This window comes from Mesorhizobium tianshanense (genome assembly GCF_007830515.1).
GTDB lineage: Bacteria > Pseudomonadota > Alphaproteobacteria > Rhizobiales > Rhizobiaceae > Mesorhizobium > Mesorhizobium tianshanense.
In genome coordinates, this window is sequence record NZ_VLKT01000002.1 from 117,155 (window position 1) to 173,042 (window position 55,888).

Annotated in this window: 58 protein-coding genes (1 of these 58 only partly in view); 33 read left to right on the forward strand and 25 right to left on the reverse strand. The window is 62.3% G+C overall.

The features are described 5' to 3' along the window. Nucleotides 1-2,541, reverse strand: a 2,541-nt coding sequence (locus IQ26_RS01990) for a coiled-coil domain-containing protein (protein ID WP_476738617.1), incomplete at its 3' end; no start/stop codon positions are given. Between the two features lie 273 nt (nucleotides 2,542-2,814). Here IQ26_RS01990 and IQ26_RS01995 point away from each other — a divergent pair. From IQ26_RS01995 to IQ26_RS02005, 3 genes are all read left to right on the forward strand, one after another. Next, on the forward strand, nucleotides 2,815-3,183 hold the full coding sequence (locus tag IQ26_RS01995; RefSeq protein WP_145712442.1) for an Hpt domain-containing protein: 369 nt from the start codon (nucleotides 2,815-2,817) through the stop codon (nucleotides 3,181-3,183). Between the two features lie 99 nt (nucleotides 3,184-3,282). Next, nucleotides 3,283-3,603, forward strand: coding sequence for a 2Fe-2S iron-sulfur cluster-binding protein (locus tag IQ26_RS02000; RefSeq protein ID WP_006334837.1), 321 nt, complete (start codon nucleotides 3,283-3,285; stop codon nucleotides 3,601-3,603). A gap of 204 nt (nucleotides 3,604-3,807) precedes the next feature. After that, nucleotides 3,808-4,836, forward strand: a complete 1,029-nt coding sequence (locus IQ26_RS02005; protein WP_145712449.1) for an NAD(P)/FAD-dependent oxidoreductase — start codon at nucleotides 3,808-3,810, stop codon at nucleotides 4,834-4,836. A 29-nt stretch (nucleotides 4,837-4,865) separates the two neighbouring features. Here IQ26_RS02005 and IQ26_RS02010 read toward each other — a convergent pair whose 3' ends face one another. Then, nucleotides 4,866-6,350 (reverse strand): MDR family MFS transporter, encoded by a 1,485-nt coding sequence (locus tag IQ26_RS02010; protein WP_145712455.1) that lies wholly within the window; start codon nucleotides 6,348-6,350, stop codon nucleotides 4,866-4,868. A gap of 276 nt (nucleotides 6,351-6,626) precedes the next feature. Further along, complete coding sequence (locus IQ26_RS02015) at nucleotides 6,627-7,244, reverse strand: DUF922 domain-containing Zn-dependent protease (protein WP_162457843.1); 618 nt, start codon at nucleotides 7,242-7,244, stop codon at nucleotides 6,627-6,629. Between the two features lie 84 nt (nucleotides 7,245-7,328). On the opposite strand from IQ26_RS02015, the gene folP reads away from it, so the two are divergent. The 3 genes from folP (at nucleotide 7,329) to folK (ending at nucleotide 9,175) form a co-directional block, all read left to right on the forward strand. Further along, nucleotides 7,329-8,171, forward strand: coding sequence for a dihydropteroate synthase (folP, locus tag IQ26_RS02020; RefSeq protein ID WP_145712461.1), 843 nt, complete (start codon nucleotides 7,329-7,331; stop codon nucleotides 8,169-8,171). 148 nt (nucleotides 8,172-8,319) lie between these two features. Next, nucleotides 8,320-8,679, forward strand: a complete 360-nt coding sequence (gene folB / locus IQ26_RS02025) for a dihydroneopterin aldolase (protein ID WP_126041829.1) — start codon at nucleotides 8,320-8,322, stop codon at nucleotides 8,677-8,679. Then, nucleotides 8,663-9,175 (forward strand): 2-amino-4-hydroxy-6-hydroxymethyldihydropteridine diphosphokinase, encoded by a 513-nt coding sequence (gene folK, locus IQ26_RS02030; RefSeq protein ID WP_145712464.1) that lies wholly within the window; start codon nucleotides 8,663-8,665, stop codon nucleotides 9,173-9,175. Before folB ends, folK begins: the two co-directional genes overlap by 17 nt. 48 nt (nucleotides 9,176-9,223) lie before the next feature. Here the strand turns inward: folK and IQ26_RS02035 are convergent, their stop codons facing one another. The 6 genes from IQ26_RS02035 to IQ26_RS02060 all read right to left on the reverse strand — a co-directional run bounded on the left by IQ26_RS02035 (nucleotide 9,224) and on the right by IQ26_RS02060 (nucleotide 15,838). Beyond that, entirely contained in the window at nucleotides 9,224-9,769 is a 546-nt protein-coding gene (locus IQ26_RS02035) for a DUF924 family protein (protein WP_145712467.1), read from the reverse strand. Between the two features lie 14 nt (nucleotides 9,770-9,783). Beyond that, nucleotides 9,784-11,619, reverse strand: a complete 1,836-nt coding sequence (locus IQ26_RS02040; protein ID WP_145712470.1) for a monovalent cation:proton antiporter-2 (CPA2) family protein — start codon at nucleotides 11,617-11,619, stop codon at nucleotides 9,784-9,786. Between the two features lie 257 nt (nucleotides 11,620-11,876). Next, nucleotides 11,877-12,431: a hypothetical protein gene (locus IQ26_RS02045; protein WP_145712473.1), complete on the reverse strand. Its 555-nt coding sequence runs from the start codon at nucleotides 12,429-12,431 to the stop codon at nucleotides 11,877-11,879. Between the two features lie 178 nt (nucleotides 12,432-12,609). Continuing rightward, entirely contained in the window at nucleotides 12,610-13,698 is a 1,089-nt protein-coding gene (locus IQ26_RS02050; RefSeq protein ID WP_145712476.1) for a YcjF family protein, read from the reverse strand. Then, complete coding sequence (locus tag IQ26_RS02055) at nucleotides 13,695-15,173, reverse strand: YcjX family GTP-binding protein (protein ID WP_145712480.1); 1,479 nt, start codon at nucleotides 15,171-15,173, stop codon at nucleotides 13,695-13,697. Before IQ26_RS02055 ends, IQ26_RS02050 begins: the two co-directional genes overlap by 4 nt. A 161-nt stretch (nucleotides 15,174-15,334) precedes the next feature. Then, entirely contained in the window at nucleotides 15,335-15,838 is a 504-nt protein-coding gene (locus tag IQ26_RS02060; RefSeq protein WP_145712483.1) for a SixA phosphatase family protein, read from the reverse strand. Between the two features lie 264 nt (nucleotides 15,839-16,102). Here IQ26_RS02060 and dksA point away from each other — a divergent pair, with 264 nt between their 5' ends. Continuing rightward, nucleotides 16,103-16,519, forward strand: coding sequence for an RNA polymerase-binding protein DksA (gene dksA, locus IQ26_RS02065; protein WP_023717816.1), 417 nt, complete (start codon nucleotides 16,103-16,105; stop codon nucleotides 16,517-16,519). 95 nt (nucleotides 16,520-16,614) lie between these two features. On the opposite strand, the gene IQ26_RS02070 is transcribed toward dksA, so the two are convergent. Then, complete coding sequence (locus IQ26_RS02070) at nucleotides 16,615-17,361, reverse strand: flagellar biosynthetic protein FliO (protein WP_162457851.1); 747 nt, start codon at nucleotides 17,359-17,361, stop codon at nucleotides 16,615-16,617. Between the two features lie 373 nt (nucleotides 17,362-17,734). Between IQ26_RS02070 and cckA the strand changes: the two genes are divergently transcribed. Both cckA and IQ26_RS02080 read left to right on the forward strand, forming a co-directional pair. Beyond that, the gene (gene cckA, locus IQ26_RS02075; protein WP_145712486.1) at nucleotides 17,735-20,305 is read left to right on the forward strand and encodes a cell cycle histidine kinase CckA; all 2,571 of its coding nucleotides are present in this window, start codon (nucleotides 17,735-17,737) and stop codon (nucleotides 20,303-20,305) included. A gap of 85 nt (nucleotides 20,306-20,390) precedes the next feature. Next, complete coding sequence (locus tag IQ26_RS02080) at nucleotides 20,391-21,101, forward strand: purine-nucleoside phosphorylase (RefSeq protein WP_145712489.1); 711 nt, start codon at nucleotides 20,391-20,393, stop codon at nucleotides 21,099-21,101. On the opposite strand, the gene IQ26_RS02085 is transcribed toward IQ26_RS02080, so the two are convergent. Beyond that, nucleotides 21,098-21,403: a ribbon-helix-helix domain-containing protein gene (locus tag IQ26_RS02085; protein WP_145712491.1), complete on the reverse strand. Its 306-nt coding sequence runs from the start codon at nucleotides 21,401-21,403 to the stop codon at nucleotides 21,098-21,100. The two genes, IQ26_RS02080 and IQ26_RS02085, sit on opposite strands and share 4 nt — an antisense overlap. Before the next feature lie 281 nt (nucleotides 21,404-21,684). Between IQ26_RS02085 and IQ26_RS02090 the strand changes: the two genes are divergently transcribed. The 3 genes from IQ26_RS02090 (at nucleotide 21,685) to IQ26_RS02100 (ending at nucleotide 24,323) form a co-directional block, all read left to right on the forward strand. After that, nucleotides 21,685-22,080: a VOC family protein gene (locus tag IQ26_RS02090; RefSeq protein WP_145712495.1), complete on the forward strand. Its 396-nt coding sequence runs from the start codon at nucleotides 21,685-21,687 to the stop codon at nucleotides 22,078-22,080. Nucleotides 22,081-22,159: 79 nt separating this feature from the next. Further along, entirely contained in the window at nucleotides 22,160-22,705 is a 546-nt protein-coding gene (locus tag IQ26_RS02095) for a gluconate 2-dehydrogenase subunit 3 family protein (RefSeq protein WP_145712498.1), read from the forward strand. 46 nt (nucleotides 22,706-22,751) lie between these two features. Then, nucleotides 22,752-24,323, forward strand: coding sequence for a GMC family oxidoreductase (locus tag IQ26_RS02100; protein WP_145712501.1), 1,572 nt, complete (start codon nucleotides 22,752-22,754; stop codon nucleotides 24,321-24,323). Nucleotides 24,324-24,390: 67 nt separating this feature from the next. Here the strand turns inward: IQ26_RS02100 and IQ26_RS02105 are convergent, their stop codons facing one another. After that, nucleotides 24,391-24,786, reverse strand: a complete 396-nt coding sequence (locus IQ26_RS02105) for a hypothetical protein (protein ID WP_145713000.1) — start codon at nucleotides 24,784-24,786, stop codon at nucleotides 24,391-24,393. Nucleotides 24,787-25,093: 307 nt separating this feature from the next. Between IQ26_RS02105 and urtA the strand changes: the two genes are divergently transcribed. From urtA to IQ26_RS39630, 6 genes are all read left to right on the forward strand, one after another. Further along, on the forward strand, nucleotides 25,094-26,404 hold the full coding sequence (gene urtA, locus IQ26_RS02110) for an urea ABC transporter substrate-binding protein (protein WP_145712504.1): 1,311 nt from the start codon (nucleotides 25,094-25,096) through the stop codon (nucleotides 26,402-26,404). A gap of 126 nt (nucleotides 26,405-26,530) precedes the next feature. Continuing rightward, a complete protein-coding gene (gene urtB / locus IQ26_RS02115; RefSeq protein WP_145712507.1) occupies nucleotides 26,531-28,147 on the forward strand; it encodes an urea ABC transporter permease subunit UrtB in 1,617 nt (538 codons plus the stop codon). Beyond that, on the forward strand, nucleotides 28,144-29,373 hold the full coding sequence (urtC, locus tag IQ26_RS02120) for an urea ABC transporter permease subunit UrtC (RefSeq protein WP_145712510.1): 1,230 nt from the start codon (nucleotides 28,144-28,146) through the stop codon (nucleotides 29,371-29,373). The genes urtB and urtC overlap by 4 nt, the downstream gene beginning before the upstream one ends. Before the next feature lie 3 nt (nucleotides 29,374-29,376). Further along, the gene (gene urtD, locus IQ26_RS02125; RefSeq protein WP_145712513.1) at nucleotides 29,377-30,123 is read left to right on the forward strand and encodes an urea ABC transporter ATP-binding protein UrtD; all 747 of its coding nucleotides are present in this window, start codon (nucleotides 29,377-29,379) and stop codon (nucleotides 30,121-30,123) included. A 70-nt stretch (nucleotides 30,124-30,193) separates the two neighbouring features. Continuing rightward, nucleotides 30,194-30,889: an urea ABC transporter ATP-binding subunit UrtE gene (gene urtE / locus IQ26_RS02130; RefSeq protein ID WP_145712517.1), complete on the forward strand. Its 696-nt coding sequence runs from the start codon at nucleotides 30,194-30,196 to the stop codon at nucleotides 30,887-30,889. Nucleotides 30,890-31,342: 453 nt separating this feature from the next. Further along, complete coding sequence (locus IQ26_RS39630; RefSeq protein WP_145712520.1) at nucleotides 31,343-31,519, forward strand: hypothetical protein; 177 nt, start codon at nucleotides 31,343-31,345, stop codon at nucleotides 31,517-31,519. A gap of 40 nt (nucleotides 31,520-31,559) precedes the next feature. Here IQ26_RS39630 and IQ26_RS02140 read toward each other — a convergent pair whose 3' ends face one another. The 8 genes from IQ26_RS02140 to IQ26_RS02175 form a co-directional block, all read right to left on the reverse strand. Continuing rightward, on the reverse strand, nucleotides 31,560-32,711 hold the full coding sequence (locus IQ26_RS02140) for a GGDEF domain-containing protein (protein WP_145712524.1): 1,152 nt from the start codon (nucleotides 32,709-32,711) through the stop codon (nucleotides 31,560-31,562). A 111-nt stretch (nucleotides 32,712-32,822) separates the two neighbouring features. Continuing rightward, on the reverse strand, nucleotides 32,823-33,629 hold the full coding sequence (locus IQ26_RS02145) for a DUF72 domain-containing protein (RefSeq protein WP_145712527.1): 807 nt from the start codon (nucleotides 33,627-33,629) through the stop codon (nucleotides 32,823-32,825). 28 nt (nucleotides 33,630-33,657) lie between these two features. Then, nucleotides 33,658-34,128, reverse strand: coding sequence for a GNAT family N-acetyltransferase (locus IQ26_RS02150; protein WP_145712530.1), 471 nt, complete (start codon nucleotides 34,126-34,128; stop codon nucleotides 33,658-33,660). A 35-nt stretch (nucleotides 34,129-34,163) separates the two neighbouring features. Further along, nucleotides 34,164-37,085, reverse strand: a complete 2,922-nt coding sequence (gene uvrA, locus IQ26_RS02155; protein WP_145712534.1) for an excinuclease ABC subunit UvrA — start codon at nucleotides 37,083-37,085, stop codon at nucleotides 34,164-34,166. A gap of 722 nt (nucleotides 37,086-37,807) precedes the next feature. Further along, nucleotides 37,808-38,035 (reverse strand): hypothetical protein, encoded by a 228-nt coding sequence (locus IQ26_RS02160; protein WP_407660281.1) that lies wholly within the window; start codon nucleotides 38,033-38,035, stop codon nucleotides 37,808-37,810. A gap of 158 nt (nucleotides 38,036-38,193) precedes the next feature. Then, nucleotides 38,194-38,799 carry an ATP-dependent Clp protease proteolytic subunit gene (locus IQ26_RS02165; protein ID WP_145712537.1) on the reverse strand — a complete coding sequence of 202 codons (606 nt, stop codon included), beginning with the start codon at nucleotides 38,797-38,799 and terminating at the stop codon, nucleotides 38,194-38,196. A 21-nt stretch (nucleotides 38,800-38,820) separates the two neighbouring features. Beyond that, a complete protein-coding gene (locus IQ26_RS02170; protein ID WP_145712540.1) occupies nucleotides 38,821-39,303 on the reverse strand; it encodes an SRPBCC family protein in 483 nt (160 codons plus the stop codon). Then, nucleotides 39,300-39,614: an ArsR/SmtB family transcription factor gene (locus IQ26_RS02175; protein ID WP_145712543.1), complete on the reverse strand. Its 315-nt coding sequence runs from the start codon at nucleotides 39,612-39,614 to the stop codon at nucleotides 39,300-39,302. The genes IQ26_RS02170 and IQ26_RS02175 overlap by 4 nt, the downstream gene beginning before the upstream one ends. Nucleotides 39,615-39,852: 238 nt before the next feature. Between IQ26_RS02175 and ssb the strand changes: the two genes are divergently transcribed. Next, nucleotides 39,853-40,368: a single-stranded DNA-binding protein gene (gene ssb / locus IQ26_RS02180; RefSeq protein ID WP_145712547.1), complete on the forward strand. Its 516-nt coding sequence runs from the start codon at nucleotides 39,853-39,855 to the stop codon at nucleotides 40,366-40,368. A gap of 129 nt (nucleotides 40,369-40,497) precedes the next feature. Next, the gene (locus IQ26_RS02185) at nucleotides 40,498-40,923 is read left to right on the forward strand and encodes an OsmC family protein (RefSeq protein ID WP_145712550.1); all 426 of its coding nucleotides are present in this window, start codon (nucleotides 40,498-40,500) and stop codon (nucleotides 40,921-40,923) included. A 9-nt stretch (nucleotides 40,924-40,932) separates the two neighbouring features. On the opposite strand, the gene IQ26_RS02190 is transcribed toward IQ26_RS02185, so the two are convergent. The 3 genes from IQ26_RS02190 to IQ26_RS02200 form a co-directional block, all read right to left on the reverse strand. Further along, nucleotides 40,933-41,562, reverse strand: coding sequence for a MarC family protein (locus tag IQ26_RS02190; RefSeq protein WP_145712553.1), 630 nt, complete (start codon nucleotides 41,560-41,562; stop codon nucleotides 40,933-40,935). A gap of 131 nt (nucleotides 41,563-41,693) precedes the next feature. After that, on the reverse strand, nucleotides 41,694-42,071 hold the full coding sequence (locus IQ26_RS02195; RefSeq protein ID WP_145712556.1) for a VOC family protein: 378 nt from the start codon (nucleotides 42,069-42,071) through the stop codon (nucleotides 41,694-41,696). 32 nt (nucleotides 42,072-42,103) lie between these two features. Next, nucleotides 42,104-42,640: a hypothetical protein gene (locus tag IQ26_RS02200; RefSeq protein ID WP_145712559.1), complete on the reverse strand. Its 537-nt coding sequence runs from the start codon at nucleotides 42,638-42,640 to the stop codon at nucleotides 42,104-42,106. Nucleotides 42,641-42,725: 85 nt separating this feature from the next. Between IQ26_RS02200 and IQ26_RS02205 the strand changes: the two genes are divergently transcribed. Together IQ26_RS02205 and gyrA are read left to right on the forward strand one after the other, a co-directional pair. Continuing rightward, nucleotides 42,726-43,550 (forward strand): helix-turn-helix transcriptional regulator, encoded by an 825-nt coding sequence (locus tag IQ26_RS02205; RefSeq protein ID WP_145712562.1) that lies wholly within the window; start codon nucleotides 42,726-42,728, stop codon nucleotides 43,548-43,550. 227 nt (nucleotides 43,551-43,777) lie between these two features. After that, nucleotides 43,778-46,585, forward strand: coding sequence for a DNA gyrase subunit A (gene gyrA / locus IQ26_RS02210; protein WP_145712565.1), 2,808 nt, complete (start codon nucleotides 43,778-43,780; stop codon nucleotides 46,583-46,585). A gap of 46 nt (nucleotides 46,586-46,631) precedes the next feature. Here the strand turns inward: gyrA and IQ26_RS39635 are convergent, their stop codons facing one another. After that, entirely contained in the window at nucleotides 46,632-46,784 is a 153-nt protein-coding gene (locus tag IQ26_RS39635) for a hypothetical protein (protein WP_145712569.1), read from the reverse strand. A 194-nt stretch (nucleotides 46,785-46,978) separates the two neighbouring features. Here IQ26_RS39635 and coaD point away from each other — a divergent pair, with 194 nt between their 5' ends. The 7 genes from coaD (at nucleotide 46,979) to tgt (ending at nucleotide 51,562) form a co-directional block, all read left to right on the forward strand. Then, a complete protein-coding gene (gene coaD / locus IQ26_RS02220) occupies nucleotides 46,979-47,479 on the forward strand; it encodes a pantetheine-phosphate adenylyltransferase (protein ID WP_145712572.1) in 501 nt (166 codons plus the stop codon). Nucleotides 47,480-47,554: 75 nt separating this feature from the next. Beyond that, entirely contained in the window at nucleotides 47,555-48,145 is a 591-nt protein-coding gene (locus IQ26_RS02225) for a peptidylprolyl isomerase (RefSeq protein ID WP_145712575.1), read from the forward strand. A gap of 30 nt (nucleotides 48,146-48,175) precedes the next feature. Beyond that, nucleotides 48,176-48,688: a peptidylprolyl isomerase gene (locus IQ26_RS02230; protein ID WP_145712578.1), complete on the forward strand. Its 513-nt coding sequence runs from the start codon at nucleotides 48,176-48,178 to the stop codon at nucleotides 48,686-48,688. A gap of 244 nt (nucleotides 48,689-48,932) precedes the next feature. After that, complete coding sequence (locus IQ26_RS39065) at nucleotides 48,933-49,082, forward strand: hypothetical protein (protein WP_156090918.1); 150 nt, start codon at nucleotides 48,933-48,935, stop codon at nucleotides 49,080-49,082. Nucleotides 49,083-49,094: 12 nt separating this feature from the next. Next, complete coding sequence (gene queA, locus IQ26_RS02235; protein WP_145712581.1) at nucleotides 49,095-50,180, forward strand: tRNA preQ1(34) S-adenosylmethionine ribosyltransferase-isomerase QueA; 1,086 nt, start codon at nucleotides 49,095-49,097, stop codon at nucleotides 50,178-50,180. Beyond that, nucleotides 50,170-50,439: a hypothetical protein gene (locus IQ26_RS02240; protein WP_145712584.1), complete on the forward strand. Its 270-nt coding sequence runs from the start codon at nucleotides 50,170-50,172 to the stop codon at nucleotides 50,437-50,439. The genes queA and IQ26_RS02240 overlap by 11 nt, the downstream gene beginning before the upstream one ends. Next, nucleotides 50,432-51,562 carry a tRNA guanosine(34) transglycosylase Tgt gene (gene tgt / locus IQ26_RS02245; protein ID WP_145712587.1) on the forward strand — a complete coding sequence of 377 codons (1,131 nt, stop codon included), beginning with the start codon at nucleotides 50,432-50,434 and terminating at the stop codon, nucleotides 51,560-51,562. Before IQ26_RS02240 ends, tgt begins: the two co-directional genes overlap by 8 nt. A gap of 8 nt (nucleotides 51,563-51,570) precedes the next feature. Here the strand turns inward: tgt and IQ26_RS02250 are convergent, their stop codons facing one another. After that, a complete protein-coding gene (locus IQ26_RS02250) occupies nucleotides 51,571-51,987 on the reverse strand; it encodes a DUF4864 domain-containing protein (protein ID WP_145712590.1) in 417 nt (138 codons plus the stop codon). A gap of 330 nt (nucleotides 51,988-52,317) precedes the next feature. Between IQ26_RS02250 and IQ26_RS02255 the strand changes: the two genes are divergently transcribed. The 4 genes from IQ26_RS02255 to IQ26_RS02270 form a co-directional block, all read left to right on the forward strand. After that, complete coding sequence (locus IQ26_RS02255; protein WP_023674883.1) at nucleotides 52,318-52,554, forward strand: Lrp/AsnC ligand binding domain-containing protein; 237 nt, start codon at nucleotides 52,318-52,320, stop codon at nucleotides 52,552-52,554. A 294-nt stretch (nucleotides 52,555-52,848) separates the two neighbouring features. Then, nucleotides 52,849-54,261: a circularly permuted type 2 ATP-grasp protein gene (locus IQ26_RS02260; protein ID WP_162457844.1), complete on the forward strand. Its 1,413-nt coding sequence runs from the start codon at nucleotides 52,849-52,851 to the stop codon at nucleotides 54,259-54,261. Nucleotides 54,262-54,282: 21 nt separating this feature from the next. Continuing rightward, nucleotides 54,283-55,224 carry an alpha-E domain-containing protein gene (locus tag IQ26_RS02265; RefSeq protein WP_145712596.1) on the forward strand — a complete coding sequence of 314 codons (942 nt, stop codon included), beginning with the start codon at nucleotides 54,283-54,285 and terminating at the stop codon, nucleotides 55,222-55,224. Nucleotides 55,225-55,285: 61 nt separating this feature from the next. Further along, nucleotides 55,286-55,888, forward strand: the 5' portion of a protein-coding gene (locus IQ26_RS02270; RefSeq protein WP_145712599.1) for a transglutaminase family protein. Its footprint extends 192 nt past the window's final position; only the first 603 of its 795 coding nucleotides appear in the window; it begins with the start codon at nucleotides 55,286-55,288; its stop codon lies off the right edge, out of view.

Sequence of the window (55,888 nt, forward strand, 5' to 3'; positions counted from 1 at the left end):
ACGGTCTTCCGCCAGCTTTTCGGACTGGCCTGATATGACGTCCTTGATCGTGTTGAGATCGGATTCCAGCGCGCGCTTGAGAATGTCGCGGCCTTCGGCCAGCTTCTCGACCTGGCCGGCGACCAGCCCGTCGATGCTCGACCGGCTTTCGGCCAGTTTGGCGAGGTCGTCCTCGAGCGTCTGCGAAAGCAGGCTGCGATCGCTGGCGAGCCTGTCTGAATGGTCCTCGACCAGGCCTCTGATGCCGGACAGGTCTCCTTCGAGCGAACGCGACAGCTCGGCGCGGTCTTCCGCCAGCTTGGCGGAATGGTTCTCGATGAGACCCCTGATGCCGACAATGTCGGTTTCCAGCGCCTTGGCGAGTATGGCGCGACCTTCGGCGATCTTCTCGACCTGACCGGCGACCAGGCCGTCGATGCTGGCGCGGCTGTCGGCCAGCTTGCCGAGATCGGCCTCGAGGGCACGCGAAAGAATGCTGCGGCCTTCGGCCAGCTTGCCAACATGACCGGCAACCATTTCGTCAATGATCGTACGGGCTTGTACAAGTTTTCCGGAGTCTTCGTTCAAGGCCTGTGAAAGCCTGTTGCGGCCCTCTTCGAGCCTTTCGAGATGGCTGCCCAGCGAAGCATCGATGGCGGCGCGCGACTCGTTGACCTTGCGCAGATCCTCTTCGAGAGCGCGCGCGATCAGGCTGCGGCCTTCGGCAAGCTTCTGCACCTGGTCGGTGACAGCTGCGTCGATACCTTCACGGTTTTCGGCGAATTTCTCAAGATCGGCCTGCATTGCGGCCGCCATGCGATCGCGGCTTTCGGAGAGCTTGCGGCTGTGGTTCTCGACGGCTTCCTCGATGCCGACGCGGGCATCGGCAAGCCGCTGGATATCGGCGTCGAAGGAGCGCGACACCACGTGACGGGCCGCTTCCATGCGCCCGGCGAAATCGCCGGCGCGCGCCTCAAGCATGGACGAGGTCGACGAAACGATGTCGGCCATGTCGGCGCCGATCTGGGTCTTGCCCTGATCGATCATCGCCGACAGCGTCTCCTTGCTTTCCTGGAAGGTATGGGCGATTTCGCGCGCGCGCTCGACCAGGGTCTCGTTGATCTGGCGCGCGCGGGCTTCGAGCGCGGCGTTGAGCTTCTGCGTGCCGGTGTCCAGCGCTTCGGCGCGAGTCTGGAATTCACCAATCAACGCCTGGCCGCGTTCGGCCAGCGTCCGCTCGATGCCGTCGAGGCTGGCTTCAAATTCGGAGTTGAGCGTGCGCGCGGCGCCGCCGAGCAGCGACACCATGCCGGAGGTCCGATCGTCGAGCAGATCGGTCAATGACCGGGTGAGGCCGTCGGTCGTGTCCGTCAGCTTGGCGATGCGCGTGTCGAGAAGGCTGGCGAAGGCTTCGCCGGAGGTCGACAGGCGGTCCGTGATCGTATCGAGTCGGCCTTCCACCGAATCGAAGATCGACATCGAGCTTTCGTTGATCCTGTCGATCAGCGTGTCGCCGGAATTGTTGATGGTCATCGACAGGTTGGTCGACGCGTTGAGGATGCTGTCGCGAATGATGTCGCTGGCAGCCCCGATTTCGTCCTTCAGCGTCGCATGCGCGCTGGTGATAGAGGCGCGCACGCGCTCGGCGTGGGTGACAACCGCTTCGCGCTCGCTGCCCAGCCCGTCGACCAGCGATCGGATACGGGATTCATTCTCCGAATAGGAGCGTTCGATCTGGTTCACCTCGCTATGGACCAGGGTTTCGAGCTCGACTGCACGCGCAAGCGTGCGCTCGATGCCTTCACCCATGGCCGCCACCTCGCGGCGAACCGCTTGCCCGATCATCATGACGCGATCCTGGGCGATGTTTTCCGGCTCGGTCAGGCGGAAAGCCACTTCCGTCATCGACTGAGCGGCGATGCGCATTTCCTGCGCGCGGCGAATCATGGCTGCAAACGCCCAGAAAAGGAGGACGGGCAGGAGCGTAGCGACCGCCAGGCCGATCAGTTCGGGACGGGCGAAAAACTGGTCGGGCGTGCGGATTTGCCAGATGCCTGGTCCAAACAGCAGATTGGCCAATGCACCGGCGCCCGCGATCCAGACCAGCGAAACGAGCGCCACGACCCAGTAGATCGTATTCGAGGCACGCCGATTGAGAGTGTGCAGCAGCGTCTTGTAATCTTTTGGACGAGGATCATTGGCTGGTGTGAAACCGGCCGGTTGCGAGCCGTTGCGCGTTTCCACAGGGCGCAGTTCAGCCGGCTTGGCCTTTGCCGCGGGCTTTGCTTTCTGGTCCTGGTTGGCGACAGGCTCGGCCGTCTGGCCCAGGTTGGCGACAGGCTCCGCCTTCTGGCTTTGGTCGGCGACGGGCTCGGCATTCTGGTTGCGGCCTTCGCGTGCCAATTCGTCGGCAGCCTGCGATATCTGCGCTTCCAGATCTTCCATCGACGCGGCGATATCAAGGTCGCCGGCATCGCCGCTCAGATCGATATCAAGTGCCTTTTCGAGTTCCTTGGCTACGTCGCTGTCAAGCGTTCTTGAAGTCGTTGTTTTCTTCGCCATGCCTTCGCTACCCTGTACAAGCTGCCGCGGGACTTATGGATTCTGCTTTTCGTGTCCCACGCAGGAGGCTGAAAATGGACCTGTCGTATCGTAATGACACACCGGGGTAAAGAAAACATGCATTCGGCGCGATACGTAAAACTTTAAATATAAGGTTAACGAAACTGTGATTCCGGCGCCGTTATCGCAACATTTTTCCGGGCCAATCATTAACCCGTTGTCCACAGGATGCGCCTATTTTTTTCGGCGGTCGAAGAACGGAGTTGCAGATTCATGCGTGGCGAAAACGGCATTGCCTTCTCGATGCCTGGCGGCGACGTGTCGGGAACCGCCGGGTCGCGGCCGGTGGATCTGGCGCATCTCGCGCGCCAGACGATGGGCGACCGCAGCCTCGAGCAGGAGGTGCTGGCGCTGTTCGTGCAGCAGGCGCTGTCCGTTCGCGACAGGATCGTCGACGCTGATGTGAAGCAACGACTGCTCCTGGCGCACGGGCTGAAAGGCTCGGCGCGCGGCGTCGGCGCCTTCGCCATTGCCGATTGCGCCAGCGCGATCGAACGTCAGCCTGAAGACACCAATACCCTCAAGCGGCTTGGCTCCCTGATCGAGGAAGTCCGCGATTTCGTCGCCGCCATCAGCCGTTAAACCCATTTCCGAAAAAACGGCATAGAGCGCCGCTTTCGCGCCGCAGTTGACTTGTCTGCCGGAGTGATTATCTCGGCTGGGACTCCCTTCAGGTGACAAATGACCAAGCTGACATTCATCGCCCATGACGGCACACATTTTGACGTGGATGCCGAAAACGGCTCGACCGTCATGGAGAACGCGATCCGCAACGCCGTGCCGGGGATCGAGGCCGAGTGCGGTGGCGCCTGTGCCTGCGCGACCTGCCACGTCTATGTCGACGAGGCATGGACGGCGGAGGTCGGCGAGCCGGAGGCAATGGAAGAGGACATGCTGGACTTCGCCTACGACGTCCAGCCGAACTCGCGGCTCTCCTGTCAGATCAAGGTGCGTGACGCTCTCGACGGCCTGGTTGTACGCGTGCCAGCCCGCCAAGGCTGAAGCGTGAAGGCTGAAGCCCGGGTTTATAGCCGATTTTTGCGGCCCCGGCTTGGCAGCGGGCCAATGGTCATGCAGTGTCGCGCCGTTACAGCGCCGCGCGTCCTCTTGGGGGCGCAAGGGACGCTGTAGCACTGTGATCTGGCGCTTGGTCCCCGGCGAAAATCGATTCCGATCTTCGCGGTCATGCGCATCGAAGGCGCATTCATGACCGATATCACCAGGACGGATGTACTCATTGTCGGGGCGGGGCCCGTCGGGCTGTTCGCCGTATTCGAGCTCGGCCTCTTCGACATGAAGTGCCATTTGATCGACATACTCGACCGGCCGGGCGGGCAATGCGCCGAACTCTATCCGGAAAAGCCGATCTACGACATTCCGGGCTGGCCATCGATCTCGGCGCAGGGCCTGGTCGACAAGCTGCTCGAGCAGATTGCGCCGTTCAAGCCCGACTTCACCTTCAACCGCATGGTCTCAAGCCTCGAAAAGCTCGAGGACGGCAGCTTTCGCGTCATCACCGACGAGAACGAGGTGTTCGAAGCCAAGGTTGTGGTGATCGCCGCCGGCGGCGGCTCGTTCCAGCCGAAGCGGCCACCGATCCCGGGCATCGAGCTCTACGAAGGCAAGAGCGTCTTCTACTCGGTTCGCCGCATGGAGGAATTCCGCGGCCACGACCTCATCATCGTCGGCGGCGGCGATTCGGCGCTCGACTGGACGCTGAACCTGCAGCCGGTGGCCAAAAGCGTGACGCTGGTCCACCGGCGTCCGGAATTCCGCGCGGCGCCCGACAGCGTCAACAAGATGTACGCCATGCAGGAGATGAAGGAACTGGAATTCAAGGTCGGCCAGGTGGCGGGACTGACCGGCGTCGACGGTCAGCTGTCCTCGGCGACCATCAAGGGCACCAGCGGCGATATCGAGGTGCCGTGCACGCGCATGCTGCCGTTCTTCGGGCTGACCATGAAGCTCGGACCGATCGCCGAATGGGGGCTCAATCTTCACGAGAACATGATCTCCGTCGACACCGAGAAATTCCAGACGTCGGTGCCGGGCATCTTCGCCGTCGGCGACATCAACTGGTACCCCGGCAAGCTGAAGCTGATCCTGTCGGGCTTCCATGAGGTCGCGCTGATGGCGCAGGCGGCCAAGCGCATCATCAGCCCCGGCGAACGCATCGTATTCCAGTACACGACCTCATCGACCAGCTTGCAGAAGAAGCTCGGCGTCGCCGGCTGACGTTTTCCCTCATTCTAGGAGAGTCGGCTTCACTCCACGAGGATCGGCGCCTCGGTCTCGGCATGGCCGCGCAGCGGCTTCTCCGGCATCAGCCCGAGCGTGACAAGCGATACGAGCAGCGTCGCCGCGGCGGCAAGAAAGATCATCACGAACGGTGTGGCCGACGCGACAGGGCCGGCCGCCTGCGCGCCTTCGCTGGCCAAGGGAAGGCCGTAGCCGAGGGCGACCGCGCCGAGCATGGCGACACCAAGCGCGCTGCCCAGCGAGCGAAGGAAAGCCAGCACGCCGGTCGCGACACCAAGATGCGGGCGGTCGACGGCGTTCTGGACCGCGATGGTGACGACCGGGAACGTCGTCCCGGCACCCAGCCCTACGCAGGTCGTCAGAACCTCGACAACCACCAGCGAGGTGTGTCCGGCGACAAGGCCGAGCAGGCCGAGGCAGGCTATGGCGAAGATCGTTCCTACCAGCGCGATCCGCTTGTAATGAACGAAGCGCGGTATCATGCGGCCGCTGAATGTCGCGCCGGCGACGGTGCCGAGCAACAGCCCGAGCATCGCGATGCCCGAATTGCTGGCCGAGAGACCAAGGATCGACTGCAGGTAGACGGGCAGATAGACCGCCAGGCCGACATTGGCGGCCTGCAGCAGGAACATCGACAGTGTGCCGGCAAGCACGATCGGATTGCCGAGCACTTCGAGCGAGATCAGCGGTTCGGCCGCGCGCATGAGCCGCAGCGCAAAGACGCCGCTAAAGACAGCCGAGCAGGCGAGCAGTCCGAGGATTTCGCGCGACGTCCATGGATAGGCGCTGCCGCCCCAATTCAGTGCAAGAAGCAATAGCGCGGTGGCCACGACAAGAAGCAGCGCGCCGAGGCCGTCGACACTGTGATGCTTTGCGGCAACCGGCAGCTTCTTGAGCGGCTTGTTGATGATCGCCATCGCCAGAAGGCCGAGCGGGATGTTGATCCAGAAGATCAGCGACCAGTGCAGATGTTCGGCGAAAGAGCCGCCGAGCAGCGGCCCGGCGATGCTGGCAACCGCCCAAGTGCCCGCGATCCAGGCGGCGTAACGTGCCCGTTCGCGCGGTGGAACGAGGTCGCCGATCACGGTTTGCGTCAGGGCGAACAAGCCGCCACCGCCGGCCCCCTGGATAGCCCGTCCAACGACCAGGACGAGCATGTTGGGAGCCATGGCGCTGACAAGCGATCCGGCGAGAAAGATGAGGATTGCCGCATAGACGGTCGACCGGCGGCCGTAGACGTCGGAGATCTTGCCGTAGAGCGGCGCCGTGGCGGTCGCGGTCAGAAGATAGCCGGTCACGATCCACGGCAGATATTCGGCATGCCCGAGTAAACGCGCGATGGTCGGCATTGCCGGCGCGACAATGGTCTGGTCGAGCGCCGCCAGCAGCATCGACAACAGCACGCCGCCGATGATGGCGTTCTTTTCGCGTTCCGTCAGCGGCGACGCCTCTACCGGCGCCGTGGCCGCTTCGCTGACAGCTTCGTCCATCGATCCACTCCGTCCGCCGCTGGCGACACTGCTTCCAGAGGGAGAGCCGAGGCCGTCCGTCTAAGCGCCGGTGACGGGGACAGCCGGAAATCGGACCCTCTGAATTGGGCTGTGGACCTCGTTGGGGCAACGGGGCTTCGAATCCCGCCAGGCGGGATCGCCGGACTACCGACCGGCATGCGTTTCGTATAACAGCGGCGTGGCAATAGCAGGCGATTCCGGACGTGTCGAGGCGAAGGCTCTGCCAGTGTCTAAATCGTTACCGTCCGGCTCAAGCTAACCCGGCAGCCGACCGTTCTCGATGCGCTCCATGCGATAGCGCAGCAGCCGCTGCATGCGGCTTTCGAAATTGATGGTTTCGATGCGATCGAATTGCACCTGGGCCCGGTCGTGCTTGGCAAGAATAGCGGCGGTGATCTTCGCGGCCTTGGCCTTGGCCACTTCGCAGGTCTTCTGCGGGTAAGTCGCCTTCAGCGCATCCTCGAGTTCGCGGGCATGGTTCTTGGCGATCTCGACATGGCGGTCCTCATGTCGCTTGATGTCGGCGGACAATGTGTTCCAAAACAGCCTTACGCCCGCATCGGCTTTGCGCGGGCGGCGCCACTCGGGAAGGATCACCTTGACCTTGACGGTTACGTTGGCGTCGGCAATCCGACAGGAATTCGATTTTTCCGCATAGCTGACGCGGGTGGTGAACGCCATCTGGGTGGCGCCTGGGTGCCGCATCCCGGTGCTTTTCACCTGGGGTCCGCGTTTCGTAAGCTGGGTTCCGATATCATCGAGCGTCCTGCCGCCGATGCTGAAGTAGCTGTAGGTCTTAACCAGGTTAGCCGCACTCGCCGGCAGGACGGCAAATGCGAGCATCAGAGCGTAGAGCAAGGGTCGTTTCGTCATGTTGCCTCTTCGCCCACCTTGCTTTACGGCCGTTGCCGACGCAACGGAATTGATCTCTGGCGGATCATACATGGTTGATCGACAATGACGACAGGGCAATGGCAGTTGGCGCATGGGCGTCATCTCGACCTTGGCTGCAAGGCCGTGATCGTGGGTATCCTCAATGTCACGCCGGACAGTTTCTCCGACGGCGGGCAGTTTGCAGCGCCCGAACAGGCAGTGGCCCAGGCGCGCCGGATGGTGGAAGAGGGGGCCTCCGTCATCGATGTCGGCGGAGAATCGACACGCCCGGGTGCGTCTGGGGTAACCATCGAGGAAGAGCAGGCCCGCGTGTTGCCCGTCATCGAGGCGCTCGCCAGGCTTGGCGAGACGCTGATTTCGGTCGACACCTATCATGAGGATACCGCCCGGCTTGCCGTCGCCGCCGGCGCCCATATCGTCAACGATGTCTGGGGCCTGCAGCGCGAACCAGGAATTGCTCGCGTCGCGGCCGAAACCGGTGCCGGGCTTGTCATCATGCACACGGGGCGTGATCGGCAAAAACTGCCCGACGTGATCGAGGATCAGTTTTTCTTCTTGAGGAAGTCGCTGGAAATCGCCCGCCGGAGCGGCGTTGCCGATGACCAGATCGTGCTCGATCCGGGCTTTGGCTTCGCCAAGGAGACAGCCGAGGAGAACCTCGACCTGATGGCACGGTTTTCCGAACTCGGCGCCTTGGGCTTTCCGCTGATGGCGGGCACATCGCGAAAGCGCTTCATCGGCGCCGTCACCGGCCGCGACGCCTCGACCAGGAGTGCTGGAACGGCGGCGACGAGCGTCATCCTGAGGCTCAAGGGCGCGCAGCTTTTTCGCGTCCATGATGTCGCAATCAATGCGGATGCGCTGGCACTTGCGGATGCTATGCTGGCGCGTGAAACCGCCGCATAGGCTCGAAGTCGGAATCGATTTTTTGCTGCGCCGACCTTCGGTTCGGAATGCGCGATGCGTAGGTTTGATGCGTGGATTTAAAGCGTTAGAGCGTACTTGTGCGTCCGGGTGGACGCACCTCGCTCTAATCGAGCAGGGACGCTGAGCGATGTATGTCATCCGCATGAAGAACTGCGCCTTCTTCGCCCGGCACGGCGTTCTGGATGAGGAGGAGACGCTCGGCCAGCGCTTCTATGTCGACGCTACGCTCACCGTCGAACCCGGCCGCGCGCTGGTCGATGATTCCATCGAGGATACCGTCCACTATGGCGTCGCCTTCGGGGTGATCGAAAAGATCATAACCGGGGAGAGGCGGTTTCTGATAGAAGCGCTGGCGCTGGAAGTGGCCCGGGCGTTGACGGCCCGGTTTCCCCAGATCAAAAGAGCCGAGATCACTGTGCGCAAGCCGAACGCGCCGGTGCCCGGCGTGCTCGATCATGTCGAGGTGACCGTTGTCTGGCCCGAATAACATTGTCTACCTCAGCCTTGGCGGCAATCTCGGCGACCCGGCAAAGTCGATGGGCGCGGCGCTGCGCATGCTGGACGCCGACGAGAACGCGCGCGTCGTCGTCGTCTCTTCGCTTTACCGCACGCCACCCTGGGGCAAGCTAGACCAGCCGAATTTTCTCAATGCGGCTGCCGAAATTTCGACTTCGCTCGCACCACATGCATTGCTCGATCTTTGTCTCGACGTCGAATGCAGACTGAAGCGGGTGCGCGAGGAACGCTGGGGCCCACGCCTGATCGACATCGACATTTTGGTGTTCGGCGATCGGATCATCCACGAAACCGGGCTGGAAGTGCCGCATCCGCGCATGCTGGAGCGCGCCTTTGTTCTGGCGCCGCTGGCCGAGATCGCGCCCGGCCTCACCGTAGGCGGCAGAAGCGTGCCGGAGCGGCTTGCCGCTCTCGACAGCGCCGGCATCGAGCAATTGTCGTCCGGCCGGGATTGGTGGCTGACCTAAAGCATTAGGCCCAAAGCCTGCAATCACTTTTGGGCCGATGCACTGAGCTCAGCCGGAAAATCCGCCACCCTCGAGGAAGACCTGTTCTTCCGGCGTCGTCTCGCGGCCAAGCATCCTGTTTCGATGCGGAAAGCGGCCGAAGCGCTGGATGATCTCCAGGTGCTCGACCGCATATTTCAGATAGGATTGGGCCTTGTTGGTCGTGAGGTCCACCGATTTGAGCTGATCGGCGAGGTCCTCCGAATGCTCATACGGCAAATAGAGGAAGACGCGCAGGTCTTCGTCGAGCGCCAGATCCTGGCCGGCGGCGATCGCCTTTTCGGCAAAATGCCGTGCCAACGGGTCGGTGGCGTACATATGGCCGGTGCCGCGAAAGCAGTTTCGCGGGAACTGGTCGAGCAGGATCATCAGCGCCAGTGAGCCTTCGGCATACTCCGACCAGTCGTCGCATTCACGCCGCGCGGCGGCGTAATGCAGATCGAGAAACCGGTTGCGGAACTCCGCGTCGAAGGCGTCATTCTTCTCGAACCATGCATCCTTCCCGGCGTCACGCCAGAATTGGGTGACTGAAAAGGCTCGGCTGTCCATGTCCATCAGTGATTCCTCGGTCAGTCCGCAGATTCGGATTTATGCAGCACGCCGGCAGTCTCTTCGTTGAGCGCCTGGCCGGTGCGGCGTGGCGGGGTGAGCGGTGTCGGGATGGGCGTGCCGATGTTGCCCTTGAGGAAGCGTTGTCCGGCGCGAATGCCTTCGGCAAGCTGCATTTCGAAGCGGGCAGTGTCGCGGCGACGGACGTCCTCGATCACTTCGGCGACCTCTTCCGGGTCGATGCCCAGGGCTTCGAGGGTGGAACCGCCGAAAACGAGGGCTGATTCGAAGGTTTCCCGAAGCTGGAAATCGACGCCCGCACGAATCAATTGCAGCGCGGTGCCGCGATCGAAGGCTCTTGCCAGCACCGTGAGCAAGGGGAACTCTCCCTTGATGAGTTCGGCGATGCGGATGGCGACATCAGCCTTGTCGACGCATATCAGCACGGCGCGCGCGCGGCCGGCACCCGCGGCATGGAGAATGTCCAGCCGCGTGCCGTCGCCATAGTAGACCTTGAAGCCGAAATCGGCGGCCGCCTGGATCATTTCGACGTCATTGTCGATGATCGAGACGTCGATCCCACGCAACAGCAGCGGTTGGCTGGCGATCTGGCCGAACCGACCGAAACCGATGATCAGGACGCTGCCGGAAAGGCCATCGGCGATGTCGACGCCTTCGAGCGACTGCTCGTCGCGCGGGGTCAGATATCGCAGCGCTACGATCGCCAGCGGCGTCAGCACCATGGAGATGATGACGATCGCCGTCAGGGTCGCATTGGCCTGGCTGTCGATGATGCCGACCGCCGCTGCCGCGGAATAGAGAACGAAGGCAAATTCGCCGCCTTGCGCCATGAAGACGGCGCGCTCGAGCGCTTCGCGGTGACCGGTCTTGAGGATGCGGGCAACGAGATAGATGCCAATCGCCTTTATCACCATGTAGGCTACGACGTAGACGGCGACAAGCTGCCAGTTCTCGACGACCACATGCAGGTCGAGTGACATGCCGACCGCAAGGAAGAACAGCCCAAGCAGGACACCGCGGAACGGTTCGACGTCGGCCTCCAGTTGATGGCGGAAAGTGGATTCCGACAACAGCACGCCAGCCAGGAAAGCACCCATCGCCATCGACAGGCCGCTGAGCTGCATGGCAAGCGCCGATCCCAGAACCACCAGAAGGGCGGCCGCGGTCATCACCTCGCGGGCGCGGGCATCCGCCAGGATGCGAAAGAACGGATTGAGCAGATAACGCCCGGCAACCACCAGCCCGACGATGGCCGCAAGGCCGATGCCCACTTCCGTCAACCGGTCCGACAGGCTCATGTCGCCACCGCCCGGCGCCAGGAAGGCGATGAGGGCCAGCAGCGGGACGATCGCCAGATCCTCGAGCAGCAGGATGGAGACGATGCGCTGGCCTTTGGGCGCTGCAATCTCGCCGCGTTCTTCCAGAAGCTGCATGACGATCGCCGTCGAGGTCAGCACGAAGCCGGCGCCGGCGACGAAGGATTGGGAGACCGGAAAACCTCCCGCCAGTCCGACGCCCGTCAGCAACAGCGCGCACACGCCGACCTGCAATGCCCCAAGGCCAAAGATCTCTCGCCTGAGGCCCCATAGCCGCGACGGCTGCATCTCCAACCCGATGATGAACAGGAACATGACGACGCCGAGCTCGGCGACATGAAGAATGGCTTCCGATTCGGAGAAGATGCCGATGCCGAACGGGCCGATCACCACGCCGGCCGCCAGATAGCCAAGGATGGAGCCGAGCCCCATGCGCTTGAAGATCGGCACGGCGACAACACCTGCGGCGAGCAGCGCCACCACGTGGATAAGATCGCTGCCCGCTGCCTCTGCCGCCATGCCTGCCGTTCCGTTCTTTTTTAGGGACCGTTGCTTTAGGGACCGCTGCACGTGCTGCGGCATCGAGCGGCCAAGATAGGGGCTTCGGCGGAGATCGAACAGTCCGAATCCGGAAACTGATGCGGCAGTGTTGCAGGCGCGCCGCACAGCTTCATGCACCAGCCGCATGGCGGCGGCCGAAGCCTGCAAGGCCTACGATGAGCTGACTGCCGCCATCAAGAGCGGAGCATCGAAAAGCGGTGGCCGTTGGAGGCCGCTCAGTTCGGCGCGATGGAGCCGACTTGGAGCGTATCGATCCGCTTCAGCTTCATGCCGATGACCGGCACCAATTGCTGGTCGACGCGCACCGCAACCGTCACCGTCATCGAATTGTCGTTGGGGACAAGAGCTTGCATGACGCCGCGCAACTGGTTGCGGTTGATGGTGAAGACGACCTTGTTGGCGTTGACCACGTTGCCGCCGACGATGTCGAGACCGGAACCGGCGGCACCGCCCATGAAGCTGCCCCTGTAGCCCTCACGGCCCTTGTGCTGGATCGTCGCCGACATCTGCTGGGTGAACATGCCGACCCGACAACCGCCGTCGAGCGACATGCCGATCTTGCCGTCAGGCGTCGAACCGGTGAAATTGCAGGTGAATTTCGTGCCCTTGTATTTGCCGGCGACGATTTCCCCCGGGCCGACCCATTTGCCTTCCACCGATTGAAAGAACTTCTTGTCCCGTTCCGCTGCAAAGGTCTTTTCGACCAGGCCGGCAGTTGTTGAAACCACGACCGCCATGGGCAGGACGCTGGACAAGATCACGCTTTTCATCGACGACACCCGGCAACAAAGAGACTGGTTTGGAACCCGTCCGACCATGAACAAGATTGGTTAATGCTTCGTCACCGCCAGCGCATGACCCCGGAAATCGGAATTGATTTGTGCCGAGAATCAGAGTGCTGCAGCGTCCTTTGCGCGCCCACCGGCACGCGTGCGCCGTAGGCAATTGTCAGGTATCGGAAATGGATGTTTCCTTCTGCTTTTTTGTTGCGAACGACGTCAGAGCAGACAGGAAATCGCCCATGCCGGGCCGTCTCGCTGCGTTGAAGGGCAGGGGCCTTGCGGTTTCCATCGCCGCAATGCCGATGCGCGCCGTCATCATGCCGTTGACGACGCCTTCGCCAAGCTTTGCCGAGAGCCGTGCGGCGAGGCCATGGCCGACGATCTGATGAACGAAACTGTCGCCGACGGCGATCGAGCCAGTCACCGCCAGATGGGCGAGAACGCTGCGCGCCAGCCGAAAGAATCCCAGCGTGCCCGGCCGGCCGCCATAGAGTTCCGACAGGCGGCGAATCAGCCGGCCGGCTTCGAACACGACATAGGCGACGTCGACCAAAGCGCGAGGGCTGACCGCCGTCACCAGCGACACACGCTTTGCCGCTTCGAGGATCATCACCTTGGCGCGCGCATCGAGGGGGCCGAGGATTTCGGTCTCGGCCAGACGCACCAGATTGCCGCTGTCGATGATCTCGTCGCGCAATTCAGCCAGCGAGCGTCTGCCCGCCGCGGTCTCGGGCTTGGCCGCGACAAAGGCGGAGAGTTCGTCGACCACGGCCCGTGCGGCTTTTGGGTCGTCGCGGGCGATGGCGTCGAGTGCCCGTTTCTGCAGCTTCTCGACCTCGGCGAGGCGGGTGATCGCCAGGACCTCGCGGACAAGGATGACCAGAAGCGCCAGCACCGCGATCACGGCCATCGCCGCTGCCAGCCAGCCCAGCCATTCGGAGCGCGCGAACAGATCGCGAATCAGCTGGTCGGTCCAAAGGCCAACTGCCAGCGAAACCAGAACGCCCAGCGCGCCGAAAAGCAGGGTGCCTGATATCGAACGCTTCTGCGGCGCGGTCGCCGGCGGCGGTTCGGCGGCGACGAGGTCGGGCTCGTCGAACACGTCGATCTCGTCGGGCACGACGACCGAGACTTCCGCCTTCACCGCGCGTGGCTTTCGCGCCGACGGGGCGTCGGGCTGGGGCCGGGCTGCCTGTTCCTTTGGCGGGACTTCCGGCTCGATGCGAAATGCTGCCGGCTTGCGGGGCGCGGTCATGCCACATGATCTCCGATCAGGAACTGCAGGGCGCGGTCGAGCCTGATATGCGGCAGCGACAGCGTGACGCCTTCAGCGGTGCGTTCGAGTTTTGGTGGGCGAAAACGCACGAAGCGGATCGCCGGATCTTCATTGCTTTGGCGATGGTCCGGCCCGGAAACGTCGAACACTGCATCAATTTTCTCCGGTAAATCACCGGGAAATATGGCTGTTTCGTTTTTTCCATCAAATGTTTCGCTGTTGATCCTTTCACCTTTCAACGGTGTGCCGATGATGACCGGCAGCGTTTCACGGCCTTGCTTGACCGTGCCTTCCCGAGTCGCGCGCACGGCCGCCAGGGCGACCACGTCGACATCGGCGCCGGTGAAATTCGCCCGCGCCACGGCACGGTCGGCAAGCCGCCGCACGATCGCCTGCAGCCGGTCGTGGCTTTCGTGATGCAGATGGTCCGCCTTCGCCGCCGCCACCAATATGCGGTCGATGCGCCTTGAAAAAAAGTCTGTCAGGAAATTGCCACGGCCGGGGCGGAAACAGGCGAGGATTTCAGTCACCGCACGTTCGAGATCGGCCATCGCGCCGGGGCCTGCGTTCAAGGCCTGCAGGGCGTCGATCAGCACGATCTGACGGTCGAGGCGTGTGATGTGTTCGCGGAAGAACGGCTTTACGACATGCGTCCTGTAGGCCTCGTAGCGCCGCTCCATCATCGCCTGAAGCGACCCGGAACGCGCCCGCCGCTCACTCAGGCCCGGCAAGGGCGCGAAGGTCAGCGCCGGCGAGCCCTCAAGATCGCCGGGCATCAGGAAACGGCCGGGCGGCAAGGTCGAAAGCGCCCGCTCATCGAGCTTGCATGCCTTGAGATAGGCGGCGAAGCTCTCGGCGAGGCGGCGCGCCGTCATCTCGTCGGCGTCCGCATTCGGGTCGACTGCGGCGGAGAGCGCGCGCCATTCCTGCGAAAGGTCGACGCGCACCGGCAGCACGGCCATGTCGAAGGCTTCGCGTGAGAAATCGGCATAGGATTTGCCGAGCAGCGGCAGGTCGAGCAGCCATTCGCCGGGATAGTCGACGATGTCGACCGACAATCTGCCTGATGAAAACATGCGGCTCCAGCCGGAGGCCGATTCATATTCGATGGTGAGCCTCAGTTCGGAAATGGCACGTGTCGAATCCGGCCAGAGGCGGTCGTTGACCAGTGCCGCGACGTGATCCTCGTACTGAAATCGCGGTACGGCGTCATCCGGCTGCTCTTCGAGAAAGGCGCGGGCGATGCGTCCCGATTTCTGCGCCTCGAACAGCGGCAAACGCCCGCCATGGATCAGATTGTGGACAAAGGCCGATATGAAAACCGTCTTGCCTGCGCGGGAAAGGCCGGTAACACCCAGTCGCAGCGATGGCGAGAAAAGCCCTGTAGCGCGCCCCGACAGCGTATCCAGGGCAATCTTCGCCTCGTCGGTGAAAGTGGTCAGCGATGATGCCAAATCAATTCTCTCGGGGCTTCGTACGCTCCGATATAGACGCTGCCGCCTAGTGTGGCGAATCCGAAATTCGCTATACGTCGGAGCAGCTCAGTGAGCGAATTTCGGATTCGTCACACTAGCAAACAATTGATTCTAGTGTGGTTTTTGGTTTGAAGTTGGCGTCAGAGATCGGCAGGTGTCAGGAAAGCTTCGAGATAGCCGGTGTCCTGCGCAGCATCGGCAAGACTGCCGGGAAACCGGACGACCGCAAGGCCGGAGGCCGGGAAGCCGTAGTTCAGCATTCCCCTGGCAGTCTCGTCGCCGTCGCCCGAAAGCGCAATGGCGAGATCTTCTGTCATCGGGTTGTGGCCGATGACGAGCAGCGAGCCTGACCCGCCATTGCCGCGGATGAGGTTGAGATAGCTGGCGGCATCCTCGCTGTAGAGCATGTCCAGGAACAGGACCCGGCCTGTATCGGTGTGGCCGGCCAGACCTTCCAGTGTTTGGCGCGCCCGTTTTGCGTTGGAGCAAAGGGTGAGGTCCGGAATGTAGTCGCGGGCCCGCATGGCCGCGCCAATCGTTTCGGCGTCGGCTAGGCCGGATGCGTCGAGCGGACGATCGAAATCGCGCATGCCCGGCAGGGCCCATCCAGCCTTCGCATGCCTCAGCAGATAAAGCTTGCTCACCGGCCCCTCGCTTGTGCCAAACACCGAAACTCGTCAAAAGGCGCGGCAGGATTAGCCACGAGAAAGGCCTTGTGCACAATGGCCGGCACTCTTCAAGCTCCACGAATCATACACGAATTCGGTTATGCCCTTCACGCAAAAGACGTTGACCATATCCTTCGGCCCGACATTAACAATTGCGTGAAACTGTCACCGATTACGCTTGTGCAGCATTCGGTCCGCGAATATATAGGCGCCAAATTTGGGGCTGTTTGGGTGAGTCGAATGAACGACATCGTTACCGCCGATTACGTACCCTCCGAAGACGAGCCGTTCATGAACGAGCGGCAGAAATCCTACTTTCGTTTGAAACTCGTCACTTGGAAGAACGACATACTGCGCGAAGCGCGCGAAACTCTCGAAATCCTTCAGCAAGAAAACGCCAACCATCCCGATCTCGCCGATCGCGCCTCTTCGGAAACCGACCGCGCCATCGAACTTCGCGCCCGCGATCGCCAGCGAAAACTCATTTCAAAGATCGATTCCGCGCTCCAGCGCCTCGACGAAGGCACTTACGGTTATTGTGAGGAAACCGGCGAGCCCATCGCGCTGAAGCGGCTCGATGCGCGTCCGATCGCGACCTTGTCGATCGAGGCGCAAGAGCGTCACGAGCGCCGCGAGAAGGTCTACCGCGACGACTGAAGCATACGCTAAGCGTCTAAAATACAGCCTAGGAACTTTATCATGGCCGGTTGCGGCCATTTTTTGTTCGATTTTGTTGACGGTTCGCCGGCCGATTATCTTTTCTGGCTGGACAACTCGCCGAGAAGCTTCGTCATCTCGTCATCGAGAGACGGTGGCGTCTTTGCCGCCGGCTTGCTCACCGGCCCGCTGGGGTGCGGGTCGTCGAACGAAACCTCGAGCTCCTTCATCAGCGTATCGTCAAGGGAATCCTGCATTGCCGGGGCATCCTGCCTTGCCGGCGATGGGACGTGTCGAACGGCATTGGCATTCACCGATCCGTAGGTTGGCATCGGCGTGATGGTCGCCGACAGACGGTTTTGCGGTGCCGGCTTCGGCGCTGGCGCCGGTGCCGTCTGATGGGGCCGGACGGGCGTTGGGGCTGCGCTTGCCGGCTGCGGAGGCGGTGCTTGCCTCACCGGCGCGGGGGCGGGTTGAGGTGCGCGCGGCCGGGGCGCCGGCTGATGGCCACCGGTATCTCCGGTCAGCGCAGGACGGCGCAGCGCCGACAGCCTGATGTCGCGTTCGACGACGACGTCGGTCGGGCCGCCGATCAGCAGCAGGTGCTCGATATCGTCACGGCGAACCAGCACCAACCGGCGGTGACTGTCGACAGCGGTGGCGTCCATGACGGCCAGCCGCGTCTTGCGGTTTCTGCCGCCGGCAACGAATGTCCCAAAGGTGAGACTGCGGATCAGCTTGATGATGAGGAGAATAACGACCAGAAGGACCAGCGCGACTAACGTCCACAGGATCGCCGCGGCATAACCAGGACCCGCCCCGCTATCCAGCCACTGCAGCATTGGTGCCCCCAAAAACGGCTTTCGAAGAAGACGCGACACTAGACCTTTGCGGCAGGCCACCGCAAGTTGCCTTTCACGCTTCGCGAACAGCTTGAACACCAGTGTGGTGGGGATTTGAAGTTCCTGCGAATTGAGGGCGTCAGCGTTCCGGAGCTTCGAATCCACCACACCGGATTTTTCAGCAACTTGCTGGTGTGGTGAATCCGAAATTCGCTCCGCGCTGCACCAATGTGATGCGAATTTCGGATTCACCACACGGCGAGCCGAACGGCGTCGTTTTTAGCGGACATTTGCCGCCAAGGCCTTTTCCAGGTCCTGAGAATATGATTCAACCGGGCAGGGGCAAGTACCGGAATTCACGAGCAGGGGGCACATGGCCAAGGAAGCGCGCGGCGATTTCTATCCGGTACCTATCGTTGACCAGAGCACGCGACCGGGTGCGGTCACCCGGCTCATCGTCTTCATCGTCGTCCTGACGGGCGCCGCGGTCGTCTTCGGCCTTTTCCGCGAACGTCTTGGCGATCCATTCCTGCTTGGAATGCTCGGCGTGCTGGCGATGATCGGCGTCGGCTTCCTGTTCGCCACCGCCATCGGCTTCGTGCAGATCACACCGCGCTCGACGAGTGACGAGCTGTCGAAAGCCTTCGTCGATTCAATGTCGCAAGGTCTTCTCGTCACCGACACGAAGGGTCGTGTCGTCTACGCCAATCGGGCCTATGCCGACATGACGGGCGCAGCGTCCGCCGCGGACCTCAAGACGGTCGAAGGGTTGCTGTCCGATGTTCCCGAGGCCTCGGTGACCATATACCGGCTCGCCTCCGGCCTGCGCGACGGCCAGCCCGGCGACGGGGAGTTTCGGCTTGCGCAATCCATTCGACCCGGCGCCGAGCCGGGCGCGCGCTGGTATCGTGCTCGCGCCCGCGCCTTCAGCGTGCCAGGCCAGCGGCTGCCCTTGCTCGCCTGGCAACTTGCCGACGTCTCGGAAGAGCGGGCCGAGCAGGAGCGGTTCTTTCTCGATCTGCAAAAGGCCATCGATCACCTCGACCATGCACCGGCCGGCTTCTTCTCAGCCGACCAGGAAGGCCGCGTCACCTACATCAACGCCACGCTTGCGGAGTGGCTGGGCATCGACCTGACGAGCTTCACGCCTGGCGCCGTCACCCTTCCGGAGATCGTCGCCGGCGACGGCATGGCTCTAGTCCGCTCGGTCAAGGCCGATCCCGGCACCACGCGCAATGCGGTCATCGATCTCGATCTGACGACAGTGAAGGGCGAGGCGCTGCCCGTGCGTTTCATGCATCGGGTTTCGGCCAGCCGCGAGGGCATCAACGGTCCGACACGCACCATCGTGCTCAACCGGACGCAAGGCGAAGACGCTTCCGCCGATCTTCGCGCCTCGGAGATCCGCTTCACCCGTTTCTTCAACTCGACCCCGATGGCAATAGCGGCCGTAGACAGCAGCGGGCGCATCTTGCGCACCAACGCACCTTTCCTGTCGCTGTTTTCCTCCGTCGTTGACGGAGACGCGGTCGATCGGCGCGTGAGGTTGGACACGGTGATCCATGAGCGCGACCGGCCCGCCTTTGCCGTGGCGTTCGAGAAGGCGCGACAACGGCAGGCCGACATCGAACCGATCGATACGCTGCTTCCCGGCAACGAGGAACGGCACATGCGCTTCTACGTCAACGCGGTCGCAGACGGCACCGGCGAAGGCGCCGAAGAATCGGCCATTGTCTACGCCGTCGAGACCACCGAGCAGAAGGCTCTCGAGGGCCAGATGGCGCAAAGCCAGAAGATGCAGGCGGTCGGCCAGCTCGCCGGCGGCATTGCACACGACTTCAACAATGTGCTGACCGCCATCATCATGGCGTCGGACCTTTTGTTGACCAATCATCGCCCGTCCGACCCGTCCTTTCCGGACATCATGAACATCAAGCAGAACGCCAACCGGGCGGCCTCGCTGGTGCGGCAGCTTCTGGCCTTCTCGCGCAAGCAGACGCTGCGGCCGGAAGTGCTCAACCTGACCGACGTGCTTGCCGATCTCCGGATGCTGCTGGCCCGCCTAGTCGGCAACGACATCAAGCTGAAGGTCGATCATGGTCGCGACCTGTGGCCAGTGAAGGTCGACATCGGGCAGTTCGAGCAGGTGGTGGTCAATCTGGCGGTCAATGCGCGCGATGCGATGCCGACCGGCGGCGACCTCACCGTGCGCACCCGGAATGTGACCGCGGAGGAGAGCAAGAGCCTTTCCTACCGCGAACTTGCGCCGGCCGACTATGTGGTGGTCGAAATCGAGGATACCGGCAGCGGCATCGCCCCCGAAGTGCTCAAGAAGATTTTCGAACCCTTCTTCACCACCAAGGAGGTCGGCAAGGGCACCGGCCTCGGCCTGTCCATGGTCTATGGCATCATCAAGCAGACGGGCGGCTTCATCTTCTGCGATTCCGAAGTCGGCAAGGGATCCGTGTTTCGCATCTTCCTGCCGCGATACATTGCAGAGGCGAGACTGGCAGCCGAACCCGGCGAGGCGCCGGCTGCACCGGCAAAGATCGCTGACACGGCCAAGGATTTGTCGGGCTCGGCGACGGTGCTGCTCGTCGAGGACGAGGATGCCGTGCGCATGGGTGGCATGCGGGCGCTGACATCGCGTGGTTACACTGTCCACGAAGCGTCCTCGGGCGTCGAGGCGCTCGAAGTCTTCGAAGCGCTCGGCGGCAAGGTCGACATCGTCGTTTCCGACGTGGTGATGCCTGAAATGGACGGGCCGACGCTGCTTGGCGAATTGCGCAAGCGGCAGCCGGACATCAAATTCGTCTTCGTTTCCGGCTACGCGGAGGATGCGTTCGCCAAAAACCTGCCGGCAGACGCGCATTTCGGTTTCCTGCCGAAGCCGTTTTCGCTCAAGCAACTGGCCACAATCGTCAAGGATGTGCTGGAATCTTAGGATTTGCTAATTCTCGCGCTTGCGTAATGACGTGAGACTGGCATGATTGTGGGGGAAACAGGCGGCGGGTTTTGGGGAGCATGCCGTGACGCCGCACAACGAGGCAGGCAAGGGGGATTATGCCGCAACCGTGCTGTTGCCGGGCGATCCGCAGCGTGCCGAATGGATGGCGGAGACCTTTCTGGAGGCGCCGCGCTGCGTCAACCGTCGCAGGGAGGCCCTCGGTTTTACCGGCCTGTTTCGCGGTGAGCCTATCAGCATCCAGTCCACCGGCATCGGCGTCTCGTCATTCCTGATCTACGCGCATGAGTTGTTGGACTTCCATGGCGTCAGGACACTGATCCGCACGGGCACCTGTGGTGGCCTAACCGCGGCGGCCAAACTGCGCAGCCTCGTGATCTCGCAGTCGGTGCGGGGTGAAAGTGCAGAGAGCGGCCAGGTCTTCGGGCTCTATAGCGCTGACGCCGGCCCGGATCCGGCGCTGTTTGCCCGAGCGTTGGCCAAGGCTGCCGAGTTAGGCGTCGAACATCAGGTCGGGCTGACGGCCTGCAGCGATATATTCTATCATCCTGAGGGACGTGCCCGCTTTGCCGATGCGCAGGCCCACGGCGCACTCGCCGTCGATATGGAGACCAGCGCGCTCTATCGCATCGCGGCGCATTTCGGCGCCCGCGCGCTGTCGATCCTGACCGTCGTCGACAATGTGGTGACCGGCGAGCAGACCGACTATTCCGAACGCCAGGCGCTTTTCACCGACATGACCCGGCTCGCGCTCGATGTCGCGAGCGAAAGTTAAGCGGCTTGCCGCTTCTGGGCCGCGTGTTCTTCGATGCCCGGCCGATGGCCGCGCAGATAGAGGGCACAGGTCGTGCGCAACATCGACGCGAAGTTCGGAATCTGGCCATTGATCTCGATAGCCTCGTCATAGAGCTTCGAGATGAATTTCGGCGTCGTCAAACCCTGGCTGTCGGCGATCTCGTCGAGCAAGGCCCAGAACGTCGCCTCGAGCTGGATGCTGGTCGAGTGCCCGTCGATGCGGATCGATCGGTTGATCTGTCGATAGCCCTCCGGATCCTGCCCGGCAAAAACCCTGCACATCGTTACCTCCCGTTCTATTAGTCCTGGCCGTTCTTATTGGTCTTGGCCGTTCTTTGTTGATTTTGGGCGCAAAACAGCAGCGATTCGCGCCTTTGAGCAATGCCTATCGTGTCCAATTATCTTCGGCTGGAAAGCGGAAAACAGCAATCGGACTTTCGTCCTTAGGCGGTCTCCTATCCCATTGTTAGATTTGCGCGTGGTAATCGGCTGCCACCACCTTTTGTCGCGACCCGCGCATAATCACGCCGACGCGCATAAGCGCTGCTGCAACGGAGTGTCATTTGGCAAAGGCGATCCACACCATGATCCGGGTCCTGGACGAGGTCCGGTCCGTTGACTTCTACCGGAGAGCCTTTGCGCTGGACGTTGCCGAACGGCTCGATTTCGAAACCTTTACACTCGTCTATTTGAGCAATGCCGACGCGGAGTTCGAAGTCGAGCTCACCGTCAACAAGGGCCGGCAGGAGCCTTATGCGCTCGGCGACGGCTACGGCCACCTCGCGGTTTCGGTCGCCGATCTGGACAGCGAACACGACCGGCTTGGCGCGCTTGGCCTGAACCCGAAGAAGATCGTCGAGTTCAACCGCGACGGAGCACTGCTCGCGCGCTTCTTCTTCATCGAGGATCCCGACGGCTACAAGATCGAGGTTCTGCAGCGCCAGGGCCGGTTCAAATAGGGGAGATTACGGCCGCGCCAGCCAGCGCAGCGCCAGCCACGGCACCTTCGGGTGCATATAGCAAACTAGGGAGGAACAAATGGTCACCATCTATGAGAGAAAGGCCGGGGAGAGAAAGCCCGGGCTATCGCGGCGCGAGCTTCTGAAGCGCGGCGGTGTCGGCGCGTTGCTGGTCATTTCGGGCAGTGCCGTCATCAGCCCGGAACATGCCTGGGGTCTCGAAACATCCGCGCTCAAGCCCGAAACGATGGCGACCCTGATCCAGATGGCGCGCGACATCTACCCGCACGACCAAGTGCCTGACAAATATTACGCAATCGCCGTCAAGGCGCATGACGAGCAGGCCGGCAAGGATCCTGCCCACAAGGACCTCATCGAAAACGGCATCGCCGATCTCGACTTGAAGTCGGGCAAGGACGGCTACACCGGTCTCGGCTGGGAGGAGCAGCGCGTTGCCGTGCTGAGAGAGATCGAGAACACGCCGTTCTTCCAGGCAGTCCGCGGCGGGCTTGTCGTTGGCCTCTACAACCAGAAAGAGGTCTGGCCGATCTTCGGCTACGAGGGCGAGTCCTACTCCAAGGGCGGCTACATGGCGCGCGGGTTCGACGACATCGAGTGGCTCTGAGCCCCGTCGTACCAACCGCGTACAACAGACATCATGGGAGGAAACCATGGCAGCACCATTTGATCTCAAGAACGATGGCGTGGTCGTCATCATCGGCTCGGGCGCCGGCGGCGGCACGCTCGGCAACGAACTTGCCCAGAAGGGTATCGATGTCGTCATCCTGGAGGCGGGCGGGCGTCACGAATACGAGGATTTCATCAACGACGAGTGGGATTCATTTGCCCAGCTCGCCTGGACGGACAAGCGCACGACCTCGGGCGACTGGCGGGTGGCGAAGGATTTCCCCAACCTGCCGGCGTGGATCGTCAAGGCTGTCGGCGGCTCGACCACGCACTGGGCGGGCGCTTCGCTGCGGTTCCAGGAGCACGAATTCAAAACGCTTTCGACCTACGGAAAACTGGAAGGCGCAAACCTGCTCGATTGGCCGATCACGCTTGCCGATCTGGAGCCCTACTACGCAAAGGCCGAAGACAAGCTGGGCGTGACGCTCACCAACAACATCCCAGGCCTTCCCGGCAACAACAACTTCAAGGTGATGAAGGCCGGCGCCGACAAGCTCGGTTACAAGGAGTGCCACACCGGCCGGATGGCGATCAATTCCGAGCCGCGCGACGACCGCAATGCCTGCCAGCAGACCGGCTTCTGCTTCCAGGGCTGCAAATGGGGCGCCAAATGGTCGACGCTGTATACCGAAATCCCCAAGGGCGAGGCGACCGGCCATCTCGAGGTCAGGCCAAACGCCATGGCGATCAAGATCAACCACGATGCGTCAGGCAACGTGACCGGCGTCGTCTATGCCGACAAGGACGGCAAGCTGCAGGAACAGAAGGCTCGCATCGTCGCCGTCGCCGGAAACTCGATCGAGAGCCCGCGGCTGCTGCTCAACTCGGTATCGAACCAATTTCCCGACGGTCTCGCCAATTCGTCGGGGCAGGTGGGCAAGAACTACATGCGCCACACCACGGGCTCGGTCTACGGCGTCTTCGACAAGCCGGTGCATATGTATCGCGGCACCACCATGGCGGGGATCATCCGCGACGAAGCACGCAACGATCCTTCGCGCGGCTTCGTCGGCGGCTACGAACTCGAGACACTCTCGCTCGGCCTGCCGTTCATGGCCGCCTTCCTCAATCCCGGTGGTTGGGGACGTTCCTTCACCACGGCGCTCGATCACTACGACCATATGGCCGGCATGTGGATCGTCGGCGAAGACATGCCGCGCGAGGATAACCGCGTCACGCTGCATGCCGATATGAAGGACGAGCACGGTATGCCGGTGGCGGACGTGCATTTCGACGACCATGCCAACGACACGGCGATGCGTGACCACGCCTACAAGCAGGGTTCGGCGCTTTACGCAGCGGTGGGCGCGACGCGGACCTTCCCGACGCCGCCCTATCCATCGACCCACAATCTCGGCACCAACCGGATGAGCGAAAAGGCGGCCGATGGCGTCGTCAACAAGCATGGCCAGACGCACGACATCAAGAACCTGTTCGTGTCGGACGGCAGCCAGTTCACCACTGGGGGCGCCGAAAATCCGACATTGACGATCGTGTCGCTGGCGATCCGTCAGGCCGACTATATCGCCGAACAGATGTCGGCGAAGAGCCTTTAGCCATAGCCTCCCGACTGCCTGCCGGCGCGGAACCCAACAAGGTTCCGCGCCGGCTTTTTTCGCCATCTCAACGCTTCGTGCAGGTCGAGGCGGTAAAGGCGCCGTCAGGCTGCTTCATGATGATGTCGAAGGAGGGGCTGGTTTGACCGTCCAGGGTGGCTTGCGTGAGCGAGATCGAGTTGCCGCCGGTCGTATAGCCGCCCAACGGGCCTAACCAGGTGATCTCGCCATTCGCATCCATCTGATAGTTGTACCCCTGCTGGGCGGTTCCGAAGGTCACCGGGCCGCTATAGACATCTCCCTTGATGGTGATGTCGCCAAGACTGAGGAACATGCCAAGCAGATAGACCTCGCAGTGATAGGCACCGTCCGGCAATTTGCCGTCGGCGAAGTCGGCACGCGCGCCTCCAGCGACCGCGACCGAAAGCAATATGCTGAAAATAAAAGGAATCCTGAAAGACATGACGTCGCTCGCTTGAGGGGCGAGCTTGCCCCATTTCCCCGCGGCACTGCAACATTTGTCGTTGCCGCCTTCGGCATGCGCCAAGGCTCAAAATTTAGGCACAGAACGAGATCTGGGCAGAATCTAGGCAAGGATGCGTAATTTTTTCTCAATCAGACCTTGAAGGGTGCCGACCATATTTGGCGGCTAATATATTAACCGGCTGATAGGGCTAGGAAAACTCAGTGCGCTTAACCTTGCTCCCGCGGTTGGCACAGCCGTTGCATGGTCTTTTGCGATGCGATCAACCAGCTTGGGAGTGTGCAATATGAGGGGTAATTTCTCGACAATAACAAAGATGGTTTCGGCAGGCGTGGTCGCGGCCGGTCTGTCGGTGTCCGTCCCGGCCAGGGCGGCCGACGACACGATCAAGGTGGGCATTCTCCACTCGCTGTCGGGGACCATGGCGATTTCGGAGACGACGCTGAAGGACGCCATGCTGATGCTCATCGACGAGCAGAATGCAAAGGGCGGCCTGCTCGGCAAGAAACTCGAAGCGGTCGTCGTCGACCCGGCGTCCAACTGGCCACTGTTCGCCGAAAAGGCGCGCGAACTGATCTCCAAGGACAAGGTCGCGGCGGTGTTCGGTTGCTGGACCTCGGTGTCGCGCAAGTCGGTGCTGCCGGTGTTCAGCGAACTCGACAACATCCTGTTCTACCCCGTCCAGTATGAGGGCGAGGAGAGCGAGCGCAACGTGTTCTACACCGGGGCGGCGCCGAACCAGCAGGCTATTCCCGCCGTCGACTATCTGATGAGCGAGGACGGCGGTTCGGTGAAACGCTGGGTGCTTGAAGGCACCGACTACGTCTACCCGCGCACCACCAACAAGATTCTCGAGGCCTATCTGAAGGCCAAGGGAGTCGCCGCCGAAGACATCATGGTCAACTACACGCCGTTCGGCTTCTCCGACTGGCAGACCGAAGTCTCGGCGATCAAGAAATTCGGCTCGGCCGGCAAGAAGACCGCCGTCGTCTCGACGGTCAATGGCGACGCCAACGTGCCGTTCTACAAGGAGCTCGGCAACCAGGGCATCAAGGCCGAGGACATTCCGGTCATGGCCTTCTCGGTCGGCGAGGAAGAGCTTGCCGGCCTCGACACCGCCCCGCTGGTCGGCCACCTTGCCGCCTGGAACTATTTCCAGAGCGTCGATACGCCCGAGAACGAGAAGTTCATCGCCGACTGGCACAAGTTCATCAAGAGCGACAAGCGCACCACAAACGACCCGATGGAAGCCCATTATGTCGGCTTCAACATGTGGGTGAAGGCGGTCGAGAAGGCCGGCACCACCGATCCTGACAAGGTCATCGACGCCGTGATTGGCGTCTCGGTGCCGAACCTGACCGGCGGTTATTCGACCATGATGCCGAACCACCACATCACCAAGCCGGTGCTGATCGGCGAGATCCAGGCCGACGGCCAGTTCGAGACCGTCTCGCAGACGCCTGGCCTGGTGATGGGCGACGAGTGGTCCGACTATCTGGCTGATTCGAAGGACCTGATCTCCGATTGGCGTGCGCCCCTGTCCTGCGGCAACTTCAATGTCGCCACCGGCAAGTGCGGCGGCAAGGGAACCAACTGATCCTCCCGGGTCTGACCGGTCGTGGATTTCTTCACGACCCAGACCGCGAAGCGTCCGGGCGAACGCCTCCTCTCCTCCAGTTTGCCCGGACGCGAATTTCAACCCTTCAAGAGTCGCCAGAAACCGATGATCTTCATCCGCGCGATTGGCCTGACGCTGCTGCTCCTCCTGGGGATGCTGTTGCCGTCGAACGCCGCCGAAGCCGATCTGCGCGCCATCATCGCCAAATTTGCCACCGCCTCCAACTTTTCTGCGATCGAAGCCGTCGTGCATGAGCTCGCGGCCACCGGCGACCGTGCCGTCGAACGCCCGCTTGCCGCGCTTGCGGAAGGTCGTCTTTATGTCCGCAAGACCGATTCCCTGGTTTTTGTCGGCCAGGACGGCGGCGGTGGCATTGAGCTGCTCGACCCGCTGAGCGGTGAAAAGTCCGGCGCCGCGGCCAAGGGCGACATCGCCAAGGTCAAGGTCAACAACACGCTGCGCCGCGCCATCCGCGATGCGCTGGGCACGCTGACGCTCGGCGCGAAAGATCCGGCTGCGCGCATTGCTGCCGCCGCCACCATGTTCAAGACGCCCGACGCCACAAACATCGAGCCGCTCGACGCCGCAATCGCCAACGAGACCGTGGCAAGCGTCAAGGCGCTGCTCGAACAGGCCCGCGCCGCGTCGGTTCTCGTTTCCGACAGGCCGGAGGCCGACAAACTGGCGGCGATCGCCCTGATCGGCGCGCGCGGCGACCGCGACGCGCTGTCCCTTCTGACCTCCGTCGAGGCCAATTCCGAAGGCACGGTCAAGGACGGGGCGACGGCGGCGATGGCCAAGATCAATTCGACGCTGGCGCTATGGGATGCAGGCCAGAACATCTGGTACGGCATCTCGCTCGGGTCGGTGCTGCTGCTCGCGGCGATCGGCCTCGCCATCACCTTCGGCGTCATGGGCGTCATCAACATGGCGCATGGCGAAATGGTCATGCTCGGCGCCTACACCACCTTTGTCGTGCAGGAGGTGATCCGCAGTTCCTTTCCCGGCCTGTTCGACTGGTCGCTGGTCATCGCGCTGCCGCTCGCCTTCCTCGTTGCGGCGTTCGTCGGCCTTGTCATCGAGCGTGGGGTCATCCGTTTCCTTTACGGCCGGCCGCTGGAGACGCTGCTGGCGACATGGGGCGTCTCGCTGATCCTGCAGCAGGCGGTGCGCACCATCTTCGGGCCGACAAACCAAGAGGTCGGCAACCCGTCGTGGATGTCCGGTTCGTTCGATATCGGCCAGCTTGCCGTGACCTGGAACCGGCTCTGGATCCTGGTCTTCTCGCTCTGCGTGTTCGCGGTGCTGCTTTATGTGATGAAGCGCACGCCCTGGGGCCTGCAGATGCGCGCCGTCACCGCCAACCGCCGCATGGCCGCCTCGATGGGCATCAGGACACCGTGGGTTGACGCGCTGACCTTTGCATTGGGGTCCGGCATTGCCGGCATAGCCGGTGTCGCGCTCAGCCAGGTCGACAATGTCTCGCCCAATCTCGGCCGCGGCTACATCATCGACAGCTTCATGGTCGTCGTCTTCGGTGGCGTCGGCAATCTCTGGGGGACGCTGGTCGGCGCCTTCTCGCTCGGCATCGTCAACAAGTTCCTCGAACCCTATGCCGGGGCGGTCCTCGGCAAGATCGTCGTGCTAGTCCTCATCATCCTGTTCATCCAGAAACGCCCGCGCGGCCTGTTCGCGCTGAAGGGCAGGGCGGTGGAAGCATGATCACGGGACGCTTCTTCGCCGCCGGCGCCGACCGCCGCGTCGCCATCACGATCTTCATCCTTTTGGCGGTCGCCATCATCGTGCCGCTGCTCAATCTTGCGGTCTCGTCGACAAGCGCGTTTTACGTGCCGTCCTATGTCGTCGCGCTCACCGGCAAGTATCTGTGCTACGCGCTGCTGGCCTTGGCGCTCGATCTCGTCTGGGGCTATTGCGGCATCCTTTCGCTCGGCCACGGCGCCTTCTTCGCGCTCGGCGGTTATGCGATGGGCATGTATCTGATGCGCCAGATCGGTTCGCGCGGCGTCTACGGCAATCCGCTGCTGCCGGACTTCATGGTGTTCCTGAACTATAGGGAATTGCCATGGTTCTGGTACGGCTTCGACCATTTCTGGTTTGCCGCGATCATGGTGCTTGCGGTGCCTGGCCTGCTCGCCTTCGTCTTCGGCTGGTTCGCCTTCCGCAGCCGCGTCACCGGCGTCTATCTGTCGATCATCACCCAGGCGATGACCTACGCGCTGCTGCTTGCCTTTTTCCGCAACGACATGGGTTTCGGCGGCAACAACGGCCTGACCGATTTCAAGGATATTCTGGGCTTCAACGTGCAGGCCGACGCGACGCGTTCGGCATTATTCGCGGCCAGCGCCGTCACGCTTGCGCTCGCCGTCTTCGTCACCTGGGCAATCGTCGGTTCCAAATACGGCAAGCTGCTGATGGCGGTGCGCGACGCCGAGAGCCGCACGCGCTTTCTCGGCTGGCGGGCCGAGAACGTCAAACTGTTTGCCTTCACCGTATCGGCTGTCATGGCCGGCATTGCCGGCGCGCTCTACGTGCCGCAGGTCGGCATCATCAATCCAGGCGAGTTCGAGCCGTCCAATTCGATCGAGGTCGTGGTGTGGGCGGCCGTCGGCGGGCGCGGAACCATCGTCGGGCCGATCATCGGCGCGCTTCTGGTCAATGCCGGCAAATCCTGGTTCACCGGGGTACTGCCGGCGTTCTGGCTGTTTGCGCTGGGCGGACTGTTTGTCGCCGTCACGCTCTTTCTGCCCAAGGGCATTGTCGGCATGTGGGACTCATGGCGTGGCAATGCCAGGGCGCTGCGGGCGGCCTCGATCGCCGAGGAGGCCGGCACCGATCCTGACGTGCCGCCGGCGAAGATCGTTCGCAGCGCGGCGAGAACGCCCGGCGACTGGTCCGCGTCCGGCCCCGAACCGCAGCCGGCGGAGTGAGCGATGTCGAAGTCGAACACCATCCTCTATCTCGACGGCGTCTCGGTTTCCTTCGACGGTTTTCGCGCCATCAACAATCTGTCGCTGGTGCTCGACAAGGGCGAGATGCGCGCGATCATCGGCCCCAACGGCGCCGGCAAGACCACGATGATGGACATCGTCACCGGCAAGACGCGGCCCGACGAGGGCGAGGTTTTCTTCGACGGCCAGGTCGACCTGACGAAACATGACGAGGCCGACATCGCCATGATGGGCATCGGCAGGAAATTCCAGAAGCCGACGGTCTTCGAAAGCCATACGATCGAGGAGAATCTGATGCTGGCGCTGAAAGGCCCACGCTCGATCTTCCCGGCGCTGTTCCATCGCCGCTCGGCCACCGAGGCGCGGCAGATCGACCACATCCTCGGCATCATCCGGCTCGGCGACAAGCGCGACGAACTCGCCGCCAATCTCAGTCACGGACAGAAGCAATGGCTCGAGATCGGCATGCTGCTGGCGCAGGACCCGAAGCTGCTTCTGGTCGACGAACCGGTCGCCGGCATGACCGACGCCGAAACCGAGGAAACCGCGCGACTGCTCAAGGATATTGCGCGCGACCATTCGGTCATCGTCGTCGAGCACGACATGCATTTCGTGCGCGAACTCGGCGTCAAGGTCACCTGCCTGCATGAAGGCTCGGTCCTATCCGAAGGCTCGCTCGATTTCCTTTCGGCCGACGAGCGCGTCGTCGAAGTCTATCTGGGGAGATGAGCATGGTCTGGCGCGTTCCGTTCCATCGTTTCGACCTTTCATTCCTCAGGCGTTGGAGAAGGCGCTGACCATGCTCGAAGTCTCCAACGCCACGCTCCACTATGGCGCCGCCCAGGCGCTGCGCGGCGTCTCGCTGAAGGCCGGCGCGGGCAAGATCACCTGCGTGCTCGGCCGCAACGGCGTCGGCAAAACCAGTTTGATGAGATCGATCGTCGGCCACCACCGGCTGACGAGCGGAAGCGTTGCCTTCGAGGGGAAGGCGCTCGACCGGAGCGCGGCGTATGACCGCGCCCGGTCGGGCATCGCATTCGTGCCGCAGGGCAGGGAGATCTTTCCGCTGCTCACCGTGCGGGAAAACCTCGAATCAGGCTTTGCGCCGTTGAAGCGCGCCGACCGCCACATTCCCGGCCACGTCTTCGAATTGTTTCCGGTGCTGAAGCAGATGCTTGCGCGCCGCGGCGGCGACCTTTCCGGCGGCCAGCAGCAGCAGCTTGCTATCGGCAGGGCGCTGGTGATGCGGCCGAAACTCCTGGTGCTCGACGAGCCGACCGAAGGCATCCAGCCATCGATCATCAAGGATATTGGCCGTGCCATCCGCTATCTGCGCGACCAGGCAGGTATCGCCGTGCTTCTGGTCGAACAATATCTCGATTTCTGCCGTGAACTGGCAGACGAGGTCAACATCATGGACCGCGGCCGGATCGTCCACACTGGTCCGGCCGAGGATCTTGACCGGGCGGACGTCCGGAAGTTCCTGACGGTGTAGGGTCCATCCCCTCGTCATCCTGGGTAAAGCAAAGAGCGAAGCGACGCAGCGCAGACCCCGGGGAACATGCCGTGCCGTCAGTCGAAGAGTGCAGCGGTCAAGAATAGAAGCCGTTCTCCGGCGCACCTCATCCTGGATTCTGCACCGCAGTAGTGCCCCGATGTCGCGTCATGGATCCTTGGGTCTTCGCTCCGCTTCGCGTTCGCTACGCCCAAGGATGACGAAGTCACGAAGGTCTGCTCAATCTTTCTTAACGCCCCCAACGTGCAGCTCTGGCGCGCTGAAGATTGCATGCTAGGCTTTACTTGGCCTTGTTGAGTCGGCCGCTTTCCGTATCAGTCTCGTTGACAGATCAAGGTGAGGCGAGGGCTCAGCCGGCATGTTCCGTGCAAGCAGCCTCCTTCCCGCGATCTGATCGTTGTTCAGCATTTGGGCACTGGCCAGGGACAGCCGATGGAACGTTATGTCGAGGACTACCAGAAACGACGGCTCACGGAGCGTGTCGACATCATGACCGCCATCAACATTCTGAAATCCCAGGGATACGACCACGACGAGCTGATCGCGGAGATCACCAAGGTCTTCTACGTCGATCTCGATGCATACAACGAGGTCTTGATGGTGGCATGAGGGCTGACGGAATGAGCGGACGTGCTGTGCCGCCAAGCGGCTAGCTTGCGCGTCGGAATGTCGAGGCCGCGACGCGGTTGCGACCGCCGCGCTTGGCGGCGTAGAGCGCCTTGTCGGCGGCGCTGAGCACCTTGTCGAAGCTCATGCCATCCTTGCTGCCGAAAGCGTATCCGGCGCTGACCGTACATGTCAGGTGACGGGTTTCGGTCTCGATGACGCGCGCGGCGAAGGCGGTGCGTATACGTTCGGCGGTGAGCTCCACCATTTCGGGCAGGGTCCGCCTCAGGACCAACGCGAATTCCTCTCCGCCCATGCGCGCGGCGACATCGGTCGGGCGAAGAGTCTCGGCGAGTTCCTCGGCGAACACCTTCAGCACCTGATCGCCCGTGGCGTGGCCGAATTCGTCGTTGATGGCCTTGAAACCGTCGAGGTCGAACACGACCACCGCCGTGAAAGCCCCGATCGGGGCGCCGCCATTGAGATCGAATAGCGCGCGGCGGTTGAGAAGGCCGGTCAGCGGATCGGTCAGCGCATCCAGACGGTGATGTCGGGCCAGACGGCCCTGGTTGAGCGCCAGCGAAAGGGCGCCGATACCGGTCATGCTGGCGATGACGACGACGAGGCTCAGATCCTCGGCCCAGTTGCTGGGCGCATGTCCAAGAACGAGCTTTCCATCCCATGCGAGAGCAAAGGCACACAGCACGAAGGATATCGCGGTGGCCGAGTAGAGCACGGCGAGCCCGATGATCGGGACAGGGGCTTCGGTGCGTCCTATCCAGTACTGATAGGCGGCCGCAAGCAGAAGCAGGGCGGCAAGGAGGTTTTCGAACATGAAGCCGAGCCCGTCATAACCGAGCGCCATCGGCGGCAGCGTTATGGCAAGCGAGATGCAGCTGCCGAGAACCGTCAGCGGGATTGGCGACCGGCCGCTTCTGAACTGGTAGGCGGCGCCCAGCATGGTCGAGAACCCAACCAGGAGCAGGGTGAATGTCGCGATGCCGAGGATGCGTCCGGGTGTCTTGATGTAGTCTTCGTAGATGACGACGTCGCCGACGATCAACAACGCGCTGATCGACCATGTCAACAGGAACTTTTCAGTTCGTGCGGTCAACCAGATGCCGAACAACGTCAGACTCAGGCAGGCGGCGGAAAAACCGACAGCCAGCAGAAGTGAGTTGTAGTCGAGCGACATGCCCCTCGTCCTTGCCCGCACCGATCCTGCGACTTTGCCTGGCTGGATTCATGCAGCAAGGAGGTATCGATAAGGTTACGACGGCTGTGAAGATGCCACAATTCGAGGTCGTCAACCTGTGACCCGCTTCATCAGCGCCATCGCGCCGAACGGGGCGCGGACCTTGCCCTCGGTGATGAAGTAGACAAACACATCGCGCGGTTTGACCGGCGCATCGGTTGAAGGATCGGCGCGCGGCAGGTCGGCCGGCACCTTGCCTTCCGCCCAGGTTTTTGCGCGCGCCGCCCATTCATCGAGCGCCTTCGGCGTGTAGCAGTCGGGATTGTCGTCGCTGCCGGTCTGCAGCCGGGCATAGATGAAATCGCCGGTGACATCGGCAATCCCAGGATATTTGGCGTGATCGGCATAGACGACCGCCACCTTGTACTTGCTCGCCAGCGCCGCGAATTCCGGCGCGATGAAGCTGTCGTTGCGCACCTCGACCGCATGGCGCAGCGCAACGCCGTCCTGCTTCTCAGGCAAAAGCTTGAGGAAGGCCTCGAAATCGTCCGGATCGAATTTCTTCGTCGGCGCGAACTGCCACAGGATCGGTCCGAGCTTGTCGCCGAGTGCGGCGACGCCCGAGCCCAGGAAACGCATCATCGACTCGCCGGCCTCGCCGAGCACGCGGCGGTTGGTGACGAAACGGTTGCCTTTCAGCGAGTAGACAAAACCGTCTGGCGCCTCGTTTGCCCATTTGACGAAGGTCGGCTCCTTGAAGCTCGAATAATAGGTGCCGTTGACCTCGATGCTCGGCACCTGCCGGCTGGCGTAGTGCAGTTGCTTGGCCTTCGACAGTTTGTCCGGATAGAAGGACGTGTCCCACGGCTCGAAGGTCCAGCCGCCCATGCCGGCTCGAATTGTTCCCGATTGAGTCAATGTCGTCCTCCCGGTTTGCTGAAAAGGATCAGGCGATGGCGGTCGTCTGGACGGCTTTCGCCATGTCGACGACCGTCCATCCTGGCCGATATGGGTTGGGCCGGCGACCCGTTTCGTGAAAACCGTAGGCTTTGTAGAGCGCGATGTTCCGCTCCATCTTCGCGTTGGTGTAGAGCCGCACCTCGGACAAGCTCCACAGCCGTGTCTGTTCTTCCGCGTGATTGAGCAAGGCGATGCCGTGGCCCTTGCCTTGAAAGGCAGGGGAGACGGCGACGGAGAAGATCATACTATGGTCCGGATGCCGTTCGAGAACCAGCAATCCAGCCGGCTGCTCGTCTTGCTCCAAAAGCCAGGCTTCGCCGCGTTCGATCCGCGGCGCGTAGTCCTCGGTGACAGGGATCGGCGGCGCGCCCAGCAACGCAGTGTAGTGCGCATAGGCGGCTTCGGTCAGCGCGACGACAGCGTCAAGGTCACCGGCAAACGCTCTTCTGATCTTCATTGAAGGTCCTTCCAAACGCCAACCGGTCTGCCTGTTCACTCCGCCGCTTCGCGCTTGCCTCCGGGCCGCCGCTCCAAGAGTTCCCTCAGGAACTGGCCGGTGTAGCTGCGCTTCTCGCGCACGATGTCCTCCGGCGTGCCGGACGCCACCAGCTCGCCGCCGCCGTCGCCGCCCTCGGGCCCGAGGTCGAGCACCCAGTCGGCGGTCTTGATGACCTCGAGATTGTGCTCGATGACGACCACCGTGTTGCCCTGGTCGACCAGTTCGTGCAGCACTTCGAGCAGCTTGGCGACGTCGTGGAAATGCAGGCCAGTGGTAGGCTCGTCGAGGATGTAGAGCGTCTTGCCGGTCGCCTTGCGCGACAGTTCCTTGGCCAGCTTGATGCGCTGCGCCTCGCCGCCCGACAGCGTCGTCGCCTGCTGGCCGATATGGATGTAGCCGAGGCCGACCTGCTTGAGCGTCTCAAGCTTGTCGCGTACGCCGGGCACGGCGGCAAAGAAATCGACGCCTTCCTCGACCGTCATGTCGAGCACGTCGGCGATCGACTTGCCCTTGAACACGACGTCGAGCGTCTCGCGGTTGTAGCGCTTGCCATGACAGACGTCGCAGGTGACGTAGACGTCCGGCAGGAAGTGCATCTCGATCTTGATGACGCCGTCGCCCTGGCAGGCTTCGCAGCGGCCACCCTTGACGTTGAACGAGAAGCGGCCGGGCTGGTAGCCGCGCGCCTTGGCCTCCGGCAGGCCGGCGAACCAGTCGCGGATCGGCGTGAAGGCGCCGGTATAGGTGGCTGGGTTGGAGCGCGGCGTCCGTCCAATAGGCGACTGGTCGATGTCGATGACCTTGTCGAGGAACTCCAGCCCTTCGATGCGGTCATGGTCGGCCGGGTGCTCGCGCGAGCCCATGATGCGGCGCGACGCAGCCTTGAACAAAGTTTCGATCAGGAAGGTCGACTTGCCGCCGCCCGACACGCCGGTGACGGCGGTGAAGGTGCCGAGCGGGATTTCGGCGGTGACGTTCTTCAGATTGTTGCCGCGCGCGCCGACGATCTTCAGGCGCCGGTTCTTTCTGGCCTCGCGCCGCACCGCCGGCGTCGCCACTTCCAGCTCTCCGGACAGGTACTTGCCGGTGATCGAGGCGGGGCTGGCCATGATCTGCTGCGGCGTTCCCTGTGCGATGACGTGGCCGCCATGGATGCCGGCGGCAGGGCCGATATCGACGACATAGTCGGCATGCAGGATGGCGTCCTCGTCATGCTCGACGACGATGACGGTGTTGCCGATGTCGCGCAAATGCTTCAGCGTGTCGAGCAGGCGCGCATTGTCGCGCTGGTGCAGGCCGATCGACGGCTCGTCCAGCACATAGAGCACGCCGGTAAGCCCGGAGCCGATCTGCGAGGCCAGCCGTATGCGCTGGCTCTCGCCGCCCGACAGCGTGCCGGAATTGCGCGACAGCGTCAGATAGTCGAGCCCGACATCGTTGAGGAAGCGAAGCCGCTCGCGGATCTCCTTGAGCACGCGCACCGCGATCTCGTTCTGTTTTTCATTGAGCGAAGCGGGCAGGTCGGTGAACCATTGGTCGGCCTTGCGGATCGACTGTTCGGTGACCTCGCCGATGTGTTTTCCCGCGATCTTCACCGCAAGCGCCTCCGGCTTCAGCCGGTAGCCGTGGCAAGCTGGGCAAGGCGTGGCCGACATGAAGCGCTCGATCTCCTCGCGCATCCAGGCGGATTCGGTCTCTTTCCAGCGCCGTTCGAGATTGGGGATGACGCCCTCGAAAGTCTTGGTCGTCTTGTATGAGCGCAGGCCGTCATCATACTGGAAGGTGATCTCGCGCTCGCCGGTGCCATGCAGGATGGCTTGTTGTGCCTCTTCGGTCAGATCCCGGAACTTGTCGCCGAGCTTGAAGCCATAGGTCTTGCCCAGCGCCTCCAGCGTCTGCGCGTAATAGGGCGAAGTCGATTTCGCCCACGGGCTGACGGCGCCGGCGCGCAGCGACAGATTGTCGTCGGGCACGATCAGGCTGGCGTCGATGGCGCGCTGGCTGCCCAAGCCGTCGCAGGTCGGGCAGGCGCCGAACGGGTTGTTGAAGGAGAACAGCCGCGGCTCGATCTCGGGAATGGTGAAGCCGGACACCGGGCAGGCGAACTTTTCCGAAAACAGGATGCGCTCATGCGTCTCGTTCTTCGACTTGTTGACCGAATCCTCGCCGGTCTGGCTGGCGTCGAGCGGCCGGTCGGCGAATTCGGCGACCGCCAGCCCGTCGGCCAGCTTCAGCGCGGTTTCGATGGAATCCGCAAGCCGCGTCGCCAGATCTCCGCGCACCACGATGCGGTCGACGACGACGTCGAGATCATGCTTGTACTTCTTGTCCAACGCCGGCACGTCGGCGATCTCGTAGAAAACGCCGTCGACCTTGACGCGCTGAAAACCCTTTTTCTGCAGCTCCAGCAGTTCCTTGCGGTATTCGCCTTTGCGGCCGCGCACCATCGGTGCCAGGATGAACAGGCGCGTGCCTTCCTCGACCGCGAGCACGCGGTCGACCATCTGCGACACCGTCTGGCTCTCGATCGGCAGGCCGGTGGCCGGCGAATAGGGGATGCCGACGCGCGCGAACAGCAGCCGCATATAGTCATAGATTTCGGTGACGGTGCCGACCGTCGAGCGCGGGTTCTTCGAAGTGGTCTTCTGCTCGATGGAAATGGCCGGCGACAGGCCGTCGATCTGGTCAACATCAGGCTTCTGCATCATTTCGAGGAATTGCCTGGCATAGGCCGACAGGCTCTCGACATAGCGGCGCTGGCCCTCGGCATAGATGGTGTCGAAGGCGAGCGACGACTTGCCGGAGCCCGACAGGCCGGTCATGACGATCAGGCTGTCACGCGGCAGGTCGAGATCGACATTCTTCAGATTGTGTTCGCGTGCCCCGCGAATGGAAAGATATTTATGGTCGGCCATCGCCGGTCGCCGCCTCAGGTCTGGAATCTCGTGGGATGGCGGGTTGTCCCGGCCATCCCCTATGTAGGTAATTTCGCCACCGTTTCGAGAGACGCCACAACTCTCGATCAAAGCCTTTAACCGTCTTTCGCGTGGGCGAGCAAGCGGAAAGAACAAAGACCGAACACGCTCCTGACAAAAGCTGTGTACCAACCCCAGCCTCGCCAGGCGTCAAGTGATCACATTTTTTGTAATCGGCTATCCAACTGTTGACGTCTCAGCCTCAGGGGGGCAGACTCCAAGCGTCACCGGAGCCGGCCGTCTTTCGATGGCCTCGCCGCCCTAAGGTGGCCTGCGAGACGCCGCAGGCTTTTGCGATATGCGCTTCGGACGACACCAGTCGCAATGGACAGAAGAGGAGAGCAGAGGAATGACTCCACCGGACAGTCCCTTGAGGCTCCACGTGTCGCTGGAGCCGCGGCAGGCATAAGTGCCAGGGCTAGGCGTTCGCGTCGCCCGACAAACCGTGACCTGTCGATCCCTATAAAATCAGAGACTACTAGTCGGATCGTCGGCTGAACGCCGCGAAGCATCCGAAATCAAAAGCCGGCAGTGCACTCCCGGCGAGTTGGATTTTAGATCCAAGAAAGCCCCGACCGTTTTGCGGAAGCAGCGGCGGGGCTGTTCGTTTCAGATGGCCGCAAGCGCACGGGTACCTTGATATAGCAGCGATAGTCGATGGCCTACCGCCGGGGCGCCTTGATCGCGCCGGCGCTGACATCCAGCGTTATGCTGCCGGAAATCCTGACATCAGTATCGCCGATCTTGAACTGACCGTTGCCGCTGCTCGGCACGGCATCGTCGGGTTCGGGAGCCGGCTTGGCGATGCGATAATCGCTAGCCACGCCGGGCAGCGCGCCTTTCCGCGGAGGCGTTGAATTGTCTTCGGCGAACGCAGTGCCGGAGACCATGGCCGCGACGGCAACACCGATGATCAGCTGGTTCAGGCGGTTGCGGGAGATTTCTTCGAGCATCGCCGGACCATATCGCCGCACACTGGCCGAAGCCAGACCGGTGGCGATAAAATTGCCGAAGTGGCCATCGACATCCGTGGCGGTCGGCTCCCCTTTCACGCCGCCTGTTTGCGGGTGTTAAAAACATGGTCGACCAGCCCCCATGTCTTTGCTTCCTCGGCGGTCATGAAGAAGTCACGGTCGAGCGTGCGCTCGACCTCTTCGAACGTGCGGCCGCAGTGATGCGCATAGAGTTCGGTCATGCGCTTCTTGGTGCGCAGAATGCCTTCGGCGTGACGCTGGATATCGGAAGCCTGGCCCTGAAAGCCGCCCAGCGGCTGGTGCAGCACGATGCTGGTGTTGGGCAGCGCGATGCGCCGGCCCGGCGTGCCGGCCATCAGCAGGAACGAGGCCATTGACGCGGCAAAGCCCATGCAGACGGTCGACACCGGGCAACTGACATATTGCATCGTGTCGTAGATGGCGAAGCCGCTGGTCACCACGCCGCCCGGCGAGTTGATGTAGAGCGATATCTCCTTGTCTGGATTGTCGGATTCCAGCGACAGAAGCTGGGCACAGACCAGCGCCGACACGCCGTCGTTGATCTCTCCGTTGATGAAGACGATGCGCTCGCGCAGCAGTCGCGAAAAAATGTCGAAGGCGCGTTCGCCGCGGCTCGACTGCTCGATCACCATCGGCACCAGGTTGGCAAAGCCGCTCATCGCTTTTCTCCGTTGTGTCGCTCAGGCCGCGCGCAGGAAGAGGCGAGGCGTGTTTGCGGCAATGGTTTGTTTGGGGCTGCGCGCGTTGAGCGAAAGCCGGCAACCGGCGCCTACCATCGCAACCGCAGCTACTCGCGCAAATCCATCGTGGACGATGCGCAGATGCGTGCCGCCCGACACAGTTCGGTCGAGCGTGAAGGTGACTATGCTGTCCATTGGGCTGTCCAAAGGACTGTCCAGTGGGCCGGCGAGCGGATCATGTGCATCGCCCGGGGCCGGCCGCTCCCGCCAGGAGTAGCGCAGCAGGCGTTCGGGCTCGGCGTCGAGGATCTCGCACTCGATCGGCGCATCCGGTCCGGCAAAGGCAAAGCGGCTGCCGATCTCGGGCTTGATGTCGTTTGGCATCATCCAGGCCGCGAGCAGGTCCGGCACCGTCAGCGCCCGCCACACTTTTTCCGGCGGGTCTGGAAGCTCGCACTCGAACTCGATCGAATCTGCCGTCATTGGTCCATATCCTTCAAAACCGCCCTTAGCCTTTCGATACGCTCGGGCCAGAACGCACGGTAGCGCTCGATCCAGCCGAGCAGCGGGTCAAGCCCTTGCGGATTGGCGCGATAATAGGCGTTGCGGCCGGCTCGCCGCTCGACCACCAGGCCGGCGCCGCGCAGCACCGCTAGATGCTGCGACACGGCCGGTTGCGACACGGTCATGCCGCTACGCAGTTCCGACACAGTCATTTCGCCGGCGGCGAGCCGCTCGTAGACGGCGCGGCGCGTCGGGTCGGAAAGCGCTCGAAAAATCTCTGCTTCGATCATGATAGAAGCATAAGTATACACTTATTGGTTTGGCAAGCGATCTTTTCGCGCCCATATGGAATGGCACGGCGAACCCCATCGATTGCTGACATTCCTTGACAATGGCAAGTCGATGAGCCTAGAACAAAAAAGGAACAAAAACCTTGTGGGAAAAGGCAGCCACGGCAGGCGGGGATTGTCCGCAGCCTGTAAGGTGCCAGCGACAAAAATTGGTTTCGGATAAGCGCGGAGAAGTATGATGGCGGGTAGCGTCAACAAGGTCATTCTGGTGGGCAATCTCGGTGCGGACCCGGAAATCCGTCGTTTGAATTCGGGTGATCCGGTCGTCAACATCCGCGTCGCCACGTCGGAAAGCTGGCGCGACAAGAATTCCGGCGAGCGCAAGGAAAAGACCGAGTGGCACAATGTCGTCATCTTCAACGACCAGCTCGCCAAGGTAGCCGAGCAGTACCTGAAGAAGGGAATGAAGGTTTATGTCGAGGGCCAGTTGCAGACGCGCAAATGGCAGGACCAGACCGGCAATGACCGCTACACGACCGAAATCGTGCTGCAGAAATTCCGTGGCGAGCTGCAGATGCTCGACGCGCGCGGGCAAGGCGAGGGTGGTCAGGTCGGCAGCTACGCCGGTGGCGGCAGCAGTCGCGGTTCCGATTTCGGCCAGTCAGGCCCGGGCGAGAGTTTCAATCGCGGCGGTGGCGGTAATAAGGGCGGTGGTGGCGCCTCCCGCGAACTGGACGACGAAATCCCGTTCTGATTTCTCAGAGCGGACGCTCTGCGTGGGCTGACAACGCCAGCTGTTTGAGACCATTCATAGCGTCCCGAAAATCTGTCCTGGGTTTTCGGGACGCAGTGCATTTAAGCGACACGTGGAAGGGCGTATCAGGTGAAAGCACGGATCAAATGGGTCGAGGAGCGCACCTTTGTCGGCGAGTCCGGCAGCGGTCACAAGGTGGTGCTGGGGACCGCGTTCGGACCGGACGGCAAGACGCCGGGGCCGAGTCCGATGGAACTGGTGCTGCTCGGCACGGGCGGCTGCTCGGCTTACGATGTGGTCCACATCCTCGAAAAGGGGCGCGAGGCGGTCGAGGACTGCGTGGTCGAGCTCGACGCCGACCGGGCGGAAACCGATCCCAGGGTGTTCACGCGCATCCATATGCATTTCATCGTAAAGGGTCGGGCGCTCTCGCCCGACAAGGTGAGGCGGGCGATCGATCTTTCGATCGAAAAATACTGCTCGGCTTCGGCGATGATGGCCAAGACCGCCGAGATCACCCACGACTTCGAAGTCATCGACACCACGACGAAGTAGGGCACGTTCCTACCCCGCCATCAGCGCCTTGATGCCGTCAGCAACGAACTGCACGGCGAGTGCCGCCAGGATGACGCCGAGCAGCCGCGTCAGGATCGAGCGGCCGGTATGGCCGAGGATGCGGTCGATGCGCTCTGACAGAATGAACACCATGTAGGTGATGACCAGGCAGATCGCGATGATGCCGACAAGGGCCGCCTGGGCGCCAAAACCTGGAAATGAGCCGGACAGCAGGACGGTCGCTGAAATCGCGCCTGGACCGGCGATCAGCGGGATCGCCAGCGGGAAGGCGGCGATGTTGTGGATCATGTCCCTGGTGATGGCGACGTCGCCGATCTTCTCCTTGCGGTCCTGCCGGCGCTCGAACACCATTTCGAAGGCAATGAAGAACAGCAGGAACCCGCCGGCAACACGGAAGGCCGGCAGCGTGATGCCGAACACCGACAGGATCGACGCGCCGGCGATTGCGAACAGCGCCATCACCAGGAAGCCGATGACCGAAGCGCGCACCGAAACCTGGTTGCGCTCTTCGCGGTTCATGCCGCGTGTCACAGCGAGGAAGAGAGGCGCCAGGCCAGGCGGGTCGATGGTCACGAGAATGGTGACGAAGGCGTTGAACAGGCTGTCGAAGCTCGGCATCTCTGACCCTCCCCGCCGGGCCGTGCCCGAATACTGGTATTGCCCGAAGCTTGGCATTGGTAGAGCAAAGCAGGGTCAGTGGAAACCGTTTGAACTGCGGGAGTTCGGCAACCTTGATGGGTGGCGTGAGCCTAGCTGGCCACTCCACAATAGGCCTCGAGGCGATAGCCGTCCGGGTCGATGATAAAGGCAGCGTAGTAGTTTTCGCCATAGCTGGCGCGCAGGCCAGGTGCCCCATTGTCACTGCCGCCTTCACGCAAGGCGCTTGCGTGGAAAGCGTCGACGCTGCTCCGCGTCGGCGCCGCAAAGCAGAAATGCAGGCCGGACTCGCCGTCGGCCGAAACCGGGCGCTGAGCCTCGTTCACCCACAGCGCAACGCCTTGCGCGCCATAGCCGAGCGAACCCGGCGACTGGCTGAGACAGCTGTAGCCGAGCGGCATTAGCGCGGCATCGTAGAAACGCTTCGAGGCGGCGGTGTCGCGGACACCGATCGAGACATGGTCCAGCATCTTTTTCTCCTTTGTTACAATATGTTGTGTCGTCAATTTCTAGTTACGCTGCGCGCCAGGAACTCGACTTCGAGCCGCCAGGTCGCGCCGTCGTCATGCGAGCGTTCGCCCAGCCAGCGGAACGAATTTTCGGTGATGCGGGAAAAGCTCCAGCGCACCCCAGAGCCGGTGGCGTCTGCGCCTTGCTGGACGATGGTATCGCCCTCGGCGCGGCCGAGTTGGCGGCTGTAGTATTGGTTACGCGGGTCGCTCCAGAAAATGTGCCAGGCGTCGACGCCGGGGTCATAGACGCGCAATGTCGTGCCATAGAAGGTCCATTTGCCGAGCGAAGGCGAGGGGCCGGCATCGCGCGCGGGCAGGATCCATACGTCCTGGATCGCCTTGCCTTCGAGAACCCAGCCGAAATGCACCTCGCCGCGCCCGGTCAGCATCTGGCCGTCTTCGAGATGGCGCGTGGCATCGAATGTCCAGGCGCCGACGAAGCGGCCATAAAGGTTCAGCTTTTCGGCAAGGTTCGCGGCCGGCCCGTCGCTATGCAGGGCTTCGGCAAAGGAGGATGAATAGAACATGTTGTGGTCTCTTCTTGTCAGGAGACCGGGAGGAATAGGCCTTGGCAGGCTTCTTGGGCTTGGGAAAAATTGCTATCTTTCAGCCATGACAACGAGTGCGCATACCCTGGCGTCGGGACGAGGCTGGCAAGTGTTGGACGTGGTCTGCACCGCCGGCGCCGCCGACCGGCCGTTCGAGGAAGAGCATCGAGGTTTCTGCATCGCCGCGGTGACCGCCGGTACCTTCCGTTATCGCGCACGCCAGGGCACGGCGATGTTGGCGCCGGGCGCGCTTCTACTCGGCAACCCCGGCACCTGCTACGAGTGCGGGCACGAGCATGGCGCCGGCGACCGTTGCCTCTCCTTCCATTTCGGGCCGGCCTATGTGGAACAGATCGTCGCCGACGTGCCGGGCGTGAAGACGCTGGCCTTCGGGACGCCGCGGCTGCCGCCCTTGCCAGCGCTGGCACCGTTGCTGGCCGAGGCGGAAGCCGCGCGGGAGACAGCCGACACCGATGCGTTCGAGGAACTCGGCTTGCGCATTGCCGGCGCGGCCGTCGCTGCCGCCTCCAGCGCTGTGCACGCCGCCGGGTCGCCGAGCCGCCGCGACCAGAAACGTGTCGCGGAGGCGGTGCGGCGCATCGAGCTTGATGCCGAAAGGCCGGTCTCGCTTGCCGAACTTGCAAACGAGACGGCGACCAGTCCCTACCATTTCCTGCGCACCTTCCGGCACGTGGCGGGCATGACGCCCTACCAGTTCCTGCTGAAGACCCGGCTGCACAGGGCGGCGGTGCGGCTGCGCAGGTCGGACGAGACGATCTCGGCGATCGCCTTTGAGGCGGGGTTCAACGATTTGTCCACCTTCAACCGCCGCTTCCGGCGCGTGATGGGGGAAGCGCCCGGCGCCTATCGGGTCCGCCGGCGAGGCTAAAGAGTGCCGAACGCATCTGCCGTTCCGGCTTTGTGAGGCAAGATCGGCCTGATAATGAACTTTGTGCCGGCGGCCACGAAAAGCGTCTCGGCCATATCGTCGCAATCATTGGTATCCTTTTGAAATCACCACAAAAATGGACATTGGAAAACTGCGGCGGACATTGGAGTTTCGGCCCGGTTTCCTATATAAGCACCAAGTGATTCCTGATTAGATTGTGACCTGATTTGACCGACCAGAAGACACCGCGCGGCTCCGACGGCGGCCCGACCGGCATCGAGCCGATATCCATCATCGAGGAGATGCAACGCTCCTATCTCGATTACGCCATGAGCGTGATCGTCAGCCGTGCGTTGCCTGACGTGCGCGACGGCCTGAAGCCGGTGCATCGCCGCATTCTCTACGCCGCTCATGAGAGCGGCTACCACTGGAATCGCAAATATGTGAAATCGGCGCGCCCGGTCGCCGACGTGATGGGTAAATACCATCCGCATGGCGATGCCTCGATCTACGACGCCTTGGTGCGCATGGCGCAGGACTGGTCGCTGCGCGTGCCGCTGATCGACGGGCAGGGCAATTTCGGCTCGATCGACGGCGATCCGCCGGCGGCGATGCGTTACACCGAATCGCGACTGACCAAGGTCGCGCATGAATTGTTGGAGGACATCGACAAGGAAACCGTCGATTTCCAGGACACTTACGATGCGTCCGGCAGCGAGCCGAAAGTCCTGCCGGCGCGGTTTCCAAACCTGCTGGTCAACGGCTCCGGCGGCATCGCCGTCGGCATGGCCACCAACATCCCGCCGCACAACCTGGGGGAGGTCTGCAACGGCGCGATTGCCCTCATCGACAATCCGGCGATCGATCTGCCGGCGCTGATGGAGATCATTCCGGGGCCGGATTTCCCGACCGGCGGCATCGTGCTCGGCCGCTCGGGCATCTACAGTGCCTATTCGACCGGCCGCGGTTCCATCGTCATGCGCGGCCGCGTCAACATCGAGGCGCGCGGCAACGACCGTGAATCGATCGTCATCACCGAAGTTCCCTACCAGGTGAACAAGTCGTCGATGATCGAGAAGATGGCCGAGCTTGTGCGCGAGAAGCGCATCGAGGGCATTTCCGACATCCGCGACGAGAGCGACCGCCAAGGCTACCGCGTCGTCATCGAATTGAAGCGCGACGCTGTCGCCGACGTCATTCTCAACCAGCTCTACCGTTTTACGCCGCTGCAGACGTCGTTCGGCGCCAATATGGTGGCCCTGAACGGCGGCAAGCCGGAGCTGCTGACGCTGCTCGACATGCTGAAGGCGTTCGTCGCCTTCCGCGAGGAGGTGATCAGCCGGCGCACGAAATTCCTGCTGCGCAAGGCGCGCGACCGCGCCCACGTGCTGGTCGGCTTGGCAATCGCCGTCGCCAACATCGACGAGGTCATAAAGCTGATCCGCAGCGCGCCGGATCCGCAGACGGCGCGCGAGCAGTTAATGGAGCGGCGCTGGCCCTCGGGCGACGTCGAATCGCTGATCCTGCTGATCGACGATCCGCGCCACCGCATCAATGAGGACGGCACCTACAATCTGTCCGAGGAACAGGCGCGCGCCATCCTCGAACTGCGCCTGCAGCGCCTGACCGCGCTCGGCCGCGACGAGATCGCCGACGAGTTGAACACGATCGGTGCGGAGATCGTCGATTATCTCGACATCTTGTCGTCGCGCGCCCGCATCCAGCAGATCGTCAAGGACGAGCTCATCGCCGTGCGCGACGAGTTCGGCACGCCGCGCCGCACCGACCTCTCCGAGGGCGGGGCTGACATGGAAGACGAGGACCTGATCCAGCGCGAGGACATGGTCGTGACGGTCAGCCATTCCGGCTACATCAAGCGCGTGCCGCTGTCGCTCTACCGGGCGCAGCGCCGCGGCGGCAAGGGCCGCTCCGGCATGTCGACCAAGGAAGAGGATTTCGTCACCCGGCTGTTTGTCGCCAACACGCACACGCCGGTGCTGTTCTTCTCCTCGCGCGGCATCGTCTACAAGGAAAAGGTCTGGCGCCTGCCGATCGGCAACCCGCAGTCACGCGGCAAGGCGCTGATCAACATGCTACCGCTGGAGCAGGGCGAACGCATCACCACCATCATGCCGCTGCCCGAGGACGAGACGAGCTGGGGCGAGCTCGACGTAATGTTCGCCACGACGCGCGGCACGGTGCGCCGCAACAAGCTGTCGGACTTCGTCCAGGTCAACCGCAACGGCAAGATCGCCATGAAGCTGGAAGAGGAAGGCGACGAGATTCTCGGCGTCGAGACCTGCACCGACAATGACGACGTGCTTTTGACCGCAAGCTCCGGCCAGTGCATCCGCTTCTCGGTCAGCGACGTGCGCGTCTTCCAAAGCCGCAATTCGGTCGGCGTGCGCGGCATCGCCATGGCCGACACCGACAGGGTGATCTCGATGGCGGTGATCGAGCATGTCGATGCATCGCCGGCCGAGCGCGCCGCCTATCTCAGGCGGGCGGTCGCCGAGCGCCGGCTCGCCGCCGGCATTGCCGCCGGCGAGGAAGAGGAAATCGCGTTGACCAACGAAGAGGTCGGCGAGGAGGCGGAGCTTTCCGACGAGCGCTACGAATTCCTCAAAGTGCATGAGCAGTTCGTGCTGACGGTGACGGAATATGGCTACGGCAAGCGTTCGTCGTCCTACGATTTCCGCCTCACGGGGCGCGGCGGCAAGGGCATCCGCGCCACCGACGTGTCCAAAGCGGCTGAGATCGGCCAATTGGTTGCGACCTTCCCGGTCGGCAATGACGACCAGATCATGCTGGTTTCGGATGGCGGTACCGTCATCCGCGTGCCGGTCAACGGCATTCGTTTCGCCAGCCGCGCCACCAAAGGCGTGACCATCTTCAACACGGCCGACGGCGAGAAAGTCGTTTCGGTGGAGCGTATATCGGAACCGCAATCGGACGAAGAGGCCGAAGAGAGTGTGGAGGGCGACGCCGGCCCGGATACTGGCACCGAAGAGGCTGGTCCGGATAACGCCGAATAGGGTACGGCAGCGCCGGCCCAAAGGGCCGGCGCGATTGCCTGTGAACTCAGAAGTGGCGATAGGGCTTGCGGATACCGAAGCCTTCGAACCGCTTGATATTGGCCTTGGCGCGGACACGCCCTGCTTCCTGATGCAGCCCGAATGCGGTGGCGATCAGCATGGCAACGGTCATTGCGGTGGCGAGCATGTAGATCAGCATGTGCGTGTTCTCCTGCCCCTAACAACGTGTAAATGGGGTTTTGGTTTCATCTTCTGAAGCTGCAAACTAGTGAACGCTGCGTGAAGCCTTCGTGATCGGCCCGTTCATCTGTCGTTCATCTCGACCAAAAGGTTCACGGGCAACTTGCTGATCGGATTTGCCTTTGCGAGAGAGGCTCGCTAGAAGCACCTGCCATGACCGAACGCATCGCCCTTTACGCCGGCTCCTTCGACCCGCCGACCAACGGCCATCTCGACGTGCTGAAGGCGTCGCTGGCCGTGGCGGACACCGTCTATGCGGCGATCGGCATTCATCCCGGCAAGAAGCCGCTGTTTTCCTTCGAGGAACGGGTCGGCCTCATCGAAGCGGCGACGAAGGCCGAATTCGGCCGCGACGGCTCCCGCATCAAGGTCGTCTCCTTCGACGGGCTGGTCATCGACGCGGCTAGGAAGCAGGGCGCCTCGATCATGATCCGTGGCCTGCGCGACGGCACCGATCTCGACTACGAGATGCAGATGGCCGGCATGAACGAGACCATGGCGCCGGAACTGCAGACGGTTTTTCTGCCCGCCAGCCCTTCGGTGCGAACCATTACCGCCACACTTGTCCGTCAGATAGCCTCGATGGGCGGCGACATCCGCCCCTTCGTGCCGGCGGCTGTGGCTGGCGCGCTCACCGCCAAATTCGCGAAATAATGCATGTCGCCCAGAAGCGGAACCCGGTTTTGGGGCAACGACATGCATGAAACAAAAGTTTTCGGAGAAAGAACCATGCAGATCAAAAGGCTCGCTACCTGCTTTGTCGTTCTTTTCGGTCTCGCGGCTGCATCCGCTTCGGCCTTCGCCGGTGATCCGGAAAATACCATGATCATCACGCTGAAGGACGGCGACGTGACCATTGCGCTGAGGCCCGATCTCGCGCCGAAGCATGTCGAGCAGATCAAGAAGCTGGCCCGCCAGGGCGCTTATGACAACGTCGCTTTCCACCGCGTCATCGACGGCTTCATGGCGCAGACCGGCGACGTGAAGTTCGGCAACATGAAGAACGGTTTCAACGCCGATGCCGTCGGTACCGGCGGTTCCGATCTTCCCGACCTGCCGGCCGAATTCTCGACGTCCGAGCGCTATGAGCGCGGCGTGGTCGGCATGGCCCGCTCGCAGAACCCGGATTCTGCCAATTCGCAATTCTTCATCATGTTCGCGCCGGCGCCGCCGCTCGATGGCCAGTACACCATCGTCGGCAATGTCGAGAACGGCATGGGGTTGGTGGACAAGATAAAGAAAGGCGACGCGGCGCAGAACGGGGTTGTCACCGCTCCAGATCGCATGGTCAAGGTGCGCATCGCCGCCGACGACAAGTAAACCCATTTGTTTTCAAAGGATATTTCTGACATGGCCGAGATCAAGGACCGCGAGAACGCGCTCATCATGGAAACGACCCAGGGCAAGGTCGTCATCGAACTGTTTCCCGATCTGGCGCCTGGCCATGTCGGCCGTATCAAGGAACTGGCGCGCGAAGGCGCCTATGACGGCGTGGTGTTCCACCGCGTCATCGACGGTTTCATGGCGCAGACCGGAGACGTGAAATTCGGCAATTCCAGCAAGCCCTCTTTCGCACCGTCGCGGGCCGGCACGGGCGGCTCGGACAAGCCCGACCTGAAGGCCGAGTTCTCCAACGCCAATCACGGCCGCGGCACCTGCTCGATGGCGCGCTCGCAGAACCCGAACTCGGCCAACTCGCAGTTCTTCATCTGCTTCGACGATGCCGCTTTCCTCAACCGTCAGTACACGGTCTGGGGCCAGGTCATCGAAGGCATGGACAATGTCGACAAGATCAAGCGCGGCGAGCCGGTGCAGGATCCCGACAAGATCGTGTCTCTGAAGGTCGCGGCCGACGTAAAATGACCTACCGGGCTGTCGCGGCTATCACTCCGATGCTTGTCGCGGCGGCCATTCCGGCGCTGGCGACGGAATCGATCGTTTGCAGCGCCGAAGGCGACGCGGCATCGATCGATGTCCTGTTGGGAAACACCGCCGTCATCGCGGTCGCGCGCGTGTGGCTGGATGCCGGCGGCAAGACATGGACCACCGATGGTCAGCCGGGTTCGACGAAAATCATCGTCGGACAGGCATTCGAGACGACCAGCACATGGCGATCGATCTCACCGATGAGGGCATCAACTCGATCGTCGCCAAATTGCGACTGGTCAAGGCCAGCGAGCAGTCCAGTTTCGCAATGGGCGGCACGCTGAGCATCGAAGGTGTTGGCGCCTGGGCGGTGACCTGCCCGGAACCTTGAGGCGGGATTTCCTTGCGCGTCGACCTTTTCGACTTTGAACTGCCGGAGGAGCGCATCGCGCTTCGACCAGCGGAACCGCGCGACAGCGCCAAAATGCTGGTGGTCAGGCCGGGCGAGGGGCTCGAGGACCGGACGGTGCGCGAGCTGCCGTCGCTGCTCGAGGCCGGTGACGTGCTGGTCTTCAACGACACCAAGGTCATTCCGGCACAGCTGAAAGGCATCAGGCGGCGCGGCGAGGCGGCGGCGCAAGTCGAAGCCACACTGCATATGCGGGTGGCGCCGGACCGCTGGCTGGCTTTCATGCGGCCTGGCAAGCGCATCGCCGCCGGCGACCGCATCCATTTCGGCCATGACGCCAATTCCTGCTTTCTCGGCCAGCTCGACGCCACGGTGATCGAGAAGGGCGACGGCGGCGAGGCGCTGCTCGGATTCGACCTGTCAGGTCCATTCCTCGACGAGGCGCTGCACGCCGTCGGCCATATTCCACTGCCGCCTTACATTGCCTCGAAGCGCGACGACGACGAGCGCGACCGCAGCGATTACCAGACCATCTATGCCAGGGAGGAGGGGGCAGTGGCGGCACCAACGGCCGGCCTGCATTATACGCCGGAGCTTTTCGCGGCGCTCGATGCCAAGGGCGTCGAGCGGCGCTTCGTCACCTTGCATGTCGGCGCCGGCACGTTCCTGCCGGTGAAAGTCGACGACACCGCCGATCACAAGATGCATGCCGAGATCGGTTCGGTCAGCCCGGAAACCGCTGCCGCGCTCAACGCGGCAAAGGCGCGTGGCGGGCGCATCGTTGCCGTCGGCACGACCTCGCTGCGCCTGCTGGAGAATGCCGCGCGGGAGGACGGCATATTGGCCGGATGGTCGGGTCCGACCGACATCTTCATCACGCCCGGCTACCGTTTCAAGGCCATCGACATGCTGATGACCAATTTTCATCTGCCGCGCTCGACGCTGTTCATGCTGGTTTCGGCGTTTTGCGGTCTGGAAACGATGCGTGCGGCCTATGCGCATGCCATCGAGAACCGTTACAGATTCTATTCCTACGGAGATGCAACTCTTCTGTTCAAGGAGGAGAACGATGGACGATGATCTGGAAATTTTCGACCGCGATGCCTTGATCGCCGAGGTCAAGAAGCTGCGCGCCGGCATTCGCGAGCATCGCGACTCCACCGGCCATAAACTCTGCTGGCATCATCCCGATCTGTGGGACCTGCTGCCGGAAAAGACCGAGCCAGCAATCGCCGTGCCGCCTTGGCCGAAATTCATGCGCGGCTGCATCCGCTACCGCCAATCGCTGGATCGGCAGGCTCCTGGCGCGCCGGTGTATGACAAGGAATTCAATGAGTAAGGCGTTTACCTTCGAGGTGCTGGCGACCAACGGCAGGGCGCGGCGCGGCGCGATCACCATGCCGCGCGGAGAAATCCGCACGCCGGCCTTCATGCCGGTCGGCACCGGCGGCACGGTCAAGACCATGTATATGGACCAGGTGCGCGGCGTCGGCTCGGACATCATCCTTGGCAACACCTATCATCTGATGCTGCGGCCCGGCGCCGAACGCGTGGCGCGGCTTGGCGGCCTGCATGAATTCGCCCGCTGGCCGCATCCGATCCTGACCGACAGCGGCGGCTTCCAGGTGATGTCGCTGTCGAAGCTGAGGAAACTTACTGAGAACGGTGTCACCTTCCGCTCGCATATCGACGGCGCCGCCTATGAGATGTCGCCCGAGCGCTCGATCGAAATCCAGGGGCTGCTCGATTCCGACATCCAGATGCAGCTCGACGAATGCACCGCGCTGCCGGCAATGGAGAAAGAGATCGAGCGCGCCATGGAGCTGTCGCTGCGCTGGGCCGAGCGCTGCAAGACGGCATTCGGCGACCAGCAGGGCAAGGCGATGTTCGGCATCGTCCAGGGCGGCGACATACCGGCCTTGCGGCTGCGCTCGGCGCAGGCGCTGAAAGCGATGGACCTCAAGGGCTATGCGATCGGCGGGCTGGCAGTCGGCGAGCCGCAAGCGGTGATGCTCGAAATGCTCGACATCACCTGCCCGGAACTGCCAGCAGACAGGCCGCGCTATCTGATGGGCGTCGGCACGCCTGACGACATATTGAAATCGGTGGCGCGCGGCATCGACATGTTCGATTGCGTGATGCCGACACGCGCCGGCCGCCATGGCCTCGCCTACACACGGCGCGGCAAGGTCAATCTGCGCAACGCCCGCCATGCCGACGATCCGCGTCCGCTGGACGAGGAGAGCGACTGCCCTGCCGCCAGGGACTATTCACGCGCCTATCTGCACCATCTGGTCCGCTCGCAAGAGGCGCTGGGGGCGATGCTCCTGACCTGGAACAATCTTTCCTACTACCAGAAGCTGATGCAGGACATTCGCGCCGCAATCGAAGCCGGCGCCTTCGAGGCGAGGGCGGCGGAAATTTCCGAGGGCTGGGTGCGGGGCGATATCCCGGCAATGTGACCAAGCGCTCAGGTGCTCAGCGAGGTGGACGCGCGCAGGCTGCAGCCGGTGATGCGGAAGCTGCCGTCGGGCTGTTGTTCGAGCGTGTACACGGCCTCGTAATCCTTGCCGTCCGGCCCGACGATCAGCACTTGCTGGATGATCGAAGTCGGGCTCATTTCCTGCACCTTGCCGAAGGCATAAGTCCGTGGCTTGCGCACCGGCGGATAACCATTGGTCACCATGTTCATAAAGGTGTCGACGGTCGGAAAGATCTGCTTCACGTTCGGGGCCGCGTAGCTGTAGGCGGCAGCACCGTCATCGGCGATGAAGGCCTTCAGCTGACTGTCGATGGTTGCCTGGGCTGCCTTGACTTCCGCATCGCCGGCAAACGCCGGGGACGCCAAAATGAATGGAACGATTGCAATCGCGAAAACCGCGCGCATGGCCTGTCTCCGTTGTGTCTAGAGAAAGTGGCCGTCAAAAGACGCTCAGCATAACATACGTTTGGCAGCGCTTCACGGTTTCAGCGCCCGCGAACATTTCGCCGTTTGGCTGCGGTTAAGCTTCTTCCCTCAAGGCGGGTTCTGCCTGAGCGCCGTCCTGATGCTTGAAAGCCGGGCGGCAGTCTGCCACAAGGGCCGCCTATGCGCATGACCCCGAAAATCGGAATCGATTTTCGGAAAGGATCATGCGCAAAATCAAAGTGCTACAGCGTCCTTTGCGCGTCCCAAAGGACGCGGCGCTGTAGGTGCAAGCTTGAGCAGGACCGGGCAATGAAGGCATTTTTCGTGCAGATAAAGTGCGATCTGGGCAAGGCCTATGACGTTGCCAGCGCTTTGGCCGATGCCGAGATCGCTTCGGAGATCTACTCGACAGCGGGCAACTACGATCTGCTCGCCAAATTCTACGTCGACGACGAGGAAGACATCGGCCATTTCGTCAACGAGAAGGTGCAGATTCTTCCAGGCATCAAGGACACGTTCACGGTCGTTACCTTCCGCGCCTTTTAGCGCATGGCCCGAACCGAAGGTCAGCCTAGCCTAGCAAAATCGGAATCGATTTCGCTGGGGATCATGCGTCAAATCAAAGTGCTGCAGCGTCTTTGGGCGTCCAATAGGACGTATGGCGCTGTAGGACCTTCGGCACTTGCCTGGACATGAGGCAAAGCCTGATTACAGCCATATTGACGCTGCCCTAATTTTAGGCAGCCGCGACATACTGGTCGCCAGCACCTCCCAAATCACCGATTGCGCTTGATTTTCTCCCGTGACGCCAGTGAAATGGTCTCACAGGGGAGTATGCGATTGGCAGCGTTCGACGAAATGCTTCCGGAAGTCTCCGGATTGAGAAGTCCGTATTCGGCTTACGATCGCTGGCTGAAGGAGCAGGATCCGGCCAGGCTTACCGAAAAGATGCAGGATGCCGAACGCGTGTTTCGCAAGACCGGCATCACCTTTGCCGTCTACGGCGAGCAGGAAGCCTCCGAACGGCTTATTCCCTTCGATATCGTTCCGCGCATCATTTCCGGCAATGAATGGCGCAGGCTGACGCAGGGCATAGAGCAGCGCGTCCAGGCATTGAATGCCTTTCTCGACGACATCTATCACCGCCAGGAGATCTTGCGCGCCGGGCGTGTCCCCAAGGAGCTGATCGCCCGGAATGAGGCGTTCCTGCCGGAGATGATCGGGATGCGGCCACCGGCCGGCGTCTATACCCACATCATCGGTGTCGACATCGTGCGCATCAGCGAGAATGAATTCTATGTGCTGGAGGACAATGCGCGCACGCCGTCCGGCGTCTCCTATATGCTGGAGAACCGCGAGACGATGATGCAGCTCTTTCCCGAACTGTTTCAGCAGATCAAGGTGCGGCCGGTGGAAAACTATCCGCAGCTCCTGCGCCAATCCCTGGCGGCGGTGCGGCCGCAAAGCACCAAGGGCGCGCCGACCATTGCTGTGCTGACACCGGGAAGCTTCAACTCCGCCTACTTCGAACACGCCTTCCTTGCCGACCAGATGGGCGTGCAGCTCGTCGAGGGGCAGGATCTGCGTGTCGTCGATGGCCATGTCGCGATGCGCACGACCGAAGGCTACAAGCAGATCGACGTGCTTTATCGAAGGGTGGACGATTCTTTTCTCGATCCGCTGAGCTTCCGACCGGACTCGGCACTCGGCGTGCCGGGGATCATGGACGTCTATCGCGCCGGCAATATCACCATCGCCAATGCGCCGGGAACCGGCATCGCCGACGACAAGGCGATCTATTCCTACATGCCCGAGATCGTCGAATTCTACACTGGCCGCAAGGCGATCCTCGGCAACATCCCGACCTGGCGCTGCTCGGAACCGGACAGCCTGAAATACGTGCTCGAGCATATCCGCGAGCTGGTGGTGAAGGAGGTGCACGGTTCCGGCGGCTACGGCATGCTGGTCGGACCGGCGGCGACCAAGAAAGAATGCGAGGATTTTTCCAAGAAACTCCATGCAAAGCCGTGGAACTACATCGCCCAGCCGACTCTGGCGCTGTCGACCTGTCCGATCCTGACGGATAAGGGGCTGGCGCCGCGCCATGTCGATCTCAGGCCCTATGTGCTGGTTTCCGACCGCATCCAGATCGTGCCCGGCGGCCTGACGCGCGTGGCGCTGAAGGAAGGCTCGCTGGTGGTCAATTCCTCGCAAGGCGGTGGCACCAAGGACACGTGGGTGCTGGATGACTGATTTTCATTTGAAGGTTTTTTGATGCTTCTCGGCCGCACCGCCAACGGGCTCTACTGGATGAACCGCTACATCGAGCGGGCGGAAAACATGGCGCGGCTGGTCGATGCCGGGCTGCGCATGGCGTTGACGCGTACCCAGAACGCCTCGGAGGAATGGAATTCGGTGCTGCTCAGCGCTGGTTCGGACGTCGCCTTCACGCAGAAATACTCCGACTATACCGCGGCCAACGTTGCCGATTTCCTGCTACGCGACACATCGAACCCGTCAAGCACGATGGCGTCGATCGAGACGGCTCGCAACAATGCCCGCATGGTGCGCACCGCGCTGACGCGCGAAACCTGGGAGAGCATCAACGAAGCCTGGATGTCGCTGAAGCGGATGCTGGCCAGGCCGATCGACGAACGCGACTTGCCCAGCGTCCTCGATGCTATCAAGCGCGAAACGGCGCTGATCCGCGGTTCATTCTACGGCACCATGCTGCGCAACGAGATCTTCGATTTCTCGCAGCTCGGCACCTACGTCGAACGCGCCGACAACACGGCGCGCATCCTGGATGTGAAATACTACGTGCTGTTGCCGTCGATCTCGTGGGTCGGTTCGACGCTCGACAACTACCAGTGGGAATCGATCCTGCGCTCGGTGTCGGCGCACCGTTCCTATCGCTGGGTCTATGAGGCCGACTACAAGCCGACCAATATCGCCGACTATCTGATCCTCAATGTCCGCATGCCGCGCTCGCTCACCTTCTGCTATCGTTTCCTGACGGAGCATCTCAGATTCCTGGGCGACGATTATGGCGAGCGCCATGCCTGTCATGCGACGGCCGGCAAGACCCAGGCCATGCTGACGGCCGGGTCGATCAAGGAGATATTCGACGCCGGCCTGCACGAATTCCTGGCCAATTTCATTCGCGACAACACCAGGCTCGGCGACGAGATCGCGCAGGACTACAGGTTTTATTGAGCATGATCCCGGAAAGTGGAAGCCGGTTTCCGGAAAAGATCATGCTCAGAGGACGAGAGCGATGCGGCTGAAGATCACCCACCGGACCGAATACCGCTACGACGCGCCGGTGCACTATCTGTTGCAGCGGCTGCGGCTGCTTCCGGTCAGCGGACCGACGCAGACCGTCTTGTCCTGGGCGCTGAAGATCGAAGGCGCGCGCGAGGAAGTGCGCTTCACCGACCATTTCGGCAATGATACGCGGCTGTTGAGCGTCGAAGGCGAGCGCGATTTCATCACCGTCGAGGCATCAGGCGAGGTGGTGACACGCGACACATCAGGCGTCTCCGGGCCACATCAGGGATTTGCACCGCTCTGGCTGTTTAGCCATGAAACGCCGTTGACCACGATCGGCGGCGGCATACGCGAACTCGCGGCCTCGGTCGGCGACGGGAGCGATATCGAAAGACTGCACCGGCTGATGGCCGTGATCGGCGAACGCGTCGCCTATACGCCGGGTACCACCAACGCGGCGACGCTGGCCGAGGATGCGCTGGCGCTCAAGACCGGCGTCTGCCAGGACCACAGCCACATCTTTGCCGCCGCCGCGCGCGCCATGGGATTTCCGGCCCGCTACGTCAGCGGTTACCTTATGATGGATGCGTCGGTCGAGCAGGCGGCAAGC

Bases quoted from the DNA above. Each gene is read 5' to 3' on its own strand.
- IQ26_RS01995 (WP_145712442.1), top strand. From the start codon at position 2,815: ATGCGTGGCGAAAACGGCATTGCCTTCTCGATGCCTGGCGGCGACGTG.
- IQ26_RS02000 (WP_006334837.1), top strand. From the start codon at position 3,283: ATGACCAAGCTGACATTCATCGCCCATGACGGCACACATTTTGACGTG.
- IQ26_RS02005 (WP_145712449.1), top strand. From the start codon at position 3,808: ATGACCGATATCACCAGGACGGATGTACTCATTGTCGGGGCGGGGCCC.
- IQ26_RS02010 (WP_145712455.1), bottom strand. From the start codon at position 6,350: ATGGACGAAGCTGTCAGCGAAGCGGCCACGGCGCCGGTAGAGGCGTCG.
- IQ26_RS02015 (WP_162457843.1), bottom strand. From the start codon at position 7,244: ATGACGAAACGACCCTTGCTCTACGCTCTGATGCTCGCATTTGCCGTC.
- folP (WP_145712461.1), top strand. From the start codon at position 7,329: ATGACGACAGGGCAATGGCAGTTGGCGCATGGGCGTCATCTCGACCTT.
- folB (WP_126041829.1), top strand. From the start codon at position 8,320: ATGTATGTCATCCGCATGAAGAACTGCGCCTTCTTCGCCCGGCACGGC.
- IQ26_RS02035 (WP_145712467.1), bottom strand. From the start codon at position 9,769: ATGGACATGGACAGCCGAGCCTTTTCAGTCACCCAATTCTGGCGTGAC.
- IQ26_RS02040 (WP_145712470.1), bottom strand. From the start codon at position 11,619: ATGGCGGCAGAGGCAGCGGGCAGCGATCTTATCCACGTGGTGGCGCTG.
- IQ26_RS02045 (WP_145712473.1), bottom strand. From the start codon at position 12,431: ATGAAAAGCGTGATCTTGTCCAGCGTCCTGCCCATGGCGGTCGTGGTT.
- IQ26_RS02050 (WP_145712476.1), bottom strand. From the start codon at position 13,698: ATGACCGCGCCCCGCAAGCCGGCAGCATTTCGCATCGAGCCGGAAGTC.
- dksA (WP_023717816.1), top strand. From the start codon at position 16,103: ATGAACGACATCGTTACCGCCGATTACGTACCCTCCGAAGACGAGCCG.
- IQ26_RS02070 (WP_162457851.1), bottom strand. From the start codon at position 17,361: ATGCTGCAGTGGCTGGATAGCGGGGCGGGTCCTGGTTATGCCGCGGCG.
- cckA (WP_145712486.1), top strand. From the start codon at position 17,735: ATGGCCAAGGAAGCGCGCGGCGATTTCTATCCGGTACCTATCGTTGAC.
- IQ26_RS02085 (WP_145712491.1), bottom strand. From the start codon at position 21,403: ATGTGCAGGGTTTTTGCCGGGCAGGATCCGGAGGGCTATCGACAGATC.
- IQ26_RS02095 (WP_145712498.1), top strand. From the start codon at position 22,160: ATGGTCACCATCTATGAGAGAAAGGCCGGGGAGAGAAAGCCCGGGCTA.
- IQ26_RS02100 (WP_145712501.1), top strand. From the start codon at position 22,752: ATGGCAGCACCATTTGATCTCAAGAACGATGGCGTGGTCGTCATCATC.
- IQ26_RS02105 (WP_145713000.1), bottom strand. From the start codon at position 24,786: ATGTCTTTCAGGATTCCTTTTATTTTCAGCATATTGCTTTCGGTCGCG.
- urtA (WP_145712504.1), top strand. From the start codon at position 25,094: ATGAGGGGTAATTTCTCGACAATAACAAAGATGGTTTCGGCAGGCGTG.
- urtB (WP_145712507.1), top strand. From the start codon at position 26,531: ATGATCTTCATCCGCGCGATTGGCCTGACGCTGCTGCTCCTCCTGGGG.
- urtC (WP_145712510.1), top strand. From the start codon at position 28,144: ATGATCACGGGACGCTTCTTCGCCGCCGGCGCCGACCGCCGCGTCGCC.
- urtD (WP_145712513.1), top strand. From the start codon at position 29,377: ATGTCGAAGTCGAACACCATCCTCTATCTCGACGGCGTCTCGGTTTCC.
- urtE (WP_145712517.1), top strand. From the start codon at position 30,194: ATGCTCGAAGTCTCCAACGCCACGCTCCACTATGGCGCCGCCCAGGCG.
- IQ26_RS39630 (WP_145712520.1), top strand. From the start codon at position 31,343: ATGGAACGTTATGTCGAGGACTACCAGAAACGACGGCTCACGGAGCGT.
- IQ26_RS02140 (WP_145712524.1), bottom strand. From the start codon at position 32,711: ATGTCGCTCGACTACAACTCACTTCTGCTGGCTGTCGGTTTTTCCGCC.
- IQ26_RS02150 (WP_145712530.1), bottom strand. From the start codon at position 34,128: ATGAAGATCAGAAGAGCGTTTGCCGGTGACCTTGACGCTGTCGTCGCG.
- uvrA (WP_145712534.1), bottom strand. From the start codon at position 37,085: ATGGCCGACCATAAATATCTTTCCATTCGCGGGGCACGCGAACACAAT.
- IQ26_RS02160 (WP_407660281.1), bottom strand. From the start codon at position 38,035: ATGGTCTCCGGCACTGCGTTCGCCGAAGACAATTCAACGCCTCCGCGG.
- IQ26_RS02165 (WP_145712537.1), bottom strand. From the start codon at position 38,799: ATGAGCGGCTTTGCCAACCTGGTGCCGATGGTGATCGAGCAGTCGAGC.
- IQ26_RS02170 (WP_145712540.1), bottom strand. From the start codon at position 39,303: ATGACGGCAGATTCGATCGAGTTCGAGTGCGAGCTTCCAGACCCGCCG.
- IQ26_RS02175 (WP_145712543.1), bottom strand. From the start codon at position 39,614: ATGATCGAAGCAGAGATTTTTCGAGCGCTTTCCGACCCGACGCGCCGC.
- ssb (WP_145712547.1), top strand. From the start codon at position 39,853: ATGGCGGGTAGCGTCAACAAGGTCATTCTGGTGGGCAATCTCGGTGCG.
- IQ26_RS02190 (WP_145712553.1), bottom strand. From the start codon at position 41,562: ATGCCGAGCTTCGACAGCCTGTTCAACGCCTTCGTCACCATTCTCGTG.
- IQ26_RS02195 (WP_145712556.1), bottom strand. From the start codon at position 42,071: ATGCTGGACCATGTCTCGATCGGTGTCCGCGACACCGCCGCCTCGAAG.
- IQ26_RS02200 (WP_145712559.1), bottom strand. From the start codon at position 42,640: ATGTTCTATTCATCCTCCTTTGCCGAAGCCCTGCATAGCGACGGGCCG.
- IQ26_RS02205 (WP_145712562.1), top strand. From the start codon at position 42,726: ATGACAACGAGTGCGCATACCCTGGCGTCGGGACGAGGCTGGCAAGTG.
- IQ26_RS39635 (WP_145712569.1), bottom strand. From the start codon at position 46,784: ATGCTGATCTACATGCTCGCCACCGCAATGACCGTTGCCATGCTGATC.
- coaD (WP_145712572.1), top strand. From the start codon at position 46,979: ATGACCGAACGCATCGCCCTTTACGCCGGCTCCTTCGACCCGCCGACC.
- IQ26_RS02225 (WP_145712575.1), top strand. From the start codon at position 47,555: ATGCAGATCAAAAGGCTCGCTACCTGCTTTGTCGTTCTTTTCGGTCTC.
- IQ26_RS02230 (WP_145712578.1), top strand. From the start codon at position 48,176: ATGGCCGAGATCAAGGACCGCGAGAACGCGCTCATCATGGAAACGACC.
- IQ26_RS39065 (WP_156090918.1), top strand. From the start codon at position 48,933: ATGGCGATCGATCTCACCGATGAGGGCATCAACTCGATCGTCGCCAAA.
- IQ26_RS02240 (WP_145712584.1), top strand. From the start codon at position 50,170: ATGGACGATGATCTGGAAATTTTCGACCGCGATGCCTTGATCGCCGAG.
- tgt (WP_145712587.1), top strand. From the start codon at position 50,432: ATGAGTAAGGCGTTTACCTTCGAGGTGCTGGCGACCAACGGCAGGGCG.
- IQ26_RS02250 (WP_145712590.1), bottom strand. From the start codon at position 51,987: ATGCGCGCGGTTTTCGCGATTGCAATCGTTCCATTCATTTTGGCGTCC.
- IQ26_RS02255 (WP_023674883.1), top strand. From the start codon at position 52,318: ATGAAGGCATTTTTCGTGCAGATAAAGTGCGATCTGGGCAAGGCCTAT.
- IQ26_RS02265 (WP_145712596.1), top strand. From the start codon at position 54,283: ATGCTTCTCGGCCGCACCGCCAACGGGCTCTACTGGATGAACCGCTAC.